At 43.8% G+C, this 57,671-nt stretch carries 51 protein-coding genes, 2 tRNA genes and 2 pseudogenes (1 of these 55 running past the window's edge); 31 read left to right on the top strand and 24 right to left on the bottom strand.

Annotated elements, in window-relative coordinates; genetic code table 11:
* Positions 1 to 50, bottom strand: partial view of a hypothetical protein gene (locus tag RT084_RS09545; RefSeq protein ID WP_312385905.1) — the 5' end (the start) only. 160 nt of this gene lie to the left of the window's left edge; the window shows 50 of its 210 coding nt (coding positions 1-50); the start codon lies at positions 48 to 50; the stop codon falls past the left edge of the window.
* Between the two features lie 105 nt (positions 51 to 155).
* Here RT084_RS09545 and RT084_RS09540 point away from each other — a divergent pair, with 105 nt between their 5' ends.
* Together RT084_RS09540 and RT084_RS09535 are read left to right on the top strand one after the other, a co-directional pair.
* Positions 156 to 716 (top strand): NUDIX hydrolase, encoded by a 561-nt coding sequence (locus RT084_RS09540; protein ID WP_312385907.1) that lies wholly within the window; start codon positions 156 to 158, stop codon positions 714 to 716.
* Between the two features lie 397 nt (positions 717 to 1,113).
* Positions 1,114 to 2,505 carry a patatin-like phospholipase family protein gene (locus tag RT084_RS09535; protein WP_312385908.1) on the top strand — a complete coding sequence of 464 codons (1,392 nt, stop codon included), beginning with the start codon at positions 1,114 to 1,116 and terminating at the stop codon, positions 2,503 to 2,505.
* Between the two features lie 91 nt (positions 2,506 to 2,596).
* Here RT084_RS09535 and dapC read toward each other — a convergent pair whose 3' ends face one another.
* From dapC to parC, 9 genes are all read right to left on the bottom strand, one after another.
* Positions 2,597 to 3,805 carry a succinyldiaminopimelate transaminase gene (gene dapC / locus RT084_RS09530; protein WP_312385909.1) on the bottom strand — a complete coding sequence of 403 codons (1,209 nt, stop codon included), beginning with the start codon at positions 3,803 to 3,805 and terminating at the stop codon, positions 2,597 to 2,599.
* 178 nt (positions 3,806 to 3,983) lie between these two features.
* A complete protein-coding gene (locus RT084_RS09525; RefSeq protein WP_312385911.1) occupies positions 3,984 to 4,349 on the bottom strand; it encodes a hypothetical protein in 366 nt (121 codons plus the stop codon).
* 140 nt (positions 4,350 to 4,489) lie between these two features.
* A complete protein-coding gene (locus tag RT084_RS09520) occupies positions 4,490 to 5,878 on the bottom strand; it encodes a phospholipase D-like domain-containing protein (RefSeq protein WP_312385913.1) in 1,389 nt (462 codons plus the stop codon).
* Between the two features lie 9 nt (positions 5,879 to 5,887).
* Positions 5,888 to 6,532, bottom strand: coding sequence for a Shedu anti-phage system protein SduA domain-containing protein (locus RT084_RS09515; RefSeq protein ID WP_312385915.1), 645 nt, complete (start codon positions 6,530 to 6,532; stop codon positions 5,888 to 5,890).
* A 10-nt stretch (positions 6,533 to 6,542) separates the two neighbouring features.
* A complete protein-coding gene (locus tag RT084_RS09510) occupies positions 6,543 to 7,676 on the bottom strand; it encodes a leucine-rich repeat domain-containing protein (protein WP_312385917.1) in 1,134 nt (377 codons plus the stop codon).
* Positions 7,677 to 7,693: 17 nt separating this feature from the next.
* Positions 7,694 to 7,942, bottom strand: coding sequence for a hypothetical protein (locus RT084_RS09505; protein WP_312385918.1), 249 nt, complete (start codon positions 7,940 to 7,942; stop codon positions 7,694 to 7,696).
* A gap of 223 nt (positions 7,943 to 8,165) precedes the next feature.
* Complete coding sequence (locus RT084_RS09500) at positions 8,166 to 8,435, bottom strand: hypothetical protein (RefSeq protein WP_312385919.1); 270 nt, start codon at positions 8,433 to 8,435, stop codon at positions 8,166 to 8,168.
* Positions 8,422 to 8,736: a BrnT family toxin gene (locus tag RT084_RS09495; RefSeq protein ID WP_312385921.1), complete on the bottom strand. Its 315-nt coding sequence runs from the start codon at positions 8,734 to 8,736 to the stop codon at positions 8,422 to 8,424. The genes RT084_RS09500 and RT084_RS09495 overlap by 14 nt, the downstream gene beginning before the upstream one ends.
* Entirely contained in the window at positions 8,736 to 10,985 is a 2,250-nt protein-coding gene (parC, locus tag RT084_RS09490; protein ID WP_312385923.1) for a DNA topoisomerase IV subunit A, read from the bottom strand. Before parC ends, RT084_RS09495 begins: the two co-directional genes overlap by 1 nt.
* Before the next feature lie 454 nt (positions 10,986 to 11,439).
* Between parC and RT084_RS09485 the strand changes: the two genes are divergently transcribed.
* From RT084_RS09485 to RT084_RS09465, 5 genes are all read left to right on the top strand, one after another.
* Positions 11,440 to 13,254, top strand: a complete 1,815-nt coding sequence (locus tag RT084_RS09485; RefSeq protein WP_312385925.1) for an AMP-binding protein — start codon at positions 11,440 to 11,442, stop codon at positions 13,252 to 13,254.
* 125 nt (positions 13,255 to 13,379) lie between these two features.
* Complete coding sequence (locus tag RT084_RS09480) at positions 13,380 to 15,116, top strand: AMP-binding protein (protein ID WP_312385926.1); 1,737 nt, start codon at positions 13,380 to 13,382, stop codon at positions 15,114 to 15,116.
* Between the two features lie 132 nt (positions 15,117 to 15,248).
* Entirely contained in the window at positions 15,249 to 15,965 is a 717-nt protein-coding gene (rph, locus tag RT084_RS09475) for a ribonuclease PH (RefSeq protein WP_312385927.1), read from the top strand.
* Positions 15,966 to 16,038: 73 nt separating this feature from the next.
* Positions 16,039 to 16,521, top strand: coding sequence for a hypothetical protein (locus tag RT084_RS09470; protein ID WP_312385928.1), 483 nt, complete (start codon positions 16,039 to 16,041; stop codon positions 16,519 to 16,521).
* Between the two features lie 178 nt (positions 16,522 to 16,699).
* Entirely contained in the window at positions 16,700 to 17,263 is a 564-nt protein-coding gene (locus RT084_RS09465) for a c-type cytochrome (protein ID WP_312385929.1), read from the top strand.
* 57 nt (positions 17,264 to 17,320) lie between these two features.
* On the opposite strand, the gene RT084_RS09460 is transcribed toward RT084_RS09465, so the two are convergent.
* A complete protein-coding gene (locus RT084_RS09460) occupies positions 17,321 to 18,055 on the bottom strand; it encodes an elongation factor P hydroxylase (RefSeq protein ID WP_312385930.1) in 735 nt (244 codons plus the stop codon).
* 210 nt (positions 18,056 to 18,265) lie between these two features.
* Between RT084_RS09460 and RT084_RS09455 the strand changes: the two genes are divergently transcribed.
* From RT084_RS09455 to acpP, 5 genes are all read left to right on the top strand, one after another.
* Complete coding sequence (locus RT084_RS09455; RefSeq protein WP_312385931.1) at positions 18,266 to 18,898, top strand: YceD family protein; 633 nt, start codon at positions 18,266 to 18,268, stop codon at positions 18,896 to 18,898.
* Positions 18,899 to 19,144: 246 nt separating this feature from the next.
* Positions 19,145 to 19,330, top strand: coding sequence for a 50S ribosomal protein L32 (gene rpmF / locus RT084_RS09450; protein WP_007115626.1), 186 nt, complete (start codon positions 19,145 to 19,147; stop codon positions 19,328 to 19,330).
* 496 nt (positions 19,331 to 19,826) lie between these two features.
* Positions 19,827 to 20,774, top strand: a complete 948-nt coding sequence (fabD, locus tag RT084_RS09445; RefSeq protein ID WP_312385374.1) for an ACP S-malonyltransferase — start codon at positions 19,827 to 19,829, stop codon at positions 20,772 to 20,774.
* A gap of 17 nt (positions 20,775 to 20,791) precedes the next feature.
* On the top strand, positions 20,792 to 21,520 hold the full coding sequence (fabG, locus tag RT084_RS09440; protein ID WP_312385367.1) for a 3-oxoacyl-ACP reductase FabG: 729 nt from the start codon (positions 20,792 to 20,794) through the stop codon (positions 21,518 to 21,520).
* A 183-nt stretch (positions 21,521 to 21,703) separates the two neighbouring features.
* Complete coding sequence (acpP, locus tag RT084_RS09435) at positions 21,704 to 21,946, top strand: acyl carrier protein (protein ID WP_007115622.1); 243 nt, start codon at positions 21,704 to 21,706, stop codon at positions 21,944 to 21,946.
* 83 nt (positions 21,947 to 22,029) lie between these two features.
* Here the strand turns inward: acpP and RT084_RS09430 are convergent, their stop codons facing one another.
* A complete protein-coding gene (locus RT084_RS09430) occupies positions 22,030 to 22,827 on the bottom strand; it encodes a cytochrome C assembly family protein (protein WP_172460484.1) in 798 nt (265 codons plus the stop codon).
* A 165-nt stretch (positions 22,828 to 22,992) separates the two neighbouring features.
* Here RT084_RS09430 and ffh point away from each other — a divergent pair, with 165 nt between their 5' ends.
* Positions 22,993 to 24,459, top strand: coding sequence for a signal recognition particle protein (gene ffh, locus RT084_RS09425; RefSeq protein ID WP_219332179.1), 1,467 nt, complete (start codon positions 22,993 to 22,995; stop codon positions 24,457 to 24,459).
* Positions 24,460 to 24,639: 180 nt separating this feature from the next.
* Positions 24,640 to 25,728, top strand: coding sequence for a sulfate ABC transporter substrate-binding protein (locus RT084_RS09420; RefSeq protein WP_312385364.1), 1,089 nt, complete (start codon positions 24,640 to 24,642; stop codon positions 25,726 to 25,728).
* A gap of 8 nt (positions 25,729 to 25,736) precedes the next feature.
* Here the strand turns inward: RT084_RS09420 and RT084_RS09415 are convergent, their stop codons facing one another.
* The 4 genes and pseudogenes from RT084_RS09415 to RT084_RS09400 all read right to left on the bottom strand — a co-directional run bounded on the left by RT084_RS09415 (position 25,737) and on the right by RT084_RS09400 (position 30,628).
* Positions 25,737 to 26,369: a regulatory protein RecX gene (locus tag RT084_RS09415; RefSeq protein WP_312385363.1), complete on the bottom strand. Its 633-nt coding sequence runs from the start codon at positions 26,367 to 26,369 to the stop codon at positions 25,737 to 25,739.
* A 105-nt stretch (positions 26,370 to 26,474) separates the two neighbouring features.
* Entirely contained in the window at positions 26,475 to 27,530 is a 1,056-nt protein-coding gene (recA, locus tag RT084_RS09410) for a recombinase RecA (protein ID WP_313099526.1), read from the bottom strand.
* Between the two features lie 475 nt (positions 27,531 to 28,005).
* Positions 28,006 to 29,637: pseudogene (locus RT084_RS09405) on the bottom strand (acyl-CoA synthetase); the annotation flags it as partial.
* 154 nt (positions 29,638 to 29,791) lie between these two features.
* The gene (locus RT084_RS09400) at positions 29,792 to 30,628 is read right to left on the bottom strand and encodes a DegV family protein (RefSeq protein WP_050324569.1); all 837 of its coding nucleotides are present in this window, start codon (positions 30,626 to 30,628) and stop codon (positions 29,792 to 29,794) included.
* 305 nt (positions 30,629 to 30,933) lie between these two features.
* Between RT084_RS09400 and RT084_RS09395 the strand changes: the two genes are divergently transcribed.
* Positions 30,934 to 33,039, top strand: a complete 2,106-nt coding sequence (locus RT084_RS09395) for a 2,4-dienoyl-CoA reductase FMN-binding domain-containing protein (RefSeq protein ID WP_219332184.1) — start codon at positions 30,934 to 30,936, stop codon at positions 33,037 to 33,039.
* A 67-nt stretch (positions 33,040 to 33,106) separates the two neighbouring features.
* Here RT084_RS09395 and RT084_RS09390 read toward each other — a convergent pair whose 3' ends face one another.
* Complete coding sequence (locus RT084_RS09390; protein WP_219332185.1) at positions 33,107 to 33,889, bottom strand: YbjN domain-containing protein; 783 nt, start codon at positions 33,887 to 33,889, stop codon at positions 33,107 to 33,109.
* A gap of 285 nt (positions 33,890 to 34,174) precedes the next feature.
* Between RT084_RS09390 and ccmA the strand changes: the two genes are divergently transcribed.
* From ccmA to ccmE, 5 genes are all read left to right on the top strand, one after another.
* Entirely contained in the window at positions 34,175 to 34,837 is a 663-nt protein-coding gene (ccmA, locus tag RT084_RS09385; protein ID WP_312385362.1) for a heme ABC exporter ATP-binding protein CcmA, read from the top strand.
* 11 nt (positions 34,838 to 34,848) lie between these two features.
* The gene (locus RT084_RS09380) at positions 34,849 to 35,517 is read left to right on the top strand and encodes a heme exporter protein CcmB (RefSeq protein ID WP_007117161.1); all 669 of its coding nucleotides are present in this window, start codon (positions 34,849 to 34,851) and stop codon (positions 35,515 to 35,517) included.
* Positions 35,518 to 35,622: 105 nt separating this feature from the next.
* Positions 35,623 to 36,414: a heme ABC transporter permease gene (locus tag RT084_RS09375; RefSeq protein ID WP_312385360.1), complete on the top strand. Its 792-nt coding sequence runs from the start codon at positions 35,623 to 35,625 to the stop codon at positions 36,412 to 36,414.
* Between the two features lie 116 nt (positions 36,415 to 36,530).
* Complete coding sequence (gene ccmD / locus RT084_RS09370) at positions 36,531 to 36,740, top strand: heme exporter protein CcmD (protein ID WP_062332181.1); 210 nt, start codon at positions 36,531 to 36,533, stop codon at positions 36,738 to 36,740.
* Between the two features lie 84 nt (positions 36,741 to 36,824).
* Positions 36,825 to 37,310, top strand: coding sequence for a cytochrome c maturation protein CcmE (ccmE, locus tag RT084_RS09365; protein WP_040404183.1), 486 nt, complete (start codon positions 36,825 to 36,827; stop codon positions 37,308 to 37,310).
* A gap of 220 nt (positions 37,311 to 37,530) precedes the next feature.
* Here the strand turns inward: ccmE and RT084_RS09360 are convergent, their stop codons facing one another.
* The gene (locus RT084_RS09360; protein ID WP_312385355.1) at positions 37,531 to 37,836 is read right to left on the bottom strand and encodes a hypothetical protein; all 306 of its coding nucleotides are present in this window, start codon (positions 37,834 to 37,836) and stop codon (positions 37,531 to 37,533) included.
* A gap of 582 nt (positions 37,837 to 38,418) precedes the next feature.
* Between RT084_RS09360 and ypfJ the strand changes: the two genes are divergently transcribed.
* Positions 38,419 to 39,303 carry a KPN_02809 family neutral zinc metallopeptidase gene (ypfJ, locus tag RT084_RS09355; RefSeq protein ID WP_313099513.1) on the top strand — a complete coding sequence of 295 codons (885 nt, stop codon included), beginning with the start codon at positions 38,419 to 38,421 and terminating at the stop codon, positions 39,301 to 39,303.
* Between the two features lie 123 nt (positions 39,304 to 39,426).
* On the opposite strand, the gene rho is transcribed toward ypfJ, so the two are convergent.
* A complete protein-coding gene (gene rho, locus RT084_RS09350; protein ID WP_060994528.1) occupies positions 39,427 to 40,695 on the bottom strand; it encodes a transcription termination factor Rho in 1,269 nt (422 codons plus the stop codon).
* 414 nt (positions 40,696 to 41,109) lie between these two features.
* Complete coding sequence (gene trxA, locus RT084_RS09345) at positions 41,110 to 41,433, bottom strand: thioredoxin (RefSeq protein WP_036589854.1); 324 nt, start codon at positions 41,431 to 41,433, stop codon at positions 41,110 to 41,112.
* A 494-nt stretch (positions 41,434 to 41,927) separates the two neighbouring features.
* Between trxA and RT084_RS09340 the strand changes: the two genes are divergently transcribed.
* The 5 genes from RT084_RS09340 (at position 41,928) to RT084_RS09320 (ending at position 47,799) form a co-directional block, all read left to right on the top strand.
* Positions 41,928 to 43,451: a Ppx/GppA phosphatase family protein gene (locus tag RT084_RS09340; protein ID WP_313099509.1), complete on the top strand. Its 1,524-nt coding sequence runs from the start codon at positions 41,928 to 41,930 to the stop codon at positions 43,449 to 43,451.
* A gap of 125 nt (positions 43,452 to 43,576) precedes the next feature.
* Complete coding sequence (locus RT084_RS09335; RefSeq protein WP_313099506.1) at positions 43,577 to 44,386, top strand: acetyl-CoA carboxylase carboxyltransferase subunit alpha; 810 nt, start codon at positions 43,577 to 43,579, stop codon at positions 44,384 to 44,386.
* A 114-nt stretch (positions 44,387 to 44,500) separates the two neighbouring features.
* Complete coding sequence (gene tilS, locus RT084_RS09330; RefSeq protein WP_313099503.1) at positions 44,501 to 45,985, top strand: tRNA lysidine(34) synthetase TilS; 1,485 nt, start codon at positions 44,501 to 44,503, stop codon at positions 45,983 to 45,985.
* 236 nt (positions 45,986 to 46,221) lie between these two features.
* The gene (gene proC, locus RT084_RS09325) at positions 46,222 to 47,061 is read left to right on the top strand and encodes a pyrroline-5-carboxylate reductase (RefSeq protein WP_313099499.1); all 840 of its coding nucleotides are present in this window, start codon (positions 46,222 to 46,224) and stop codon (positions 47,059 to 47,061) included.
* A gap of 105 nt (positions 47,062 to 47,166) precedes the next feature.
* Complete coding sequence (locus RT084_RS09320) at positions 47,167 to 47,799, top strand: YggT family protein (RefSeq protein ID WP_313099495.1); 633 nt, start codon at positions 47,167 to 47,169, stop codon at positions 47,797 to 47,799.
* Positions 47,800 to 47,848: 49 nt separating this feature from the next.
* On the opposite strand, the gene RT084_RS09315 is transcribed toward RT084_RS09320, so the two are convergent.
* Together RT084_RS09315 and RT084_RS09310 are read right to left on the bottom strand one after the other, a co-directional pair.
* Positions 47,849 to 49,486: a phospholipase D-like domain-containing protein gene (locus RT084_RS09315; RefSeq protein WP_313099492.1), complete on the bottom strand. Its 1,638-nt coding sequence runs from the start codon at positions 49,484 to 49,486 to the stop codon at positions 47,849 to 47,851.
* A gap of 10 nt (positions 49,487 to 49,496) precedes the next feature.
* Entirely contained in the window at positions 49,497 to 50,306 is an 810-nt protein-coding gene (locus RT084_RS09310; RefSeq protein WP_312385372.1) for a hydroxymethylpyrimidine/phosphomethylpyrimidine kinase, read from the bottom strand.
* Between the two features lie 335 nt (positions 50,307 to 50,641).
* Here RT084_RS09310 and RT084_RS09305 point away from each other — a divergent pair.
* From RT084_RS09305 to RT084_RS09295, 3 genes are all read left to right on the top strand, one after another.
* Positions 50,642 to 50,731: transfer RNA gene (locus RT084_RS09305), tRNA-Ser, on the top strand.
* Positions 50,732 to 50,834: 103 nt separating this feature from the next.
* A tRNA-Arg gene (locus tag RT084_RS09300) sits at positions 50,835 to 50,911 on the top strand.
* Positions 50,912 to 51,204: 293 nt separating this feature from the next.
* Complete coding sequence (locus RT084_RS09295; protein ID WP_227715564.1) at positions 51,205 to 51,831, top strand: RDD family protein; 627 nt, start codon at positions 51,205 to 51,207, stop codon at positions 51,829 to 51,831.
* Here the strand turns inward: RT084_RS09295 and RT084_RS09290 are convergent, their stop codons facing one another.
* Both RT084_RS09290 and RT084_RS09285 read right to left on the bottom strand, forming a co-directional pair.
* Complete coding sequence (locus tag RT084_RS09290; protein ID WP_313099487.1) at positions 51,832 to 52,737, bottom strand: polyprenyl synthetase family protein; 906 nt, start codon at positions 52,735 to 52,737, stop codon at positions 51,832 to 51,834.
* Between the two features lie 101 nt (positions 52,738 to 52,838).
* The gene (locus RT084_RS09285; protein ID WP_313099483.1) at positions 52,839 to 54,659 is read right to left on the bottom strand and encodes an acyl-CoA dehydrogenase C-terminal domain-containing protein; all 1,821 of its coding nucleotides are present in this window, start codon (positions 54,657 to 54,659) and stop codon (positions 52,839 to 52,841) included.
* Between the two features lie 462 nt (positions 54,660 to 55,121).
* Between RT084_RS09285 and RT084_RS09280 the strand changes: the two are divergent.
* A pseudogene (locus tag RT084_RS09280) lies at positions 55,122 to 56,843 on the top strand (ABC transporter ATP-binding protein).
* Between the two features lie 132 nt (positions 56,844 to 56,975).
* On the top strand, positions 56,976 to 57,614 hold the full coding sequence (locus tag RT084_RS09275) for a MarC family protein (RefSeq protein WP_007117140.1): 639 nt from the start codon (positions 56,976 to 56,978) through the stop codon (positions 57,612 to 57,614).
* The last annotated feature ends 57 nt before the right edge of the window (positions 57,615 to 57,671 follow it).

The following is a 57,671-nucleotide window of genomic DNA, read 5'->3' as shown; positions in this document are numbered from 1 at the left end:
AATAATCCCAAACTTAATACCCAGCTAAATACTAAGCTAAACTTTCTCATAATCGGCTGCTCAAATCATTTTTATCATGTAAAAACCTGCAATCAATGCTACCATACTTAAAACGACTTTCACCTCACAAAACATAAAAATAATAGGAAAATGCCATGCCTTACTGCCTGCAATGCGGTCATCTAGCCGAAACCAAAATCCCGCCGATGGACAGTCTGCCGCGCATTGTGTGTCCGTCTTGTGGCTACATCCATTACGAAAATCCCAAAGTCATCAATGGCTGTTTACTCATCCATGAAGATAAAGTTTTGCTCTGTCGCCGCGCGATTGAACCGCGGCATGGTTATTGGACGTTGCCTGCAGGCTTTATGGAGCTTGGCGAGACGATGAAAGATGGCGGCAATCGTGAGTGCTTTGAAGAAGCCGAAGCCATCGGCAGTGCATTAGAGTTATATTGTCTATACGACATACCCGATATCGGACAGATTCATATGATATTTATCGGCTCGCTCAAAGATGGCAAATTTGGGGTGGGCATCGAGAGTCTAGAATGTGCGCTGTTTGCCGAAGAAGACATTCCTTGGGAAGACTTGGCGTTCCAAAATGTCATTGAAACACTGCAACATTATTTTGCTGACCGCAAAGCAGGGGCGACGCTCGGTAATTTTCCCATCCATCAGCAAGTGATTGTCAAAGACGTGCATTTGGGCGATTAACTGTCCATTTAAACGGCAAATTGTTAGCTAAAAAGATACGGGCGTAGCGCATAGGCTCTAAATATCTAGGCTCCAGATATTTAGGCTCCAGATATTTAGGCTCCAGATATTTAGGCTTCAAATATCTCCGCTCTAAATACCTACGTTCTAAATACAACAATGATTGCGCCGCTTTTTTTACTAGAAGTCAGCTTTTTAAAATTGCACGTATTCACCTTGATACAACATAGATATTTAAGCAACAATGTAGATATTTAATCAAAGGCTCATGAATGACAAAATCCTAAAAAAATTCACACATACATCATTTTGTCACTATAAAATCTTGCTACAATACTTGAGTGATATATCTTCTATACGATAAAAAAACAATATATTTATGGATGATGAGATTACTATGTCAACTAGAAAAACTATTTCCACACCTGTGCAACCACCCCAGCCGGTAACTGATACTTCATCACCAATCATGGCGATAGAACCGCCAAACCCAAACCCCAATCAGCCCACACCACAAGGCACGCCACCGCTCAAAGAATTGGTCAAACAATACGATAGCGTGTCGTTGCTGCTGCAAGGTGGCGGTGCGCTTGGTGCCTACCAAGCAGGGATTTATGAAGGGCTGCATAAACAAGGCATCAAAATCGACCGTATCTCAGGTATTTCAATTGGGGCGCTCAATACCGCCATCATCGCAGGTAACCGTCCGGAGAACCGCTTGGCAGCGCTGCAAGGGTTTTGGAACACCATCACCCATCGTAACTACACCCCTGCAGGGATGAACATCTACCGTCAAACGGCCAATGAGTTAGATAAACTCAGCAAGATTGACATGGTAAGCCATTTTATGCCGTGGATATTTGAAAATGGCTTTTTAAAGCAGCAGCTGCGGGTGATGGAATCTACCGCTGAGGCTTGGCAAACCATGATTGAAGGACAGCGTGGCTTTTTTAAACCGCGTTATTTTGTGCCGTATGACACCACCCCCAATCACTTAAGCTATTACACCACCGACAAGCTGCGCGAAACCCTGGAGCGTTATTGTGATTTAAAACTGGTCAATGACGTCAATCGGATGAAAGTATCGGTGTCTGCGGTCAATGTGCGTAACGGTAACTTTGCTATTTTTAGCAATGAAAATGAAGAACTGCACTACGATCACTTTATTGCATCGGGTGCACTACCGCCAGGTTTTCCAGCGGTTGAGATTGATGGGGAGTATTATTGGGATGGCGGATTGGTGTCCAACACGCCGCTCAATGAAATCTTAAGCCATGAAGAGCACCTCAAGCAATTGATTTTCCAAGTGGATTTGTGGAATGCCAAGGGCACGGTGCCAGAGAATATGATGGAGATTGACGAGCGCATCAAAGACATCCAATATTCCAGCAAAACCCGCATGGTTACTGACTTTATGGCGCAAAAGCTGCGTTATACGCGCCTTATCAAAGAGTTACTCAAAATCATCGATGACGATGCTAAAGTTGATAAAGTTGAAGAACTGTGCGTCAACAAAGCCCGCGAAATGACAGAAGTCGGTGTCAAAAACGTGATTCATCTGATTTATCACAAAAAGACTTATGAGCGCGGCTATAAAGACTATGAGTTTAGCGGCTCAACCATGCAAGAACACTGGGAAAGTGGCTTACAAGATATTGAGAACACGTTTCGCCACCCAGATTGGTTTATGTTACCTGAAACCGATGACATCTTTGTCAGCCATGACATCCACCAAAAACGCAAACGACTGGCACAGGTCAGTACCCTGCTAAAAAATCTTGAAGACTAGCAGTCGTTGTACGTTGAATCTTTACAAGCTGAATGCTTATAAAAAGTCAAAAAAAGTGATGGTAGCTAGCCATCACTTTTTTTATGAAAAATCACACCAAATTTGATAAGTCTAAGCTCAGCAATCGGTCAATCGCCTCGCTGCTTTGTGCGATATCTGCAACCAATGCCATCCGCACATGGTTTTTACCAGCGTTACCGCTGTTCTTTTGGTATGAGGGCGTATCGCGAGATAGGTAACGCCCTGCAAGCGCATGGATATTTAGCTGTTCATAAATCACTTTGACAAACTGCTCATCATCTTGTACCGGTAACCAAAAATAAAAACCGGCATCAGGACGGCGTAGGGGTAATTTGTCTGACAGCTTGTCCATCCATAAATCAAACTTTTGGCGATATAGTTTGCGGTTTTCTTCCACATGGGCTTCATCTTGCCACGCGGTAATCGAAGCCATCTGATGATGAATCGGCATCGCACAGCCTTGATAAGTGCGGTACTGGGCATACGGCGCTAGTAGCTTGGCATCACCTGCCACAAATCCTGAGCGCATGCCTGGTAGATTGGAGCGCTTTGACAGCGAATGAAACACCACGCAATTGGCAAAATCATCGCGTCCGAGTTTGGCGCAGACTTCAAGTAGTCCAATTGGCGGCGTATCAAAGTACAGCTCACTGTAGCACTCGTCACTGGCTAGGATAAAGCCGTATTTATCCGATAGCTCAACCAGACGTTGCCACTGCGCCATATCCATCACCGAGCCAGTTGGGTTGTTTGGACTACACACAAAGACCAGTTGGGTTTTTTCCCAAACCTCGCTTGGCACGCTGTCATAGTCACCGACAAAGTTATTGTCGGCAGTACAATTGACAAAATACGGCTGTCCACCAGCGAGCAGCGTCGCCCCTTCATAAATCTGATAAAACGGATTGGGCATCACCACGTAAGGTCGTTTGCTATCCTCACGGTTAAACGCCGCTTGCACAAAACTAAATAGCGCCTCACGTGTACCCATCACCGGTAACACTTGGGTGTCGGCATTTAATTGTTTGACCTGAAAACGGCGCTGTACCCAATCGGCAATCGCTTGGCGCAGCTCGGGCAAACCGTTGGTGGTGGGGTAATTTTGGATTTTAGCCAAATTGTCTTTGATGACGTCTAACACAAACTGTGGCGGTGTGTGCTGCGGCTCACCGATACCCAGTTTAATCGGGGCATAGTCTGGGTTTGGGGTGATGCCTTGTAGCAAGGTTGCCATCTTGGCAAATGGATAAGGATGCAAAAGTTGTAATTGCGGATTCATAAGGGGTTGGCTGTCCATATATGCGAGAGAGCTAATTTTAAAATACTGTGATTTTAAAAGTACCGGGATTTTAAAAATACTGGGGTGTTAAAAATACTGTGAAAAATGAGGTTACTTTACCCCGAATCGCTGAGTTTGCCAAGATTGAACCAAAAGTTTGCTAAAAGTTGATAGCCAATTAACGTTTTGAACCATGAGCTTGGGCACTATTTCGCTCAAAGTTTCGCTCAAAAAAATGGGTAAAGGTGAGTATCAAGGTAAAAAGGGTCGGGAAAAAGCAGGTGTTTACTATATCATGCACACTGCCTTGCCAGTACCAGTGCTTGTCAATTATAAGTTGGTCATGTCTGTCTAGCACTTCACCCATGCTGGCAGCAGCAATCACCGTGAATAAGGCAATAAACCAACGGTAGCGGTGATTTTTAAAAAGTAGGCTTATTATAAGAAATACCGCAATACCAACATAAATATGCAGGGCATCTCGCTCTAAGCCTGTGAAGCTAACGATATGGGTTTTGATGTCTTGGAATACGGAGTCGTACATAGGAAGATTAATTTTGATGAGAGGGTTGGCAGAGCATAGCGATTTTCTGCCAACGGTTAAATACGGTTTTTGTGTTGAATTATTACGGGCTTCTTAGAAGTGCGGCAATGCGTTCAGTTAATTTATATAGTTTCTATAACTTAACTTTTAAAAAAGCCAAAAAATGGTTTTGCTTCCTTCAATTTTTGCTCTAACCTGACGATTTCATCAATTAGCTGTTCTTTGGTTTGGTTAAAATACTCATCCCAATCATCAATTTCGCTAATCGTTTGGTAAGTTTTATCGTCTTTTAACTCAAAAATCTCAGTTTCAATTTGGCTAATTTTAAATTTTAGCTGAGTGATAATGGCTTGTAGTTGTGATTTTTCGCTGACTGTTTCGGAGCGTGGGGCGAAAATGCCTTGTTCGAGTTCTGCCAAGATTTTATTGACTGTCGCAATATCATTTTGTTCATAGGCTTGGTTGAGCTGAATAAAAAGCTGTTCGGCAACGTCTTTCATGTCTTCGCTCACTCGGTCTGGATGGCAAATTTGACTGGCTTTGCGATAGGCTTTTTTTAGGTCTTTGCGTTGTTGTGCGTCTAGTTCAAAAATGGTTTTGGCATTTTCAATTTCAATTTGTTCGTGATATTCAGCTTCGTCTTGGACAGCTTCAGCATAAGCTTCTGGGTCATTTTCGCACGACAATTTGCGTAAATGTAAGAGTCTACTAATATAGGAGCCTAATTCTTTAGTATGTCTATAATTAAATTCACTTAGTAATTTTTCGAGCTCAATTTTCTCATTATCGTAAGCGTTTAACTGATGCTCAAGTTGTCGAATCTCAAGTTTTAGAGCCACTAAGTCAATATCATTGTAAATAACAATGGCTTGGTGATTTTTGATAAAATCATTTATTAACCCAATAGCGGTGCTAAATTGGTGCAATTGTAAGGCATGAGTTATTTGGTTGATGTCCTGTTGAAAGCTAAAGACTTGAAGTTTGGCGGTTTCTCGGGTGATGTCGTCTAGGTCTTCTAAGATGACGTAGTTTTTGAGTATTTCTAGGCGTTTGATGATTTTGTCGAGTGGTAAGTCGGGGATATGGTCTTGGTGGTCGAAGTAGCTATTACGGATTTTTTTGAATTGTTTGATAAATGATTGGGCAAGGACGCTATCACCTGTGGTGATGATGATGTTTTCGTGGTTGCGTTCGGCTTTTTTACTCCAGTTGTAAGAGCCGTTGATGACAGTATATTCGTCGATGATACAAAATTTGTTGTGCATTAAATCGTCTTTGCCATCACCGATAAGATAAGTGACTGAGTTGCCGATGTTAAGTTGGTTGTAGTCGATGGGGCTTTGTTGGTTGATGGGGTCGTTGCTGATGAGTAGTTGGACAGTGATGCCTTGTTTGGCTTTGTCTAAAAGGGCGTTAAATAGGCGTGAGTTGGTGAACCATGCGACTGCAATGTAGATGGATTGTTCAGCTTGGGTGAGTTCTTGCTCAATGCGGTCGGCGATGTTTTCAAATAGGGCTTCGGTTTGCATTTTTATGCTCTAGTTTAGTCTTTGTTTCCAAAAATTTAAATAATCGTCATTCAGGCAATAAGTTTGTAAATCTTTTGCTGGCAAGGAAACTGGATTTACTTCAAAACTCCAAAAATGGTCTGTAATTTTCTCATATTTGTTTAAAGCCTTATAAAAAATATCTGAACTTCTAACTTCAATATTCGTGGTGCGATTATTATGTTCTCTCCAGTTAAGTGCTTCATGCTCTAACCAATCATTTCTATCACCTGCCACTAATATCCAGCGAAAGCGAGAAACAGCCCCAAAAATTCTTGATTTTTCATGTGGAAATCTATCAAAGTATCTTTGCCAAGATTTTATCTGTTCTATGGCATGGTTCAGGTCGCTTGTAGGCTCGCCTTGTTTAGTAAATAATTTCATTTTGGGTTTTTCAATCTCCACAATTACCCATTCTGCACCATCTGAATTGTCATTCAACCAACAAAAATCGCAACGATATTTATCACCAAAACTAACTTCATTAAAATTTGGTCTAATTCCGTAATGTCTATCGTATAATTCGCTTAACAAAAATGAGTTGCTTTTAATCAAGTTTAACAATCTTAGTTCTGAATTTTGTATGAAAGCTAAATCTAATTCTTTTCTTACAAATTCTGTATCAAAAAAAGGCATTCAATACTTCCTAAAAAATTATTTCGCAATTAGGTAAATTTTGGCGTAGCCAATCAATCTGATATAAAAGAATGGGATTGTTCTGTAAATTCAGCCATTCCAATTTTTTTAAATTGGCTAGTGCAGATATATTGTTAATCTGGTTTTGTCTTAAATCTAATCTAACCAAATTTTTCAGATTAGATAATATGTCGATATTTGTAATATAATTATCCCATAAAAATAATTCTTTTAAATTGATACATTTTATTAAGGGGGTTATATTATTTATTCGATTATTTCTTAGCCCTAAAGTTTCCAGTTTTGTCAAATTCGACAAAGGTGCTATATCAGTTATATTATTATCAGTCAATTCAAGCTCAATTATATTGGCTAAATTACTTAACGATGATATGTCGTATATTTGATTACCCCATAAATTTAATTTTTCTAAATTTAATATATTGCTCAAAGATTCAATTCTTTCTATGTTATTAAAACTCAATTCTAATCGCTTTATATTTATTAACTTGTCTAAAGCAGAAACACTCTGAATTTGATTTCGATACAATATTAAGCTATTTAGATTAGTTAGTTTAGCCAAAGGAAAAATGTCAGTGATTTGATTAAAACCTAGGTCTAAGTCAGTTAGGCTGTATAAATTACTCAACGCTGTAATATCTGTGATATTATTACTATTAAGATTGAGAGTGCATAATCGTTTAAGGTTAGATATATCCGAAATATCATTAATTGCATTTTCCCATAACTCTAAAGTGGTAATATCCTTTAAATAACCTAAACAACAGATATCTTCGATGCCTTCTCTAGGTAGATATAGCTCATTTAAAAAAAATATTTTTTTTAAATGAGCTATTATTTGGGTTTTGTTAAACCAATCTATATCCAACTTAGTGAGTACAAAATTGTACTTTTCTAAATTCTCTACCCATACCCACTCATACTCTACAATATCCAAATCTAAAACATTTTTTAAAAACAATGCTCTATAATAATCCTCAAGCGACAACCACCATTCCCAATGTTTATCAAAATCATCAACTTCTGCCAATAACTTATTGGTGATTTTTAAACTCTTACTCGCATTTCTTAACGCTACGCCATTTCCTGTTGTAGTGGTAAGTTGGTTTTTATTTTGATTCATTTTTAATTATTCGCTTGTTAATTCTTATTTTTTGGCATTACAAGCCACCATAAAAAACTGCTAATTAGAATTGTTGGTACGCCAATATAAATGACCCAAACACCAACATAAGACAGAAAGACCATGCAGCCTATAACTATGAGAGAAGAAATCAATGCTATCCAGCCAAAAATAGCTGACAATTTACCTCTAATTCCTTGGTGATCAAATAATTCAATCAACCCACCAATTAAAATAAAAATAATAATCCCAATAATCCATTCCATATGATAGAACTGACCTTATTTCAAAAAATTTATGTGAAAAATGTTTATTAATCATCATATCTTACCGATTATTGGTATGATGGGCTAAATTATTTATCCAGTGAAATCAAAATTTCTCTACACCATCCACCTTTTAACACCCTTTTGGTAAGAGTGCTCCGCGTCTATCGCGCACGCCCATAAAGTTGGCAATGTCCAAAGCCTTTAATGCAACTGTTATACGCTAAACAGTGTTAAATTGTTTAACATAAGACTGCATCAACTGATTAATCACCTCATTCATACTCAAGCGTTGGCTTTCGCAGACTTTAGCAAAGTCTTCAACCAAATGCTTATCTGACTCAATGGTTAAGGCTTCCAAATCGCCCCAATCATCACTGGTATCAATCTCACTATCGGGCATTGCTTTCAACCGAGTAAGCATCGCTTTTTGCTCAGCAGTTAAGGCAGGTGGTCGTTCCCCTTTTTTAAATGTCATACTAACGGTAGCCATAGTATTCTCTCTCTTCTTGTTTGGTTGCTTTGCGGGCAGTAATTATCCTTACAACCTCAGTATTTTTATCATCATAATGGGTCAAATGCCCCACAAAAACAACCACACAACCATCAATCATACCCAAAGTACGCCAACGCTGTTCACCATCGACAATTTGATGTCTTTCACTAAAACCCTGTTCGTCAAAGAACGCATAAATCGCTAATTCAAAGGATAATCCATGTTTGGTTTGATTACTAGTATTTTTACTAATGTCCCATTCAAAGCGAATATAGTCAAAATCTAATTGTTTATCCATTAGATTTTTTGAACCCCACTCACCTTTTGAAACCCTTTTGGCAAGAGTGCGCCGCGTCGACCGCGTGTACCCATAAAATTGGCAATATCCATCGGTTTGAGCGTCAAGGTGCGTTTACCACTGTCCAATGACAAACTATCCCCTTCGCTAAAGGTGGTGATGGCGACCACACTGTCACCGTCTTTTAAATCAATCAGCTTATTGCCTTTGCCTTTTTTCATCATCGGTAACTCAGTCAATGGATATACCAGCAAATGCCCTGCCGAGCTGACCACGCCAACTAGCGTATCTTGCTCACCAATTTGGTGGGTTATTAAACTATAGGCGTCATCAAAATTAATCACGTTTTTGCCCGCTTTTTGGTTGGTATCAAGATCAGCAAAAGTGTTGATAAAGCCATAGCCTTGTGAGCTTGCCATGATGAGCTTACTGTCATCTTGTCCCATCAGCACATTGACAAAACTTGCTCCGCCCGTAGGTTTTAGCAGGCTGGTAAGCGGCTCGCCTTGCCCCCGCGCGGAGGGTAAGGTATGGGCATCGAGGCGATAGCTGCGACCGGTGTTATCCATGAGATAGACTTTTTCATTGGATTTGCCTTGCGCATGGGCAAGATAGGCATCGCCCGAACGGTAATTCATATTGGCGGCATCGACATCGTGACCTTTGGCGGAGCGAATCCAGCCTGATTTTGACACGATGACTGTCACAGGCTCGCTGGGGGCTAGGTCAGTTTCTTTAAGCGCGGTGGCTTCCGTGCGTTCTACAATCGGTGATTGGCGTTTGTCGCCATGCTCTTTCATATCGGCAGTGAGCTCTTCAATCATTAAGCCAGTCAATTTATCTGGGTTGTTCAAGTATGCTTCGATTTGGGCTTTTTCTGCTTCTAGGTCACTTTGTTCACGTTTGAGCTCAATTTCTTCAAGGCGCGCCAGTTGACGCAGACGAATGTCCAAAATTGCGTTGGCTTGGATTTCGGTCAAATCATAGCGGGTCATCAATTCTGCTTTTGGGTCGTCTTCCTCACGGATGATACGGATCACTTCATCAATATGCAGATAGGCAATCAGCAAACCTGCCAAGATATGCAGGCGCTGCTCGATTTTATCCAAGCGGTATTGTAGACGGCGCGTGACGGTATCTCGGCGCACAGAGAGCCATTCGGTAAGAATGTTCAGCAGTGATTTGACTTGGGGTTTGCCATTGGTGCCAATCATGTTGAGATTAACTCGGTAATTACTCTCAAGGTCGGTACTGGCAAACAAATGGCTCATCATCGGCTCGATATCAACACGGTTAGAGCGCAGCTCAAGCACGATACGGCAAGCGTTTTGGTGGTCGGATTCGTCATGGATGTCAGTTACCCAAGGCAGTTTTTTGGCATTAATTAAATTGGCAATTTGCTCAATGATTTTATTGCCGGATATTTGATAGGGTAGCGCATCGATGATGACTAAGTTTTTTTCTTTGTCATCGACATGATAAGTAGCGCGCATTTTGTAGCTACCACGACCCGTTGTATATAGCTGTAGCAAATCCTCAGGCGAGGTGATGATTTCTGCTTTGGTCGGCAAATCGGGTGCAGGGATGTACTTTGCCAGCTCTTTTTCCGTCATCGTGGGTTTTTTAAGCAGCGCAATGCAGCCTTTGACCACTTCAGACAAGTTATGTGGCGGTATATCGGTTGCCATACCGACCGCAATGCCCGTTGTGCCGTTGAGCAAGATGTTCGGTAGACGGGCAGGCAAGGTGACGGGTTCTTGCAAGGTGCCGTCAAAATTGTCTTGCCAATCGACCGTGCCTTGACCAAGCTCGTTTAGCAAAGTATTGGCATAAGCCGATAGCTTGGCTTCGGTATAGCGCATCGCAGCGAAGGATTTTGGGTCATCGGGCGAGCCGAAGTTGCCTTGACCGCTAATGAGTGGATAACGGTAGCTAAACGGCTGACTCATCAATACCATGGCTTCATAACAGGCGGAGTCGCCATGCGGATGGTATTTACCAATGACGTCACCGATAGTGCGCGCTGATTTTTTGGGTTTGGCAGTATTTTTGAGCCCAAGCTCGCTCATCGCATACACGATACGGCGCTGCACAGGCTTGAGTCCATCCGCAATGTGTGGCAATGCCCGATCCATGATGACGTACATCGCATAGTTCAAATACGCGTTTTCGGTAAATTCAGCGACTGAGCGAGTGGGGTTGTTCAAATCTTTTGGTTTGGTAGTTTTTGCTACAAGGGTATCAGACATAATGGTTACTTAATCAATGACAAAAAATAAAAGAAAGTGCAAAAGAAAGAAAGTTCAAAAGGGAGATAAGAAGTATGAGGAAATATCATAAAGCTTGAGAGTAGAAAAACAAGTGTTAATCCATGACATGGCAAATTTGCCCAGTTTTACACGTCAAACTGTGTCGCAAAAACGCCTTTTAAAGATAACTGGACACTGTAACCGCTTTAACGGTCAAATAAAGGATAACTATTTCGACGCGAAATCATTTTTATCATCCCATAAGTACAGAGAATAGGCTTGAGAATTAAGTAAATATTTAGTATGTTAATAGTACATTTGGCCGCGATTTTTAATATAATTTTTAGCAGTGGGATTGACCTTTTTATAAAAATTCTTTTAATTATCAATATGCTATTCGCTGATAGACCGCATACTTACTGATAGACGGTATACCTTAAGGAAATAACTTCTCATGAATGAATCAACCACCTCAGCTCAAACCCCTGACAACAATGCCCAAGACACTGCGCCTATCGATACTCCCATCGATACTCCCGTCGATAATAGGGAAGCGCAGCCCCATGCGCCAAAGCTTACCGATCATCATGAGAAACCTTGGTTAAAGACTTACCAGCATTACGGCATGAACTATAACATGCAAATGCCCGGTGACGAAGTCAGCCTAATAAATGTTTTTGAAAAGAATTTCGAACAATTCAATGATAGTGATGCATTTGTGTGCATGGGTAGTAGCTTGACCTATCGTCAGCTAGACACTTATAGCCGCCAAATCGCGGCGTATTTGCAGGGATTGGGTCTAAAAAAAGGCGATACCGTTGCGGTGATGATGCCAAATATCTTGCAATACCCAGTGTGTATGATTGGTATCATCCGCGCAGGTTTTATCTTGGTCAATGTCAATCCACTATACACCGCTCATGAATTAGCGCATCAGTTAGAAGACTCGCAAGCCAAAGCGTTATTTATCGTTGAAAACTTTGCCAAAACCTATCAAGATATCGGCAAAAAAATGGTTGATCACGTTATCGTCTGTTCAATCGGTGATTTGATGGGTACGTTCAAAGGTATGCTAGTCAATACCGTGGTCAAGTATGTCAAAAAAGCCATTCCAGCTTGGCAAATTGACGGGCATGTGACATTTAAGAGTGTAATCAAGCAAGCGTCTGCCAGTCGCTATCAGCGCCCAGAGGGTATCAAAGGCAGTGATGTTGCGGTACTACAGTACACGGGCGGCACCACAGGGGTTGCCAAAGGTGCGATGCTTACCCACAGCAACTTGGTATCCAATATGCTACAGTGCCAAGAGTTCGCCAGACAAGTATTCCCCAATCAAATGGTAGGTGAGTACGCCGTCATTGCCTTACCGCTTTACCATATTTTCTCATTTACCGCCTGTGCGTTACTAGGTATGAACATGGGCTTTACCGGTGTATTGATTCCAAACCCCCGCGACTTGGACAGTTTTGTCAAAGAACTAGCAAAATATAAGCCAGTATTTTTCCCAGCGGTGAACACATTATTTAATGGTTTGGCGCACCATACTGGTTTTCGGGCATTAGACCATAGCAAATTGCGTTTGTCGCTTGGCGGTGGTATGTCGGTATTGCCTTCAACCGCCGAAGAGTGGAAACGTATTACAGGTACCAATATTTTAGAAGGCTACGGCTTGTCCGAAACTTCACCCGTTGTCACCCTAAACCCCTTGACGCAAGAGAAATTTAGCGCCAAAATCGGTATCCCGCTGCCCAACACCGACATCAAGCTGCTCGATGACAACGGCAATGAAGTCGCAGCAGGTGAGCGTGGTGAGATTGCAGTTAAAGGTCCACAAGTGATGAAAGGCTATTGGCAGCGTCCTGAAGCCACTGCCGAAGTAATGACAGCAGATGGTTATTTCAAAACCGGTGACATCGCTGTCGTTGATGAGCAAGGCTATTTCAAAATCGTTGACCGTAAAAAAGACATGATTTTGGTATCAGGATTTAATGTCTATCCAAGCGAAGTTGAAGAAGTGCTAGCGGCACATCCTAAAGTGTTGGAAGTTGGGGTGATTGGGGTATCGAGCGAAAAAAGCGGTGAAGTGCCAAAAGCGTTTGTGGTACGTAAAGACCCAAGCCTCACCGAGCAAGAGTTGCTGCAATACGCGCGAAGCGAGTTGACGGGTTATAAACGTCCGCGTAAAGTTGAATTTGTGGATGAATTGCCAAAATCAAATGTTGGCAAAATCCTGCGCAAAGAACTGCGTAAACTTGAAGAAAAAAAGTAAGCTAATGCTTGTTGCCAAAACCCAGCTTTTCTATATCAGATTAGTTGGGTTTTTTATTGCAGCGCACCCGCCTAACCTTATAAAATTGGGAATACCAATCGGCTGTTACGGGTAATACTGAGTTTATGGATGACGCTATTTCACCAATCAATGAGCGCCCGATGCATGAGATGTATGAATGGGAAAAAAATCAGCAACCGTGGCTGATTAGCTACGAGCGCTATAACATTTGTAGTACCATCGATATGCCAGATGAACAAACGTCGCTGATTGACATCTTAGAAGCGGGGTTTGCCAAACATGCGCGGCAAGTGGCGTATTATTGCGATGATCAAGAGATTAGTTACGAGCAGCTAGATAAACTGAGTCTAAAAGTTGCCATTTATTTACAGCAGTTAGGGCTCAAGGTCGGTGACGCGGTTGGCGTGATGTTGCCCAATATTTTGCAATATCCTGTGATTACCCTTGGCGTCATCCGTGCTGGCATGGTACTGGTGAGTATGAATCCTTCCTACACCAGTCGCGAGCTTGAGCACCAAATGGATGATGCCGATATCAAGGCGTTGTTTATATTAGATAAATTTATTTATACCTATAAAGACATTGCCGATAACCTTAACCGCGATTTACATCATTTAATCATCTGTCGTTTGGGCGATTTAAAAAGTAAGCTCAAAGGCGCGTTAATCAATATGGTCTCAGCGACCACCGATTTGCCGCCCAAAGGTAATTGGATTTATTTTAGTCAGTTATTAGCGGGCGCTAGCAAGGCTTATGAGCGCCCAAATCTCACGTTATCGAATATCGTATTAATTCAATATACCGGTGGTACCACAGGGACGGCAAAAGGCGCGATGCTCAGTCATGGTAATGTGATTGCCAATTTGCTGCAAATCGATGCGTTGATTCGCAGCGCGTATGATGAAGAAGGGCAGGAAGATATTATTTTGGCATCGTTGCCGCTGTATCATGTATTTTCATTCACCATTTGCTGTGTTTTTATTTTATATCGTGGTTTTGCCTCAAGGCTCGTGCCCAATCCACGTGATATCAATGAACTGGTCAATACGCTAAGGCGTACACCGCCGCATTTTATTTTGGGGGTCAATACGCTATTTAGCGCCTTGATACAGCATCCTGAATTTCGAAGGCTCGATTTTTCCCAACTCAAAGCCACCATTGGCGGCGGCATGGCAATCCTACCCAGCGTTGCTAAAAAATGGCACACCATCACAGGGTTGCCGATTATCGAAGGGTATGGGCTCTCAGAAACCGCGCCTGTGATTACCTTTAATCCATTAACTATCGCAGAATTTACCAACAAAGTCGGGCTACCAACCCCTGCCACAGACATCATCTTATTGGATAACAATGACCAACCTGTGCGCATTGGTGAACGCGGCGAAATCGCCGTCAAAGGCCCGCAAGTGATGGTGGGGTATCGCAATATACCGGTTGAGACTGCTAATGCGTTTACCGCAACAGGCTATTTGCGCACAGGCGATATTGGCATCATTGATGAGCGCGGTTTTATCAAAATCGTTGACCGTAAAAAAGACATGATTGTGGTGTCAGGGTTTAATGTCTACCCAAATGAGATTGAGTCAGTGATGCTAGAGCATGCCGATGTACTCGAGTGTGTGGCGATTGGGGTACCAAGCGCGACGCGCGGCGAAGAGCCCAAAATATTCGTGGTCAGAAAACATAACCGTGTCACCGCTGAGCAACTACTGGCGTTTGGTAAACAGCACTTAAGTGGCTATAAACGCCCACGCTATGTCGAGTTTGTCGATAGTCTGCCCAAGTCCAATGTTGGTAAAATTTTACGTAAAGAGCTACGTAAGCGCGAAGGACTTGAATAGCAACCTGCTATGTTGCCGACGGAATTGTCTTGCTAAAACTGGGTTGGCAAGGTAGCATAAAACCACTGTAATTTTTGCCCATTGCTTAAAAACTATCTACCAAACCGTCAAGGCGGTCTTTTAGGGAATCTTATGCGTATCGATAATCGTGAAAACAACCAACTTCGCCCAATGAGTTTTGTGCGTAACTTTACCAAACATGCTGAAGGTGCCGTGTTGGTCAGCTATGGTGATACCAAAGTGCTATGTACCGCCAGTATCGAAACCCAAGTACCGCGCTGGCTCAAAGGCACAGGTAAAGGCTGGATTACCGCTGAATACGGTATGTTGCCACGCGCGACCCACGAGCGTACCCAACGCGAAGCCGCCAAAGGTAAACAATCAGGTCGTACCCAAGAGATTCAGCGGTTGATTGGTCGTAGCTTACGGGCGATGCTAGATCTTGAAAAGCTTGGGGAAAATACCATCCATATCGACTGTGACGTGCTGCAAGCCGATGGCGGTACCCGTACTGCCAGTATCACCGGTGCGGCTGTGGCATTGGTCGATGCGTTAGAAAAACTGCAAGCCGCCAAAAAACTCAAAGCCGATCCTTTGGTTGGCTTGGTAGCAGCGGTCTCTGTGGGCATCAAAAATGGTGAAGTACTCTTGGATTTGAACTATAGCGAAGACTCAAGCTGTGACACAGATCTTAACGTCGTGATGACGCAAAAAGGCGAGTTTATCGAGATCCAAGGCACGGCCGAAGAAAAACCTTTTACCCGTGCGCAAGTGGATGAGATGCTAGCGATTGCCGAAGAAGGCATCAAACAGCTGATTGCTGAACAACAAGCGGTGCTAGGTTGGTAAAACAGCCTAACAAAAAAGGCTAGGCTAGTAAGGGCGTAGGCGCTACGCCCTTTTAATTGTCATAGAGATTAGTATGTTAAAAGTCACCGAGACAGGCGTTACCATTGGTCTGCAAAGTCAAGCGGCGACACGCACCATGTTGACCCAAATACTTTGGGTGGGTATCGCAATTGCCGGGGTAGGGCTATTGATGGCATTTAAAATGCTCTCAGTTGCCAGCGGCTCGCTGATGATTTTACTAACCATTATTGCAAGTGTTGCGTGGCAATCATTCAACCGAAAAAAAGAGGTGGCGACTTTAGCAGGGGGTGAGCTGCGACTGACCCAACAGGGTTTTAGCCATCACCAAGGTGCTAAAGTCACAAGTTATCAATTATTGCCTAGCGATAGCATTGAGCCCACTACCGATGGGATGACCATCTACAATGCCGAAGGTCTAACCTTGTATCACATCACAGGTTTTCATGACCCTAAACATATCAAAATCGCCCAAGCCGTCCTACAAGGTAAGCCCATCAAAGCCCAAGGCAAAGCAATCAAACTACAAAGCACTTAATCAAAAAACCACACCCTATCTCACATAGTGGGTAGGCACAGTGGTTAGGCTTAGTTACCAAATCATAATAATTTTTTTGCCAATACTTGTTAAAATCCTTAGAGATGATTAATCCACACTCTGATAATAACATTCATTATTTAATTCATATAAACCAAAAACACGGAAGGAAGGGACGATGTCGACTGCATTAAAATTTGCCACCCCATTAATCGTTGCCATGGCGTTGGTAGGCTGTAATAAAAAAACAGAAACCACAACCACAACTACTGCTTCAGCGCCTGCTACCACAGTTACCGCTAGCGCCAATGGTGCAACGGCAACCGCTACGGTAAGTACCACAACGACGTCGACCACGGCAGTTGACCCTAACATGACGCCAGAAGACCACAAAAAAGCGCGTGAAAGAATCATGAAAGATTGGAAAAAAACCAATCAAACCATTGGTGCGATGGTCAAAGATCCAAGCAAATTTGATGCCGCGCAAGTCAAAGCCGCCGCCGACAAACTTAACCAAAATCCTTGGGTGCATTATCCAGAGACAGCCAAAGGCGGTGAAGCAAAAGATGAAATTTGGAGCGATGCTGCAGGGTTCCAACAGCACATTGATAAATTTAAAACCGCTGCCAGTGCCCTCAATGCCGCCGCTGCGACTGCAACCAGTGTTGATGGCATCAAAACCCAATTTGGCGATTTGGGCGCTAGCTGTAAATCCTGTCATGACAAATATAAAGAAGATTAAGTTTTTATCCCGCATAAAAAAGGCAGTCATTGAACACTGCCTTTTTTATTGGCTTAATTAACTTTGATAAAAACTAACTTTGATAAAATTATGATAGATATCAAACGAGGTCAATGGTAGCGGGCGCAGTTTGGTTAACTGGCTTAGCAAGAATTTGGCATCGGTTGACAGTTTTTGCCCCGTTTGCCAAAACTTCACCGCTTGGGCTTGGACATCGGCTTCAAAAGTGCTCTGACTGGTATCAAAATCGGCAAACAAATTATCTTTAGACACGCTAAAGGGTTTGTTGCAAGCCAGCGTCAATAAACATTCAATCGCCTGCGGCAGGATTTCTACTTGTTCGAACTGTTGCTGCTGCTGCTGATTACGTCCATCGGGCGCATACCAGTAGCCAAAATCATTGAGCAATCGGCGTTTTTGACCTGCCATACACCAATGGCTGATTTCATGCAAGGCACTGGCAAAAAATCCATGGGCGAACACAATTTTGGCAGGATCGGTATCGGTCGCGGCAAAATATTCAGGCTCATGCTCGCCTTTGACCAAAATCGTATCACGATAGCAAAACCACAGTTTGAACCAACCTATCAGCCATTGCACTTGTAATGCTTCCACCGATACCCATTGATAGTCAGTCAAAGGGCGATTTTTTGTCTTTGATATACTGGCGAGTACGGGCACAAAATTAACCTTTAATGCTAACTGCGCCCTTTGTTGGTCAATCACAGTGGTGTCCATATCATTGGCTAACACAGGCGCCACCGCGAATTGACTGACAAAAGGCAGCGTCATAAAGGGAAAAATAGCAAGGGTTTGTGGTGATATTTGTGCGGATATTGGCGATAGGTGTGTGAACATAGCAAAAGTAGGATTGATAAAAATGGCTATTATACAATTTAACAGCCCGCATCGACTAGGAAATCACGCCAACAACATGCTACCATGCAATGAACGTCAGTATGCTTTATACTACAACGCAACATAACTAACAGGAGCGGTGAAATGACGCTACATTCTTTATCAAACGTGCCATCACAATCATCGCAAGATGTACCAACAACTGCCCCATCCAAAACCGCCAATAATACCACCAGTGAGATTGGCGCCAGTGCCAGCTTGGTTAAGTTTATTGACTTGGCACGTTGGGAGTATAACAACGATAACCATTATCACTGGGAAGGCAAGGTGAGTCTCAAGGATTTACCACGTATCTATGCCTTGGGTGATGAACATCATGACAACGATCAGCCACTGGATGTGATACTAGATATTCAGAAAAAAGGGGACGTGGTATTTTGGCAACTACACACCACGGGCGTGCTTTGGCAAACCTGCCAGCGCTGCCTAGACCCCGTCGCAGTGAGTCTAGATGTCGATAGTGAGCTTGCGCTACTTGAAGATGAAAATCACGTCGCATTGCTTGATGAAGGCACAGAAATCATCCTGATTGATGAGCTAACGGATGACAATAAACTGTGGCTATTACCGATGATTGAAGATGAACTATTGGTGGATTTGCCATTAGCGCCCAAGCATGATGACTGCGAAATGGCAGTCACTGAGGTCGGCGAGTTGCCAGAGGCAGTGGCGGAAAAAGAAAATCCGTTTGCGGTACTGGCAAGCCTAAAAAGTTAATAACAACCACGTCATTAGATATGCCGTCCTACACGTAGTAACAAAAACTTGCCACTAAATGTCGGTTAAGGCTTTGCTAAATGGGTTTTTTTACGTATAATATGGCGTTTATAAATTTATCTGATTGTCTGTTCCAATAGTTTGCCTTATATCCATGCCAAATATCGATATCAAGTTGTTTGCATGATGATGTAATGAGGTTAAGGGAACGATGTTTTAATAGCGAGAAGCACAGGAGCTAACCTCATGGCTGTTCAACAAAACCGTAAAAGCCGTTCACGCCGTGATATGCGTCGTTCACACGACCGCATCACAATCAATGCTGTTGCTGTAGATGCAACAACTGGTGAAAAACACATCCGTCACCATGCGACCAAAGACGGTTTTTACCGTGGTCGTCAATTATTCAAAGTAGCAGCCGTTGCTGAATAATTAACGCAAAATGCAGGGCTTTGACGTAGCTTAGTATGCATTGGCTAAGCACCAAAAAGGCTGATGATAATTCATCAGCCTTTTTTTATTTGTTTTTGATGTAAAAATACCCGAAAGAAAAAACTAGAATTTTTTTTTCAATATGCCATAATAATCAGAGTACAATTGTACACATAAATTTACTGGCTTACTTTTACCTGCTGGCTCGATAGTAAGTTATATTATTGCCAGTTAAGTTTGATAAGCTTATAACGTCAATCCAAGCTGATGACCCATTTTGATTTTGCTGATAACTTTTGGTAAAGTAATCGACCAAAAAATCGCCTAAGCAAATTTTTTTGACCATGTTTTTTAGCGGTCTAGTAGACGCAATACAACATAAGCGGTACAACATAAGCAGTACAAGATAATAAGTTAGGACATTATGGATAACCCAATGCAAAGCCAAGCCAGCGCAAATCAACCAGCCACTTCATCCCAACACAATGCTGCATCTATGAAATATGCTGTGATTTTTCCAGGACAAGGCTCGCAGAGTGTGGGCATGCTACAAGATTGGGCAGCCCAGTATCCTACTGTCAAAGCAACGTTTGATGAAGCCTCAAAGGCGCTTGGGTTTGACTTGTGGGCGATATGCCAAGGGGCGTCAGGTGCCGCGTCTTTGGATGATACCGCGTATACCCAACCTGCACTATTGACCGCTAGTATGGCGATTTGGCGAGTGCTGCGTGATGAGCTTGATTTACAGCCGGCATATGTTGCAGGGCATTCACTGGGCGAATACAGTGCGCTGTGTGCCGCTGGGGTATTGAGTTTGGCAGATGCTGTAAAGCTGGTGCATCAACGCGGTCAGTATATGAGCGCCGCCATGCAATCACAAACAGGTAAAATGGCAGCGATTTTAGGTCTGCCCGATGAAGATGTACAACAAATATGTGAGGCTGTGGTAGCGGCGCATACGCAGGCAGTGGTCAGCCCAGCCAATTTTAATGCGCCAGGGCAAGTGGTGATTGCAGGTAATGTGGCAGGCGTGGATTTAGCGTCAGAGAAAATCGCTTCACTCGGTAAAAAAAGCATGCCGCTTAAAGTCAGTGTACCGTCACATTGCCAACTGATGACACCTGCCACCGATAAGCTTGCCGCAGAATTAGAAAACGTGACATTTAACCCACCCAGTATTCCGGTGATACAAAATCGCCATGCACGGGTAGAAACCGATGTCACTGCAATCAAACACGCCTTGATTGAGCAGCTCAATATGCCCGTGCTATGGTCGACTATTGAGAATAATTTAGCAGACGCACAAGTCACCTTACAAATCGAATGTGGAAGCGGTAGTGTGCTGACAGGACTAGCCAAACGCCAAGCGCAGAAAATTACCACACTAGCGACCGATACAGTGGCTAAACTAGACAATATAAAACAACAATTATCAGCCCAATAAAAAAACCAAGGAAGTATATGACTCAACGTATTGCATTAGTGACAGGCGCTAGCCGTGGGATTGGTCAAGCAATCGCCAAACGTCTGGCAAATGAAGGCTATCTTGTCATCGGCACTGCTACCAGTGAAGAAGGCGCAGCGGCAGTCAATGATTACCTACAGGAATTGGGTGGTGCAGGTCGCGTGCTCAATGTGCAAGATACCGAGCAAATCAACCAGTTATTTGATAGCATTGAAAAAGAATTTGGCAATGTGCAGGTGCTAGTCAACAATGCCGGCATTACCCAAGATGGTCTGCTCATGCGGATGGATGACAATGCCTGGGAGCGCGTGCTCGACGTGAATTTGACCTCGGTATTTCGTACCAGTAAACGCGCCATGAAAGGCATGATGAAAGCGCGGCAAGGTCGTATCATTAATATCACTTCCGTAGTCGCTGCGATGGGCAATGCCGGACAAACCAACTATACGGCAAGCAAAGCAGGCATTGAAGGGTTTACCCGCTCACTGGCTCGGGAGATTGCGTCACGCCAAATCACCGTCAACTGCGTGGCACCGGGCTTTATCGACACTGACATGACCAGCGAGCTTGATGAAGCATTGATTCAATCCATGCTTAATACCGTTCCGCTAGCCAGATTGGGCAAACCTGAAGACATCGCCGCTGCGGTAAATTTCTTGGCAAGTGAAGAAGCAGGTTATATTACCGGTACCGTGCTTGACGTCAATGGCGGCATGTACATGTAAATGGTTTAGCCTGCCAAACACCAACCTAACGAGCGTTAAAATGCAGTTTTTGAACTTAAAATACAGTTTTTGAAATAGTAACAGGTTGCATTATTTTATTTTGAAATAGGCAATGAGCATGATAATATGCTCTAATATGTAGTTTACTCGATATATCATATACCCCAATGCAAGGAGAGAAGCATGAGTAACGAAATCGAACAAAAAGTAAAAGCCGCAGTAGCTGAGCAATTAGGCGTGAATGCAGAAGACATCAAAAATGAATCTTCATTTATGGATGACCTCGGTGCAGATTCACTTGACCTTGTTGAATTGGTGATGTCTTTTGAAAACGAATTTGGTATTACCATTCCTGACGAAGACAGCGCACAATTGACCACGGTGCAAAGTGCTATCAGCTACGTACAATCAAAATTGGCTAACTAATTGCTAGTTATTTAATTTAGCCGCTTACTTATCACTTAGTTAAGCGGCATTTTACCCCAGTTTTAGCGATAAAATTGGGGTTTTTATTTGTTTAAAATCAGCTCCAACACAAACTTCGTCCCGATAAACGCCAAGCCAAGCAAAATCACACCATATAGCGTCATATTAGCCGCGCGTTGACCTCGCCAGCCAAAGCGCCAATGTCCAACCAATAACGCCCCAAATACCAGCCAAGACAACAGACTAAACACAGTCTTGTGTACCAAATGCTGCGCCAGTAAATTGGTAGTATCGATAAAGCCCAACAACAGCGAAATCGACAATAGGCCAAAACCGACAGTAATCATATCAAACAGCAAGGCTTCCATGCTTTGGAGTGAAGGGAGTTTATCGACCCAGACACGGTGAAAGGTTTGACGTTTGAGTTCGCTGATTTGTAGCCGTAGCATAATCGCGGCAATCGCTGCCATAAATAGTACCGAATAGGCAGCCAAAGACATGATGATATGGGCTTGTAAGATAGGACTGATGGTTGATAGCGGGTGATAGGGTGCATCGCCAAAAAAACCAATCATCATGCCCAAAAATGCCAACGGCGTTGCCAAAATCCCAAGCGGCAAAATTTGGCGATAAAGACAAAACCCCCAATAAAATAACAGCATAAACAATGTCGTCAACGACACGACATTAAAAATATTAAAGTTTAGCCCGCCTTGGGTAATGATATCAGGATATAACACCACCGCATGACCCAATAACCCAATCAGCAATTGCCCAAGCACCATGCTTTTACGGATGGGCTTTTGTTGCGTAACTGCCCACATCAAATAGACGGTAGTTAAGCCATAACAGACTAACGCAAGTACAAAGATTACAAACACCCTAGCCTCATCAAAAATCATCAAATACGTGCAAAATGCGATGGTTATACTAGCATGACCCATGCAACAAATCGCGATTTTATCGGTATTATATTAGCAGTTTTAGCTAATTTAGCATAAAATAGTAAGATTATAAAATTGATAGCAATAGATTAGAGAAATTATATGTTTGAAACCTTAACCGAACGCCTGTCGACGAGTTTACGTAGTATCTCTGGTACAGGGCAGCTAACTGAAGACAACATCAAAGACACCTTGCGTGAAGTGCGTATGGCACTACTAGAAGCTGATGTCGCCTTGCCAGTGACGCGCGATTTTGTGTCACGGGTAAAAGACAAAGCCCTAGGTCAAGAAGTCCTTAAAGAACTCGCCCCAGGTCAAGCCTTTGTTAAAATCGTCTATGATGAACTGACCGAGATGATGGGCAGTGCTAACCAATCACTTGAAATGACAGGCAAACCACCTGTAGTCTATCTACTAGCGGGTTTGCAAGGGGCGGGCAAAACCACCACAGCCGGTAAACTTGCCAAATATCTGCAAGAGCGCCATAAGAAAAAAGTCATGCTAGTCTCTGCCGACGTCTATCGCCCCGCAGCAATCAAGCAGCTTGAGCAAGTCGCTGAGCAAGTCAAAGCCAATTTTGTGCCATCAAGTGCTGACCAAAACCCGATTGATATCGCCAAACGCGCCATCGAACAAGCCAAAGTACAGTTTCAAGATATTTTGATTATCGATACCGCAGGTCGTCTGCACATCGACGAAGCCATGATGGACGAGATCAAAGCCTTAACCGCAGCCGTCACCCCGTCAGAAACCTTGTTTGTCGTTGACTCAATGACCGGTCAAGATGCGGCAAATACGGCAAAAGCCTTTAATGATGCGCTACCTTTGACCGGCATGATTTTGACCAAGACTGATGGCGATGCGCGCGGTGGTGCGGCGTTGTCGGTACGTGCCATCACCGGTAAACCGATCAAATTTTTGGGTCGTGGTGAAAAACTTGATGCGCTTGAGCCCTTCCACCCTGAGCGTGTGGCACAGCGTATCTTGGGCATGGGTGACGTGTTGTCACTGGTCGAAGAAGTCGAGCAAAAAATTGACCGCGAAAAAGCCGAAAAAATGGCGAAAAAAATCCAAAAAGGCGGCGAGTTTGACCTTGAGGATTTGCTAACCCAATTCCAACAAATGAAGAATTTGGGCGGCATGGCGGGCTTCTTGGATAAGATGCCAGGCATGAGCGGTGCGGATGTTCAAAAAGCGGTATCAGATGCCAAACCAGAAGAAAAGGTCAAAGAAATGGAAGCACTCATTCATTCCATGACCCCATTTGAACGTAAAAACCCCGATAAAATCAACCCAAGCCGTAAACGCCGTATCGCGGCAGGCGCGGGTAAAGACGTACAGCACGTCAATCAGCTGTTAAAGCAGCACAAGCAAATGGCAAAAATGATGAAGATGCTATCTGACCCATCGGGCATCAGCAAAATGATGAAAGCAGTGCAAGGGTTGACCAAAGGCATGGGCGGTGGCGGTGGTCCATTATTTGGACAAAACAACCAAGCAGGCGCAAATACCACGACAGTTAATGGTCAAGCCAATCCAGTTGCGCCAAAATTCAAAACCCGTTTTTAAAATTTTAATCGCAGGATTGTACTTTCAAAGCCCGTATGCATTACGGGCTTTTTTATTCAACTAAGGAATAATGAAAGTATTAAATATTCCAAGACAGTATAATTAAAAATCCTTACTATATTTTCAATCATTAAGCCATTGGATGTTTAGCTTGGCACTTTGAAAACTTATGAGGAAAACATGACAAACGCGACCCAAAATCACCCATTAATTACCCGTACGCAATCTAAAGGTAAAATCTTTGCATTAGCCGGCATCTCAGTGATGGCAGTGGCAAGCTTAACTGCCTGCCAAAAAGCCCCGCCCAAAAACGATAGCACGGCCAGCGCTTCAGCCGCTAACGGCAATGGTGTATCTTTGCTAAACGTATCTTACGATGTGTCCCGCGAGTTGTATAAAGAATACAACCCGATTTTTACGGGGCAGCAAAAACAGACCGTCACTATCCAGCAGTCGCATGGCGGCTCAAGTAAACAAGCCTTGAGCGTGGCCAATGGACTTAAAGCGGATGTGGTGACCATGAACCAAACCTCAGATATAGAACTGCTGGTGAAAAAAGGCTTGGTGGATAAAAACTGGCAACAAGCGTTTCCCAATAACGCGGTACCTTATACCAGCACCATGGTACTATTAGTTCGCAACAACAACCCCAAGCAAATCAAAGACTGGGATGACTTGGCAAAACCCGGTGTCAGTATCGTGATTGCCAATCCAAAAACCAGTGGTACAGCGCGATATGGTTTCTTGGGTGCGTATGGATATGGCTTGCACCACTTCAATAATGACGAAGCCAAAACCAAAGCGCTGGTGAAGCAAATTTTGAGCAATGTGGCAGTGTATGACAGTGGTGCAAGGGCAGCGACAACAAGCTTTTTACAACGAGAAATCGGCGATGTGCTGATTACCACAGAGAATGAAGCACAAATCACCAAAAAAGAATTTGCTGATAAAAACTTACAGATTGTTTATCCCAGTTATTCGGTCAAGATTAATAACCCTGTTGCTGTGGTGAATGCCGTTACCGAGCAAAAAGGTACCACTGAATTGGCCAAAGCCTATTTAAAAGGTTTGTGGGATACACCTGCCCAAGAGATTATGGCCAAGAATTATTTGCGTCCTGTGGATGCGGCGACTTTGGCAAAATACCAAAGCCAATTTCCTGCAATTGCCACGTTTGAGCCAAATCAAGTTTTTGGTAGCTGGGATGAGATTATGAGCAAGTTTTTTAAAGATGGCGCAATTTTTGACCAATTGGCGGTAAAAAAATAGCCGTTGCCCTAGCGATTGGCTAGGGTGGTTAAGTCATACTTTAAGGCATCAAAACACACATCGGCAGCAAAGCCCCGATATTGCAGAAATCGCAGTTGACGGGCTTTTTCTTTAGGCTCTGTCGGGATGGCATCACCGTATTTTCGTACCCGTGCTGCCACCGCTTGGGCAAGCCAATCCACTTCATAGGCATCATCTAGCTGCTCATTTGGCTTGTCTGATTCGATATCATTGAGTGATAGATCCTCAAAAAAATCATTGTGCGTCTCAATCCATGCATTAATCGCACTGACCGAACGGACGGTGGTTAATCCATGTTTTTTTAACGTTTGAAAAATCCGCTGGGTACCATGCTGCTTGCCGATACCTTCTTTGATCAATGCAGACGTCATACGCTCATCGCTTTGATAGCCTTCTGCTTCAAATTCGCTCAAAAGCGCTTCGATAGCCGCCGCATCACATCCTTTTGCCAGTAGTTTATCCCGCAGCTCTTTTTTAGACTGCTCACGCCGCCCAAGATAATAAAACGCGAGCCAACGCATGTAGCTCTCGGCTTTAAGCTTGTCATGGTAAGCTTGGCGTTGTTCATCAGTCATTAACTGATTTTCGATAGTTTCTAACAAGGATTTAGGATTTGGCATAGCGGTTTTAACCGTGACTAAAAAAAGCTAACAGGCTGGGGAACAAGTTGGACGGTTTAAAAACAAAAACCCCAGTAAAAACTAGGGTTTTGGTTAGCTAAGTAGTTATTGCATACCTTCGACAAACTCAGGGGGTTCAACGTCAAGGGCTTCTTCTGGTACAGGTTCGACATTACCAAGCTTAGCAGCACGCACTTTGGCTTCAATCTCTTGGGCGATTTGGGGATTTTCTTCCAAAAATCTAATGGCGTTGGCTTTACCTTGACCAATTTTACTGTCATTGTAGCTGTACCAAGCGCCCGATTTTTTGACCGCATCAATATCGACACCCAAGTCAACCACTTCACCTAGATGATTGGTACCTGTCCCATACATGATGTCAAATTCTGCTTGGCGAAACGGTGGCGCCAGTTTATTTTTGATTACCTTAACGCGGGTCTCAGAACCGACGATGTTTTCACCCTCTTTAACCGCACCAATACGACGAATATCCAAACGCACTGACGCATAGAATTTAAGGGCGTTACCACCCGTTGTGGTTTCTGGCGAGCCAAACATGACACCGATCTTCATACGAATTTGGTTAATGAATATCACCATACAATTAGAGCGTTTGGCGTTACCGGTGATTTTACGTAGCGCTTGGCTCATCAAGCGCGCTTGCAGACCCATGTGGCTATCGCCCATCTCGCCTTCAATCTCTGCACGTGGGGTAAGGGCGGCGACCGAGTCAACAACAATCATATCCACCGCACCTGAGCGCACTAGCATATCGGTGATTTCAAGCGCTTGTTCACCGTTGTCAGGCTGCGTGACAAGTAAAGCGTCGACATCAACGCCCAATTTTTTGGCATAAATAGGGTCTAGCGCATGCTCAGCATCGATAAAAGCACAAGTCCCGCCTTGTTTTTGACATTGGGCGATTGCTTGCAAGGTTAAAGTGGTTTTACCCGAACTTTCAGGACCATAAATTTCGACGATACGACCCTTTGGCAAACCGCCAATACCCAGTGCAATATCCAAACCCAATGAGCCTGTAGATACTACATCCACATTGATTTTTGCTGACTCATCACCTAGGCGCATGATGGTATTTTTACCAAATTGTTTTTCAATTTGTGATAAAGCGGCAGTTAAAGCTTTGGCTTTATTGTCGTCCATAAGGACTCCTTATTATAAAAAAGGTTGATAAAAAAAGTTAATAAAAAAGGGAAAAATATAAAAGTAGGGATAAGTTAAAAAAGAAGTGAATTGATAAGGCTATAATAACAAAATATACGAAAAATTATAGGATTAAATCACTGATATACGACATATATTGTCGCTTATGATTGTTAATAATTAATTAAAAATAACATGAGAAAATCTCTAAATAAATGGGTATTTTTTGGGTGTTTTCAAGGCATATTTTGCAAAAAAAATCCCCACTATAAAAGTGAGGATATGCAATACGAGTCGCCAATATTGAGGCTTAGTACGCCGCATCTTCTGATGAATCATTGGGTAGGGGTTGCGTGTTGCTAGGTATGACAGAGCTAGGTATGGCGGAGCTAGGCATGGCAGTGCTCGGATTGGAGTCGGCTGTCGCTGCCAAATAGCTTTGCGGATGATGGTGAGTGATTTTTGCTTCTTCATGTGCCAGTGAGCGCGCCGCTTGACGTAGCTCAAATTTTTGCACTTTACCCGTCGAGGTTTTTGGAATTTGCGCAAAAATAATATGTTTAGGCACTTGGAAGCCTGCCAAATATTTACGGCAATGGGCAATGATATCTTCCCGATCTAGCGTCGAGCCTTCGCGGATTTCGATAAAGGCTACCGGTACTTCACCCCATTTGTCATGGGGAGCAGCAACCACCCCACAGCTTTCTACTTCTGGCATACGATACAGTACGTTTTCTACTTCAATACTTGAGATATTCTCACCGCCCGAGATGATGATGTCTTTGAGCCGATCCATAATTTTGATATAACCATCCGAGTATTTGACGCCCAAGTCACCGGTCTTAAACCAGCCACCGTTAAAGGCTTCTGCGGTGGCCTTACGGTTTTTTAGATAGCCTTTCATCACCATATTGCCGCGGATAGCAAGCTCACCAATTTCGCTACCATCAGCTGCAACTGGGTTGGTGGTGCCTTGTTTGAATACATCAAACCCCGCTAGCAGATGTGAGTTCATGCCTTGGCGGGATTTTTTTTGCGCGCGTTCACTGACAGTCAAATCATCCCATTCTGGGCGCTCAACACACAAGGTGACGGGGCCATATACTTCTGTCAAACCGTAGACATGCGTGATTTTAAAGCCCATTTCTTCCATTTTGGCAAGCAAAGATTCAGGGGGTGGCGCGCCTGCAACATTACAACGTACTTCATGTTTGATGGCTTTTTTCAGCGCTTCATTACCATTGGCAATCATGTTGTGCACGATAGGTGCGGCGCTATAATGGGTGACTTTTTCATCGGCAATCAACCGTAAAATCAAATCAGCATCAATTTTGCGCAAGCACACATTGGTACCCGCGCGCTCGCCAATGCTCCAAGGAAAGCTCCAGCCGTTACAGTGAAACAAGGGTAGCGTCCATAAATACACAGGGTGCTTTGGCATATCCCAATCTAAAATATTAGAGACAGCATTTAAGGTCGCACCACGATGGTGATACACCACGCCTTTTGGGATGCCTGTGGTACCTGATGTGTAGTTGAGCGCGATGGCATCCCATTCATCAGTTGGTTTTTCCCAGTTGTCTAAGTCGGTTCCTGAGGCGATGAATTCTTCATACGTCATGTTGCCAAACTGTTCAGTGGGCGTGACAGCAGGGTCGGTGGCATGAATGATAATTAAGTTGGGAAATGACTCTTGAACCAGCGCAATATGCTGTTCAAACTCAGTATCGACAATCAATACTTTCGCTTCACTGTGCTGTAGGCAAAAGACCAAAGCATTGATGTCCAAACGGGTATTTAAGGTACATAGCACACCACCAGACATCGGTACGCCAAACGCGACTTCAACCATGGCTGGGGTATTGGGCAGTAGCACTGCAACAGTATCGTCTTTATCGATGCCCAGTTTTTTTAGGGCATCCGACATTTTGCGGCAGCGATTATAGGTTTCGCCCCAACTTTGACGTAGGTCATTGTGCTCATAATCTTTATACACTATCGCCGTTTGATCGGGATAGATGCTAGCAGTACGCTCAATAAAATCAATGGGAGTAAGCGGGGTATAGTTGGCAGGATTTTTTTCCAGCCCTGTATGGAAGTTTGGCATAACGACATCCCTGTAGTTAATAAATAAACGCCTTTATCATAACAAGGATTTTGACCAAATCCTATATATCAATCTGCTTTTTCACAAATATAAAAAAATGACAAAAACAGACAGCCCGCCTGTTATTTTATAAGCTAGCAAACCCAGTCAGGGTTTAGTCTTCGACAAATACGCAGCCAAGGGTGAACACACCGATATTTGCTATAGAGACACTGGCGGCAGGAAGAACTTCGGTGTTAACGTAACCGCGTGACGATAAATAGTTAAGTAGTGATTTAGTATGAGGGTTTAAATTACCGCTAAGCACATACATTGTACCTTTTTTACCATTGGCGGCGGTGATGGCAGCATCCGCGAGTCGCTCAATACATTTTTCAAAACTGCGCACCTTTTCAAAGGCGACCATTTGACCTGAGTCTTCCATTTTTACAATCGGTTTAATACCGAATAAATTGGCGAAAAAGCCGACTGGCGCTGAAATACGCTTGGTACGAATCATACCTTTAAGGTTATCAACTGCCAAATAGATATGGATTTTATCGCGCAGGCGGTTGATTTCGGTGATGATTTGTGGGACTTCCATGCCTTGTTTGAGTAAGCGTGAGGCTTCTTGTACAAGAACCGCTTCGCCATGTGAAATCGTGCGTGAATCATAGAGATAAATTTTCATGCGATGACTAAACATCGAGCTAATATTGAGCAAGTTATTGTAGGTTTGGCTTAAAGAAGAGGATAAACAGATGATTAAAACTTCTTGCACATCTTCTTTGATGAGTTGATAAAAGAATTCAATGAGCTGATTTTCAGTGGGCGCTGAGGTACTGATTTCGATATTGGGGTTATCGAGTAGAACACGCGACAGCCTATCTAGGCTTAGGTCTTGTCCATCTAGATAATTGGCACCGCCCATATGGATATTCATCGGCAACATTTTGACATTGTCTGGAATGCCAAGGTCGTCTAGACATGACGTGGACGTGCTAACAATCATTTTCTTCACAGTAATTTCCCTCCTGTTGTACTTTTATCCTAGCGTGATATTAACATTGTCGCAAAAATAAGCATGATTTTTTTGTAGACTCATCGGGACAAAATTTGCCTTATGCTTTCAAAGATGACTATTTATAATAGGTTGACCTAATTTTGGTTTGATGTATGCTTAAGGTATGTTGATATAGCTACATTGCGTGACCACATTGACGAATTGATTATGATAACGAACTCATTTACAAAATGACAAGATTAGTTGCTTAATGTGACCAAATAGTGAAAGGAAATTACTGCCAAGGATTATTTATGTCAAATAACAGCCAGATATCTACTCATAACACCCATTATCCGCATATTTTTGAACCCCTGGATTTAGGATTTACCACGTTAAAAAATCGTATTGTGATGGGCTCGATGCATACAGGGCTTGAAGATCGGTTCTTTAACTATCCAAAGCTAGCCGCTTATTTTGCCGAGCGCGCCAAAGGGGGAGTTGCCATGATGATCACGGGCGGTATCTCGCCCAATCATGAAGGTTGGTTAGTGCCGGCAGGCGGAACGCTCAATCACAAAGGCGATGTAGTCAATCATCGTAAAGTCACCAAAGCTGTGCACCAATATGACTGCAAAATCATCTTGCAAATTCTTCACAGCGGTCGCTATGGTTATCATCCATTGGCGGTATCAGCCAGTGCCATCAAATCGCCTATTTCACCCTTCAAACCTCGTCAAATGAGTGAAAAAAATATTTTGGCGACTATCAAAGACTATGCCAAAACTGCCAAACTTGCACAAATGGCGGGCTATGATGGCGTCGAAATCATGGGTTCAGAAGGCTATTTACTCAATCAGTTTTTAAGCAATCACGTCAATCAGCGCACTGACCAATGGGGCGGTAGTCTAGAAAACCGTATGCGTTTTGCTCTTGAAGTTATTAAAGCGGTACGCGAGGCGGTGGGAGAAGCGTTTATTATCACCTTCCGTTTATCGATGATTGACTTGGTGCCCGATGGCAACACCATGGATGAAGTCATTACTATCGCCAAAGCCATCGAAAAAGCTGGCGTGACCATAATAAATACGGGGATTGGCTGGCATGAAGCACGTATCCCGACCATCGTCACGTCAGTGCCACGCGCAGCGTTTGCCGATGTGATTGCTGAAGTCAAACGCCACGTGACTATTCCTGTGATTGCTGCCAACCGTGTCAATATGCCAGAGACTGCCGAGCAGCTGCTAGCAGAGAACCAAGCTGACTTGGTACAAATGGCGCGTCCGTTCTTGGCAGACCCAGACTGGGTGGCAAAAGCCAGTTTAGGACAAACTGACTTAATTAATACCTGTATTGGCTGTAACCAAGCGTGTCTAGATCATACATTTGACAATAAACGCTCAACTTGTCTGGTCAACCCCCAAGCCTGTTATGAAACCGAACTGGTCTATAAACCTGCCAAAAAAGCCAAAAAAATTGCCGTAGTGGGCGCAGGCATGGCAGGGCTATCAGCGGCGACGGTCGCCGCCAAACGCGGTCATCAGGTCACTTTGTTTGAAGCACAGGATAAAATCGGCGGACAGTTTAACTATGCCAAAGTGATTCCAGGTAAAGAAGAGTTCTTTGAAACCATCCGCTATTTTACCAATTTGGTGGACAGTTTAGACATTGAGCTCAAACTCAATCATAAAGTAAGCAAAGAGGAACTAGAGTCAGGTCAGTTTGATGATGTGATTATTGCGACAGGCGTTGTTCCACGGGCGCTTGACTTTGAAGGGGTGGAGTTACCGCAAGTAATGAGCTATGCCGAATTGCTATCGGGTCAAAAAGTCGCAGGTAAGCGAGTCGCGGTAATCGGTGCAGGCGGAATTGGTTTCGATGTTAGCGAATATTTGACCTCCACCCATGTGAAACCGTTTGAAAAAGATGCGCAAGGCAAGGTGATTTATCAACCCCATCCGCAAAGCGTAGCCTCATGGAAACGTGAGTGGGGTGTGGACACCAACCCACACTATGACAGCGAAGGTGGACTGGTAAAACCAGAGCCCATTACCCCGACCCGTGAAGTGTATTTGATGCAGCGTAAAAAAGGTCGCTTGGGGGCAGGTCTCAATAAAACCTCAGGCTGGGTGCACCGTGCTCATATCAATAAGCATGGCGTCAAACAGGTGAGCGGCATTGGCTATGAGAAAATTACCAATGAAGGCATTTGGATTACTAACCCAGACGGTCATAGCCAATTATTGCGCGTTGATAGTATCGTTATCTGCGCGGGGCAAGAATCGGTCAATGACTTGATGCCTGCGGTGGGTGATGACTTGACAGCCCAATATCACTTGATTGGTGGGGCAAAATTGGCAGGCGAATTGGACGCTAAACGTGCCATTCGCGAAGGCGCGGAAGTCGCTGCCATGTTGTAGCAGCTTTTACTATCTCATAAAAAAGGCGATGAATGAATGTCATCGCCTTTTTTATGTTGGCCGCTTATTATTGAATGGCATCAGACGCCAAGAAAAAATTGCGGGCTTGCTGAGAGTCAATCAGCTTGTCTACCGCACCTTGCAAATCATGCGTAGTATGGGGCTGCTCAATCATCTCGCGAATGGTGTCATACAGCCGTGAAAACAACGAGAAATTACTCTGTATCAAATAACTCATAATTAACTCGCTCACCCCCGTCACCTCCAAATCAAGCGACGTCTTAAAGCGCAGCTCGCCGTCCATCACATCCATTTCCAAATTACCAATCATCAAATCATAATTTAGATAAGCCAGCATGGCGAGCATCTCAGGACGATTGGCTTCAGCAATCGCCGTAGGATAAATACTGTACACCGCAATCAATTGCTGCTCACTAAAAAAACGAATCATACAACCCCAATGCCGCTCTTTATCTGACACTTGCATCGTATAATGATGAATGCTTTGCTCATCTTGTTCGCTGGCAGGGTGATACATAAATTGATAACCCATACTGGCTAAGATATGCTCTATGTCATCGGGGGTAATCGGTTGTAGCTCGAATTCGTCATCTGCATTTAGCGCGTCACTGGCTAAAATCGGTTCATCTTGTGAATGGCTATCCTCATCAAACGCTGGATTGATTCGATTTTTAGTAAAAGGCTGATAGCCAGTAGCTTCGGTATGCTCGCCTGACTCAGCACAATGACTAGGGTCAGTTGTTTTATCGGCTACAGGGAGCGGCGCTGATTTTTCAGCAGTAAAGAACAGTTTTAGGCGTTGCCATAAACGCTTCGGATTTTTGGACATTGATTTCACTTACCCAACAAAAAATAGCTAAAAATAGAAAGAAAAACGAAAAGCAGAACAGTTAAAAAATAAAAAAAGTTAACAAACAGGTTGGTAAAACTTTGACGCTATCACCAAGCTTTATATGGATACTTTATATTGATAATAGCAAAGACCTGTCGCAAGTTAGTATATAATAAGCGTTCTACACAACTTTAGCCAATTATCTATACAATGGGTATAGGGCTGTGATTTATCAATTTAATCTGTTATCTATTTAATGACTTGCAAATTTTAACCAATGCTATGCCAAATCCAACACCCACTGCTATACCTACCTTAACGACCAGTTCGCTGCTAAACTGTCACAATGTCACTATACAACGTGGCGAATTTCCGCTGTGTGAAGCGGTGAATTTGGTGCTAAACCGTGGCGATATTTGTCATTTGGTGGGTGAAAATGGCACTGGCAAAACTACATTTTTGATGCAGCTTGCAGGGTTGATTCCTGTTTTAACCGGTGATATTAGCTGGCAGGGCAAGGCAGGGCTACCTGTGCAGCCATTTTATGTGGCGCACCAATTGGGTATTCATTTGCAACTCACCGTTGAGCAAAATTTGCGATTTTTGTTAGCCTTGTATGGTATCAAACCAAGCGCAGATGCTCTTGAGCAAGCACTCGATTGGGTTGGGTTAGCAGGTTATGAGAAAATCAACTGCTATCAACTCTCGGCAGGGCAGACGCGCCGCGTGGGTTTGGCACGCTTGCTGTTTGCGCTGGAGTATGTAGCGCAATTTCCTTGCTGGCTACTTGATGAGCCGCTGACCGCGCTTGATGTCAATATGATTGCCAAAATTGAACACTTGATGCAGACATTCGTTCAGCGCGGCGGGGCAGTGCTCATGACCAGCCACCAAACTGTCGCCGTCGCCAACAAGCAATTAGATTTAACTTTGTATATGGTTTAGGGGCAACTGCAATGATTGATTTTTCTGCCCTGTGGCAACGCGAATGGCAAATCAAACAGCAAAACAAAGTGCAGTGGTTATATCCACTGGTGTTGTTTTTAATTATCATCACCTTATTTCCACTGGCGATGGGCACCGAGCCAAAATTACTGCAGCAACTGGGCGTGCCTGCGGTATGGATTGCAGCGTTATTGTCGCTGATTATGGGTATGGAAAACTTATTTCGCCCAGCCCTCGATAACGGTACACTGGCGCAATTGGTTGTCGCTCGTGCCTCGATTCCCACTTGGGTACTAGTACGGCTCATCGTGCATTGGCTAACCAGTGCGGGTATGGTGTGTCTGCTCGCATTTTTGGCGATGCCGCTTTTTGGTTTGACGAGCCAAGCAGCCATTGCCCTGAGTGCTTCTATTTTGGTGGGCAGTCCGATTTTGTTGTGCTTATCAGCGATTGCCAGTAGCTTGACATTATCGCTAAAAAACGGCGCGGTGTTGGTGCCATTGATTTCGTTACCGATGCAGCTCCCTGTGCTGATTTTTGCTACGGGGGCAGTGGGGCAATTTGCCATGGGGCTGAACGGTTATCCGATTTTAGCACTATTACTGGCGGGCAGTATTTTGGCAGTCATCGTCACGCCTTTTGTGATTGCATTTTCATTAAAACTGGCTTGGTTAAGCTGATGATTTTTAGATGAAAAAATCCCCAAATACCAGTAAAATAAGCGAACAAATATCTTATTGTTGATGGCTTACATTCATTTTAGAAAAAAAAGCAAGGCGCATTCCATGGCAGAAATTACCCCAAACGTTGGCAAAAATGGCTTTTTTTCTCGCCTTTGGCAAGGATTTCTTAAAACTGTTGGCACCAAAGAGTTTTATCGTATTTTTGCCCCTTGGGTGAGATATTTAGCTGTCATTGCTGCGCTGCTATTAGCGGTGGGTGCCGTTTGGGGATTAGCGTTTGCGCCTCCTGACTATTTGCAAGGCAATAGCTATCGCATTATCTTTATCCATGTCCCCACTGCCAGTCTAGCCATGTCAATTTATTTGGGCATGGCAATTTTAGGGGTGATTTTTTTGGTCTGGAAAATTAAAACCGCCAATTTGGTTGCCCAAGCGATTGCGCCGATTGGCTTCATGCTTTGTGTGTTAAGTTTACTTACAGGCTCTATTTGGGCAAAGCCTACTTGGGGCACATACTGGGTATGGGATGCGCGTCTCACTTCTATGCTGATTTTGGCGTTTTTATACGCAGGCGTGATGGCGCTATTTGCTGCATTTGAATATACCGCTAGTCGTGGTAAAGCGGCGGCGATTTTATCGATTGTAGGTGCGGTTAATTTGCCGATTATCAAATATTCTGTCAATTGGTGGAACACCCTACACCAAGGCTCGACATTTACCGTAACTGAGCGTCCAAAAATGCCGCCTGATATGTATATTCCGCTGTTGCTGATGATGTTAGGCAGTTATTTTTTGGTGGCTGCGCTTACCATCTATCGTACCAACACCTTGATTTTGCAACGCGAAAGTAGCAAACAGTGGGTGATTGATGAGTGCAAACGACTATATCGTTAAAGTGTTATCGTTAGAGCCTGCTTATTGACATAAAGTATCGCCATTTAACTAGCGATAGCTTTAATCCTATGCCATCAATCTATTCTCTAAACCTACATTCAAACCTGAGGTGACCAATGAGCCCGTATTTTCGTAATTTTGCCGAGTTTATCGCCATGGGTGGGCATGGTAGTTATGTGTGGTCAACTTGGCTACTGACTTTACTAGGCATTATCGCGCTCGTCTTTTTTAGTCGTAGTCAGCGTAAAGCGACCTACCGAGATATCACTACCCAGCAGGCGCGCCAACAACAGCGTCATCAACGTACGGCTAAGGGCAGCGGATAATAGTATTTATCGCCCTAATCAGTGTTATAATAGACAAGTAGCCCCATAGGGTGTGGTTCATCAAAAGTGAGATGAAAAAAAGCGATGAATAAAGTACGACAAAAAAAATTAATGTGGGTAATGGCAACCTTATTTGGCGCAATCATTGCCGTCGTCCTTGTAATTTATGCGGTAGGACAACAAACCGACTATTATTTTGACCCCACAGCCATTAGTCAAGGCAAAGCACCTGAAGATACCCGTATCCGAGCAGGGGGCATGGTCGTGCGTGGTAGTGTCGAGCGAGATAGCACAGACCCACTCAATGTCAAATTTAAAATCACCGATTTTAAATCCACCGTACCGGTATCTTATAAAGGCATCTTACCAGATTTATTTGCCGAAGGTTCGGGCGTGGTAGCTACGGGTTCGCTTGAAGGCAATACTTTTGTAGCAAGCGAAGTATTAGCAAAGCATGATGAGAATTATATGCCGCCTGAAGTGGCAAAATCACTAAAAACGCAGCATCAAGCCAATGGCACTGATGTCAACCAAGCGCAGTTTATGCCAGCTACCCCTGTTAAACAATAAATTCACTTAGCTAAAAAGCCACTTAGGTAAAAAATTAATTAGCTAAAAAATCAGCGGGCTAAGAAAGCCATGTAGCTAAAAAAGTGGGCATTGACCCACTTTTTTAATATCTAAATAATGTTAAAAATTTTATGCCATACAAAATCTTTAACCATAAAATTTTTAAGCATAAAAAAAGGAAACCGCTCGGGTTTCCTTTTTGTTCAGTTTAAAAAACTGATTATTTTGCAGCAGATGCAGAAGCGTCAGCAACGGTTGCAGCAGCAGAAGCGGCAGCGTCAGCAACAGCAGAAGCTGGTGCGGCAGCAGATGCAGTGTCTACAACAACAGTAGAAGCGTTAACAGTTGCAGCAGATGCAGTTACTGCTGGTGCAGAAGCTTCAACAGTGGTAGTAGTTGATGAAGCAACTGTAGTTGAAGCAGTGGTAGAGGCAGCAGCTGGTGCAGCTTCTTCTTTTTTGCTACATGCAGTCATAGCTAAAGATGCAGCAACTAGACTTGATACAGCGATTAATTTAACGTTCATTACGTGTTCTCCTAAAGAAAATAACCCCGTATTCACTCGACGATACTCTAAATAAAGAGTTTATTTAGAATTAAAGACACACGGGACATGAAACTGGCAATATTGTAGCGGAAACTTAGTCAAGATAGAATAACTTTCGCATAAAAAAATATAATAAATCTGATAAAAGGTTGTAACAAAATAACACCGCAATCACAAATACAACTTTTTAGACTCATTAATATCGTACGAAAAAGATATCTTTTTTAGCTTTTCGCGGAAAATGACGTATTATACGCATAAAAATATGGCAAAGATATCTTTATTTTTGTAAATTTACAAAATTTTTTTGTTTTAGCGGTCTATTGGATATAATTAAAAAATAATTTTTTATGGTGATAATTGCTTAATCTTAATAAGATTTCTAAGGCTTTGATGGGTAGATAAGTTACATTAGTTGCATATTATTAGGGTTTATTTTCAAAAATCTGTATAAAACTACGATTTCACACAGTAATTTTTAGGCAAAATGCTACAATGCCAAAATAAGCATATTATATGAGCATATTATAAAAGCAAGACAGTATTTAAGGAGGTAGTGGTATGAAGTGGGAAGATCGTGGCGGTAGTTCGAATGTATTGGTCAGCGGCGGTAAAGCCGTGGGTGGCGGTATTGGTACTATTATCATTGGTTTGATTTTATGGCTGGTGTTTGGTATGAATCCTATGACTGCGATGCAAACAGGTTCTGCAATCACAGGTGGCAATAGTAGCGGTCAACAAACCCTTGACCAGCAAACGGCTGACCGCGACCAAAAATTTGTCTCAGTGGTGTTAAAAGACACGGAAGAAGTGTGGGGTCAGATTTTTAGTGAAAACAATATGCAATACCAACAGCCTAAATTAGTGTTATTTAATGGTATGGTACGTTCGGGTTGTGGTAATGCGTCTTCAGCGACAGGGCCTTTTTACTGTCCTGCTGACCAACGCATCTATCTTGATACCAGTTTTTTCCAAGAAATGCGCCAAAAACTGGGTATCACAGGTGACCAAAATGGTTCAGGTGATGCACAAAACCAAGGTAAAGCAGGTGACTTTGCACAGGCTTATGTCATTGCTCACGAGGTGGGTCACCATGTACAAAATCAGTTAGGTATTAGCCAAAAAGTAGATGAAGCCAGTCGCCGTGCCACGCAAGCGCAAGCCAACAATTTATCAGTGCGTCAAGAACTACAAGCGGACTGTTTTGCGGGTGTTTGGGCAAACCGTAACCAACAACGTGTTCAATTCTTAGAGCAAGGCGATATTGAAGAAGCGATTAATGCGGCGGAGCAAATCGGTGATGACCGTTTGGCCCAAGCCAGTGGTCGTGCCGCTGTCCCTGATAGCTTTACCCATGGTACCAGTCAACAACGTATGACGTGGTTTTCACGCGGTTTAAAATCGGGTGATATCAACCAATGCGATACTTTTAGTGGTGCAATTTAAGTAGCGTTGCGATTTAAGCCCAAAGGACGCCAATAAAAAAGACACCAACAAAAAGCTCAACACCAGGTTGAGCTTTTTCATTTCTATGAGTCAGCTAATTAACAGGATTAAGCGGTAACATGATTAAGATTTATCTTTACGCGTCATTTGCTCAAAGAATTCATCATTGGTTTTTGAGTCTTTAAGTTTTTCTAGCAAAAATTCGGTAGCTTGTAGTTCATCCATGGGGTGTAGCAGTTTGCGCAGAATCCATACTTTGCGTAGCATCGCTTCATCCATCAAACGCTCTTCACGGCGAGTGCCCGATTTTTTGATATTGATGGCAGGGAATACCCGTTTTTCGGCAATGTCTCGCTCAAGGGTAATTTCTTGGTTACCTGTCCCCTTAAACTCTTCATAAATCACCTTATCCATGGTACTGCCTGTGTCAATCAAAGCGGTTGAAATAATGGTCAAGCTACCGCCTTCTTCGACATTACGTGCGGCACCAAAAAAGCGTTTTGGGCGTTCTAGTGCATTGGCATCCACCCCACCAGTCAATACCTTACCCGATGAAGGCAATACCGTATTATAGGCGCGGGCTAAACGCGTAATGGAATCGAGTAAAATCACCACGTCTTGTTTGTGCTCAACCAAGCGTTTGGCCTTTTCAATCACCATTTCGGCGACTTGTACGTGACGGGTTGGCGGCTCATCAAAGGTCGATGCGACCACTTCACCACGCACCGTACGCTGCATTTCGGTCACTTCTTCAGGACGCTCGTCAATGAGCAGCACGATGAGATAACATTCTGGGTTGTTTTTGGTGATGGATTGCGCGATAGATTGTAGCAGTACAGTTTTACCCGCTTTTGGTGGGGCGACAATAATCGAGCGTTGTCCTTTACCAATCGGGGCAATCAAGTCAATGATACGGCCGGTTAAGTCTTCTGTGGTACCGTTACCCAGTTCTAGGCGAAGCTGCTGGGTGGGGAAAAGTGGGGTTAAATTTTCAAAAATCAGTTTGTGGCGAGAGCGGTCTGGGGTATCGAAGTTGATTTCGTTAACTTTTAATAGGGCAAAATAACGCTCAGAATCCTTGGGTGGGCGAATCGTCCCTGCGATTGAGTCACCCGTCTTGAGATTGAAACGGCGAATTTGGCTCGGACTCACATAGATATCATCGGGACCCGCTAGGTAAGAGCCTTCCGACGATCGTAAAAAACCAAAGCCATCGGGCAAAATCTCAAGCACGCCATCCCCATAGATAGCTTCACCGTTTCGGGCGTGGGTTTTTAAAATGGCAAAAATGATATCTTGTTTGCGACTACGGGCCATGTTTTCTAGACCCATTTGCTCGCTAATCAACAACAATTCAGCAATCGATTTTTTCTTGAGTTCAGTCAAATTCATAGGTAAATCATCAATAACTAATTTTGAACCACCTCAAAACGTGAGTCGAGCAAAGGCGCTGCATCGTTTTAAGACAGTAGGGTGTGAAGAGAATATAAAGAGAAAAAAATAGAAACGTTTGAAATGATTAACTGAGCGTTGCAAACAGACAATACCAAGTACTAAACCAAATAATAGTAAATGCCTGCTAACGTAACGTTAAGCATATCGATAAGATAGTTATTTTGTGAGACACACTATACGACTTGACATATTCATTTGTCAATGTATGGGCATAAAAAACCGCGATTTTTTTACTCACAAGTATCAAAATCGCGGCGAATCTCACTGGTAATTATCAAAAAAATATACCGTTACCAATATAAAAATTCAATTTAACCTATTAACCTACGCTAATGATTCTTACCCTAGCGATTATAAGTGTTTGTTGATAAGAGCAGTCAATTGGGCTTTTGGTTGCATACCCATAGTAGCATCCACTTTTTCACCGTTTTTGAACATAAATAAGGTAGGGATACTACGGATACCATATTGTGCAGCTAGGTTTGGATTTTGGTCAACGTCGATTTTAACAATTCGCGCTTTACCCTCATATTCTGAAGAAAGCTCGTCTAATACAGGGGCAATGGCTTTACATGGACCACACCAAGTTGCCCAAAAATCAACCAATACTGGGGTATCTGATTGTAATACTGCTTTTTCAAAAGTACCTTCATCGGCATGAATAACTGAAGACATAGTAACTCCTACGTGTTGATGTTGTTAACTGTTAGGTTTTGGATTACGGTTAAGTAATGACCCAAACGCTTGTTTTTGCCCAGTGCTTGTTTTTGCCTAATAAAAAAATCTTAATATTGGATACAATCAAACAGTGATAGAAACAATGATAGGATAATGAAATCTATTAAACAGACACCCAACGGCAAATTAATTTATAGTGATTATTATGATAGGGTCATCTTAGCATAACACAACCCCAAAACAGGGTATGGCTATGGTTAATTGTTTTGATAGTTATGATAAGAAACATTAATGGTATCTAACTAATCGTATCTAAATGATTGTAACGATAGAATTTTTTAGAAAATATTAAAGTCAATTTTTTTCATCAATGGACAGGTATCGCGGGAGGCAAAAGTTGCAGTTGCAATAAAATGGCTTTTACTCAGGGGTGAAAATGCGTAAAATGGTGTCTAATCGAATTATTGACTTTAACCGACACTAAGTGACATATGCCTGACTTACTTGCTAACAACGAACTTATGGCCGCCATTGATATTGGCTCAAATAGCTTTCATCTTGCCATCGCGCGGTTAGACCATGGGGAAGTACGCAAATTAGCATCAATGTCAGAAAAAGTGCAGCTTGCCGCTGGACTTGATGAAAACAACTATTTGTCGCTTGAGGCACAAAAACGCGGGCTGGATTGTTTGACCCGTTTTGTTGGACGACTAGACGCTGTTTCCCCACAGCGGTTACGGATTGTGGCTACCAATGCCCTGCGCCAAGCCAAGAATGCGGATGAATTTATTCGACAAGCCAATTTAATTTTACCCAAACCCTTAGAAGTCATTGCTGGGCGAGAAGAAGCGCGTCTAATTTATTTGGGAGTTTCTCATACCAATGCCAGTACCGACAAACGCTTGGTGATTGATATTGGGGGTGGTTCGACGGAGTTTATTATTGGTAAAGGCTTCGACCCAATTTTGACCGAAAGCCTACAGATGGGCTGTGTTGCCTTTACCAAATCCTATTTTACTGACGGCGCTATCACCGAAAAAGCGTTTGAAAAAGCGATTGCTGCGGCGAGAAAAGAAGTGCTTGGCATTAGCCGTTTGTACCAAAAAACGGGTTGGGACAGTGTCACGGGCTCAAGCGGCACGATTAAAGCGGTCAATCAAATTTTGCTGCAACTTGGGCTTGCCGATGAAAATGCTCGGGTAACCTACAGCGGTGTCAAAGAAATTCAAAAATTACTGATTAAAGCAAAACATATCGACAATATTGATTTTGCCGATATTAAAGACACTCGTAAAGCAGTGCTGCCGGCTGGTGTCGCGGTGCTGTTGGCAGCGATGAATGTTTTGGGCATTGATACCATCTCTTATTCAGATGGTGCGCTGCGCGAAGGCGTCATGTACGATATGCTCGGGCGTTTTGCCAGTGAAGATGTGCGCGATCGCAGTGTACAAGCCTTGATGACGCGTTATTCGGTGGATAGAAAACAAGCAAAACGTGTGGTAGGTACCGCGCAGCAGCTGTTTGACCAAGTGAAAAACCGCTTGGGGCTTGATGAAGAAGACGCGGATTTACTTCGCCGTGGTGCCTATTTATATGAAATTGGTCTTGCCATCAGCCATAGTAGCTATCACAGGCACAGTGCCTATTTGCTGGAAAATTCGGATATTGATGGGTTCTCACAAGTCGATAAAACACGCTTGTCGCAGCTCGTCATGCACCATCGCCGTAAATTAAAACCTGATAGTTTTGATGAAGTCAAAATGGTGGGCGGTGACAATCTGGTGTATTTAACCCTGATTTTACGCCTAGCGGTACTGGTGCATCACAGCCGTAGCAAACATGATACGCTACCGATTCAGCTAGCGGCTAAAGATAACCATACTTGGGAAGTTTCGGTAAATTTAGCCGATGATAACGCAAGTCTTGTGCTATCAGATTTGCAAGATGAAATTGATATTTGGCAAAAGTGGGGCATGAGCTTATCCGTTGCCACTTATGAGCCAGCTATTGGGTAAGTAAATAGTTAGATAAACAGCTAAGTAAATAGCTAAGCAAATTTTTAAATTTTAAATTAAGAGCTTAGGTCTGTCATACGATATTAAGATGACAACAGTCGCAATAAAACAAGGGAATAACGACAATGAGTGTCTGGGAAAAAGTACAGCTTGCACGTCATGCAAAACGACCATTATTTTTGGATTATGCCAACCAGCTGTTCACGGAATTTGATGTGCTGCAAGGGGATCGCGCGTATGCCGATGACAAAGCGATTTTGGGGGGCATGGCGATGTTTAACGACCAGCCTGTCATGCTGATTGGTCAACATCGCGGTCGCAGCACCCGTGAGCGTATTGAGTACAATTTTGGTATGGCAAACCCAGAAGGCTACCGCAAAGTAGTTAGACTGGTGCAAATGGCAGAACGGTTTAAATTGCCGGTGTTGACCTTTATTGATACCCAAGGCGCATATCCTGGCGTAGGTGCAGAAGAGCGTGGTCAAGCGCAAGCGATTGCCCAAAGTATTGCGGTATTTTCATCCTTGAATGTGCCTGTGATTGCCACGGTAATCGGTGAAGGGGGTTCAGGCGGTGCATTGGCGATCGGCGTCGCTGATCGTATCAATATGCTAGAAAACAGCATTTATTCTGTGATTTCGCCTGAAGGTTGTGCATCGATTCTATGGAAAACGGCTGAAAAAGCGCCCCAAGCCAGTGAGGCGTTGAAACTCAGTGCGACAAATTTAAAATCTCTTGGCTTAATTGATGAAGTGATTGGGGAAGGCGAGGGCGCGCATATTAACAGCGATGTGGCTATGACCAACCTTAAAGCCACGCTCGAGCAACAGCTAGCACAGCTTGAAAAGCTTGATGAGCAAACGCGTCTGCAACAACGCTATGAAAAATTGATGAGCTTTAATTCTACGGTGTCATTACCAAAAGCCTCTGCTTAATTATCAGTGATTTAACCTATTTTAATGACTCATGGGCGTTTATTGAGGCGCCCATTATTTTATCGCATTTGTTTTATCTCACTGTTTTTCTCTTGCCGCATGAGCTTGAGCACTATGTCGTCTATCCCTATGTCATCTGTCATTGAAGCGATTAAGCAAAGTTATCAAACCCATATCAACCCGCACCCCAAGGCTGCCACTAAAATTTATATTGCGTGCAGTGGCGGGCGAGACTCGATGGCATTACTGTTCGCCTGTCAGCAGCTACAACTACCGATTCATGTGATTCATATCAACCATAAATTGCAAAAAGTCAGTGATGACTGGCAACAACTGGTAGAAGCTTATTGCCACAAGCACCACATCGACTATGACAGCGTTTGTATCGATTGGCAATCGCAGCAAATTTATGCCGCCGATAGTACAATCAGCCAAGAACAACAAGCCAACGAACAACAAATCGGCACACAACAAGCAAATGAACAACAAGCCAGAACCGCTCGCTATCGTGCCATCATACAGATTGCAGGCGAAAACGCTATTGTTGCCTTGGCCCATCACGCCAACGATCAGGTCGAAACCTTGTTGATGAACCTATGCCAAGGAACAGGGTTGGCAGGGCTGACGGGTATGACGGCATTTGCGGTGCAACACGAATTTGGCAAACCCATTTGGTTATGGCGTCCGTTGCTTGGAGTAACGCGTGATGAGATTAGCGACTTTGTAGTGGCGCAACATATCCCTCATGTCGATGATCCTACCAATTTTGGCGTAGCTAATCAGCGCGCTTTTTTACGTAATCAGATTTTGCCACTCCTTGATGAGCGCTTTCATAAAGTAGTGCAAAATATCACCCGCACCCAGCAAAACCTAACCGAAGCGCATCACATAGTCGATGACCAATATCAACAAGATTTGGCGCTATGTCAGCGCTCAAATGGCTGGACAAGTCATCAGCAATGTTTGCATATCCCCAATCTAAAATCATTGAGCCAAGCAAGACGCTTTAATCTATTGCATCATTGGGTCAAAGGCTCACAAAAATTTGCCCCCACTCGGCGATTGATTGTACAAATTGAGCAGTTACTACAATCAGCGCAAACAGACCAGCAAGCGATTTTGCAGTGGCAGGGGATTGAGATTAGAAAATACCGCGATACGTTATACCGTCTTGATGCCGATTATGTGAAGGCGATTCATGGCAAGTCAGATAACAAGGTATTAGCCAATTTGACTGCTGATGTGGGGCTATCTGAGGAATTATCTGTGGGGCTATCTCTAGAATTGGCGCTTGCTATCAGAGCCGTGTTGCCCAATGAGTCTTTTCAATTATTGTCACAATCTTTTCACCAATCGTTTAAAAAACTGTGCCAACGATTTGATATTCCTAGCTGGGAGCGACAATTTGCCAAAGTGGTCATTATGGATGACAACAATGAAAAGGCACCCATTGCATCTCAAACACCAAAACGGTTTGCTTTATTATTGCCGAATATCAGTGTTTGGCTGGCAGATGCCGGTGAGCTGAATTTGGCTACCCAAGCAGCTTGTCCGTGGCACTTGGTTTGGACAGACAGTCTTGATAGTGAATCTCATTGATTTAAGCCTGTCATGGGCTAAGACTGTCATGGACTTAGACTATCAAACGGGCATGAATCGCTTGAATTTGCGCCATGTACACCAATTTACGCTGTAAATTTGTCATCAAAATTTGTCATCAAAATTTGCAGTAGGTATGGTAGACTTATTTGCGAATAATAGCGAGGGCGAACCCTTTAACTACTTTCGTCTAACTGCTTTCGTCACCCCACAAAAAATGATTACAAAGGACATCTATGGCAACCACAACTTCTCTTAATATCGCCTTTATTGGTGGCGGTAATATGGCATCGGCACTCATTGCAGGGCTATTAGCAAAGGGTCAACCAACTAGCCTACTGCATGTGGTAGAAACCGATGCCGAGAAGTTAGCGGATTTTCAAGCCCAAGGGTTAAATACTTACAATGCGAGCAATATCGACGATACCAAACGCGCCATCGAAAAAGCCGATGTGGTCGTGCTCGCCGTCAAACCGCAGGTCATTAAAGATGTGTTACTGCCAGTCAAAGATAGCTGGGGCGAGCAAGTGGTTATTTCAATTGCCGCAGGGATTGGTACCGAGAGTTTAGCCGAGTGGTTGGGGCCGCAAGTCAAGCTAGTGCGGGCGATGCCAAATACCCCTGCGATGATTCAAATGGGTGCCACAGGCTTGTACGCGACAGCAGCGGTCAGCGAGGCGCAGCAGCAACTTGCGCAGCAAGTGATGTCCGCGACAGGACTGGTGTTATGGGTAGATGACGAAGACCTACTGCACGCCGTGACCGCTATCTCAGGGTCAGCGCCTGCGTATTTCTTTTATATGTTAGAGAACATGATTGCCACGGGTGAAAAATTGGGGCTGACCCAAACCCAAGCAACGGCTTTGGCAATGCAAACGGCATTGGGCTCAGCGCAAATGGCATTGACCAGTGATGATACGCCAGCTGAGCTGCGTCGTAAAGTGACCTCGCCCAATGGGACTACCCAAGCGGCAATTGAAGTGATGGATGCCAAACAAATGCATCAAATTATTGCCGATGCCATGCTAGCGTGTGAGCAGCGCTCGCGTGAGATCAGCCAAGCGTTTGGCAAATAACTCGATTTGGCTACAACATTGGCTACAACAGCAAATTTTAATTGACTATGTTAACGGCTTATCGTTAACAAGTGTGTAAGCAGCAAATAAGGATAAAAACAGGGCATGACTAATCTTTTGGCAGGGTTGTTTGATATCGTCGTTGCGGCGGCGATGATACTGGTTTTCTTTCGATTTATGATTCAGTTTGCTGGCATTACGGCAAAAGATGCGTTTGCCAAACCCATTTATCGTATGACACGCATTGTCGATGTGTTTGGACGTATTTTCCCAACCCTAGGCGATGGCAGAATTAATACCGCAAGTTTGGTGTTGCTATTTTTGCTGCGGATGATTTTTATTTGGGGCGTGCTTGGCATGATGCGCATTGATAGTCAAAATATTGGGCTGTTTTATATGCCAGAGGTGAACTTAGCCATGGTTGATTATCTATCGCGGCATTTTTCACCTGTCATGATGTTTTTTGTGGCGGCGGTGACCTTGCTGATTGATTTTTTAAGAATGTGCCAGTACATCATCATTGGCTCGTTTATCGGGGGCTGGGTGATGCTTTTTACCCAAAAAATGCCAGCGATTTTTGGCCTGCTCACCCTGCTTAGTGAGCCAATTATTCAGCCATTTCGCAAAGTATTACCTGCCACAGGCATGCTTGATTTGGCACCTATGCTGGGTTTTTTCTTGATTATTTTGCTAGAAACCTTGGTGCAAACCGTAGGTGTTTATCTATTAACCCTCTAGTCTTTGTAACCCTATAGTCTTTGGCAAACGACGATTAAATGAGTAAGCTTTAAAGCAGTGGGCTAAACAGGCGAATAGCGTTGTCCAAGAATTTTGCCCCAAAGCTACGCTGCTGCCATCCATCGCGCTGTAATAGCTCACTTTGTCGCAGATATTCATGCTGGCAAGTGAGTATTTGCTGGGTCATGGTACGATTATAAATCGCCATACTTACCTCCATATTCAGATAAAAACTGCGCATATCCATATTCACGGTACCAAACAAGCAATAATCGTCATCCACGCACAAAATCTTGGCATGTAGCAAGCCGGCATTGAACAAATAAATCTGCACCCCTGCTGACAACAGCGGCTCAAAATAAGCCTGTGAAGCAAACTGCACCAACAGCGAATCTACTTTTTTGGGTACATTTAAAATAACCTTGACCCCACGCTTGGCAGCGGTAGTCATGGCAAGCAGCAGCGCATCATCTGGCACAAAATAAGGCGTGGTAATAACCACTTGTTTTTTGGCAGCAAAAATTGCACACACCAAGGTTTCGTAGATGACATGCCCGGTTAATTCTGGCGCCGATGGAATCAGCTGCAAGCTGACTTGACTCACCGATGGGTAAGCTTGTAGGCTGCTTTGCAGCGGCAAAATTTTAAGCAGGGGCGGCTGAGCGACACGCGTGTTAGCGTTTTGACCTGCCCCGCGAGCGTTAGCCTCGTGTTGTAATTTGCGATGATGCAGCTTTGAGGTGTCAATATACAGCGACTTGGTAAAGCGATTAACGATTTTTTCAAGGTTTGAAAAATTGGCGTTGGTTTCTGCGCTGATATCCGTGGTCGTGACAAGTGACATGGCTTTCACCGAATTGACGGTATCATGGCTCTCCACCCGTATCATGACATCAATCCATTTACCCACATGCTCGTTTTGTTTGAAAAAATCGGGGTCGATTAGATTAAAACTTCCCGTATAGCCATAGCAACTGTCAAAAATAGCCAGCTTACGATGATTGCGGATATCAATGCGTTTGACAATAGTTTTGAACAAACCCACGGGCAGCGACTCATGCACAAAAACATCAGCGTCTCTCAATTTTTGCACCCACGAACTGCGAAAAAACGCATGACTGCCAACGCTATCAGCGAGCAAATGCACGGATACGCCGCGCTGGGTAGCCGCCATCAAAGCTTCTAATAACTCAATCACCCGGCCTTGTGGCGAAACAATATAAAACTCTAGCAAAATCATCGTGTTTGCCGCACGGATATCGGCCAATAAACTGGCAAAAATATGGTCAGCGTCTGTTATCAGCGTCAGCGTATGATTGTCGTACACGCCAAGCCCAGTTTTTAATAGGGCGATATTGCTCAGTTGCCGTGCTTCGGTGTCTAAGTTTTCGGAAATTTTATTAAAATCAATCTGATGAGCATTGGCAAAGTCACGCAGTAATTTTTGCACCATCAAACTACGCTTACGGTACTGGTGCCCAATATTAGTTTCACCAAATAACATATAACCGATGATGCCAACAACAGGTAGGGCAAATAATACCGCAATCCAAGCAATTGCTACGCTTTGGCGGCGCTGCTGTTGAATAACCCGCACAACTAGCCAAAGCGTGATGAGAAAATGGGCGATCACACCTAGCTGCAATAGCAACGTCTTGACAATCGACCACTCCAATAATAACCCCATAGTAGCTTGCCTAACCTAGCATTGAGGTGTAATGAAAGCGTTTGGGAATTCTTTGACCATGAGGGTGGACAATATCAGCGACTTTGAGCACGTGTTGCGTCCAAATATCTGCGCATTGTACCGCTGTCACAAGCTCATCACCCAGTGCCAAGCGACCTGCGATATAACTTGCCAGACTACAGCCTGAGCCATGATATTCACCCGCCAGTCTTGGCAAAATCGCTTGGTATGCCAGTCGGCAGGTTTGGTTGTCATTAACGTATAAATACTGCTCGATACCAGAGGCTTGGTTATCGTGAGACGTCTTGACTAGCACTGCTTTGGCACCTTGTTGACACAAATCTTTGGCGGCGGCGTGGAGATTGTCGATGCCTGTCAAATCACGCAGTTCAATGCTGTTAGGGGTCATTAGGGTCGCAAAAGGGGTTAGCTGGGCAAAGGCAGTCACCAAGGTGTCTTTGTCGCCTAACGCACCGCCACTGTTGGCCACCAGTACCGGGTCAAGCACATACGGCGTACCTGTTGCAATACTGCCATCGGTAAAAAGCTGCGCGAGCATCGCAATATTGTCAGTGGTGCCAAGCATCCCTGACTTGATGGCTTTGACAGGCAAATCATTGAGCACCGCCAGTGCTTGCGCCCTTAACAGCTCACTTGCGCATGCCTCAAACCCAAAAACTTGCTGTGAACTTTGAACGGTCACTGCGGTACAGGCAATCGCTGCATGACTCCCTGCTTGCCCAATCGACTCAATATCCGCTTGCAAGCCTGCGCCGCCTGAGGGATCTAACCCCGAAAAACACAATACAGTGGGGCGCAGTGTCATGCTGGGTACTAGAATAGGGGCAAGAGTAGCAGGGGTTGACATAAGATTCTCACAGGCTGGTTATCAATCCTTATAAGGATTAGTTAAATGGTTTTTTTAATCATTAATTTCAAACAGATTATCACATAACGACTGAGCCATAAACAGCCACTAGGTCATAGGCAGGCAGGGTGCCACTGCCAAGGTGCTGCAATTATTCTCACATAATTTTTTTAAAAAGTCTTGCAAATTTGGATTGGTTTGTTATAATGCCCACCCACAATACTTGAGGTTAATGGCGACATTGACTAAAACTATTGTACGGTGTTATAGATAAGTAAGACCAATTCGGTGACGTGGGTGAGTGGCTGAAACCACAGCCCTGCTAAGGCTGCATACGGGAAACTGTATCGAGGGTTCGAATCCCTCCGTCACCGCCATTTATTGAAGCAAAATTAGTTTTAAAATTATTTAAAATAAAGTTTGACAAAATAAATATTCTAACTTATAATAGCGCCCACTTCAAACGAAGACATTAGTTAAGCGCTTGTAGCTCAGTTGGATAGAGCATCAGGCTACGAACTTGAGGGTCGGGGGTTCGACTCCCTCCAAGCGCACCACTAATTACTTTGTTAAAATTAATCGCCACTCTTTGAGTTCAGGCGATTTTTTTTATGTCTTATTTTTTTGCCCCGAATTACTCAGCAGGCTATTTTGCCGTTCTGTTGTTTCACCACTGCCTCACTATTGCCTAAAGCATTTTCATTCCAGTTATGTTTATATGAGCCATGCGCTGATGGGTCTGTAGTTGGTGTTTGAGTCATAGCGTTTTGGTTGTATTTAGGCTACAATTTCGCTTATTAATTGCTACCATCATTCGCCCGCCATACCTATGCCTAAGACCGAAACCCTAATGTTAAAAACAGCTAAAACCAACAGCCAGCCGCAATCTCTGCCATCAGCGCCATTGCCAGAACAACAACCGGTGATGGCAAAAGCGGCTACTCGGCTGATTGCTATGCTGTATGATGGTATGTTGATTTTGGCGATGCTATTTTTTGTGCAGATGTTGCTGATTGTATTGGGGACTAAACTGCTAGGTTTGGCAGGGACGGATATGAAGCAAGCGGCGACATTACCGCTATGGTATCGTAATATTGTGCAAATCCCCGCCTTCGTGATTATCTTGGTTGGGTTTTATGGGGTATTTTGGCGTAAGGCAGGGCAGACGCTTGGCATGCAGACTTGGCGGCTCAAAACCATGAACCGTGATGGCTCATTGCTGAGTTGGCGGCAATCGATGATGCGGATATTAGCCGCGTGTTTATTACCCGTGGTCTGCGGGATGATAGGCTATCTTATTCATCAGTCGGTGGGTGCGCTGTATTTTAGTATGTTTATCGGGCTATTGTTTAATTATTGGTTTGCATGGGTCAATAAGCAAGGCTTGGCGCTGCATGATTTGCTATCAAACACCGTGACCATGAAAATGCCAAAAATTAACCACGAAGGCTTGTTTGCTGGGTTTAGAAAGAAATAATTACTTGTCTCTCGCCCACAACCAGTCCGCTAAATCGAGCAAATAGTTATCATCGCCAAATTCAGCAATCACCGCATTTTTAGCGGCATCAAATAAGCTTTGCGCGTAGGTTTTGGCAGCTTCCACGCCCAGTAGTTTGACATAAGTGGATTTATCCAATTTCTCATCACTACCCGCGGGTTTGCCAAGCTGCTCGGTATCGGCAGTCACATCCAAAATATCATCTTGTACTTGGAAAGCCAAACCAATCTGCTCGGCAAAGCTATTGAGGGCTTGCCGCTCGCTGTCAGTCGCGTTGGCACAGATGGCACCCATCAATACTGCAGCTTCAATGAGCGCGCCTGTTTTGTCACGGTGGATGGCTTCAAGCGCAGTTTGGCTAAGCTGTTGGTGCTCGCCATTTAAATCCAGCATTTGCCCCATGACCATCCGCCGTGCCCGTGGCGCAAACGTAGCAGAAAGCGGAGTGGCAAACTCGCTGTTTTCACCAAAATACGCATGGGTCAAGGCTTCAAATGCCAAGGTCTGTAGCACGTCACCGGCAAGCATGGCAGCGGCTTCACCATAGGCGATATGGGTAGTAGGACGACCTCGGCGCAGCGCATCATCATCCATACAAGGCAAGTCATCATGCACTAGCGAATAGCCGTGTAGACACTCCACCGCCATCATGGCACGGCGCACGTCATTAGATAATTGATGGGATGGGTTGGCAAGACTGTTGTCGGTTTTTACCGTGGCAAAAGTTGCGGCAATCAGCAAAGGACGTACCCGTTTGCCGCCATTGGTCATCGCGTATAGGCTTGCTTCATGCAGCGGCGAGGGTAACTTGCAGGCTTGGAGGTAGGCGGGGATATCAGATTCTAGTTGGTCAATGACTTGGCGCGAAAAAGCAGTAAATTCCATAATCAATTCTTTCGTATGTGTTAAAATTTTGAGCAATAAAAAAGCTGCCCCCATTAAGGTTGAGCAGCCTTTTTGCAAAATGGCGCAACAAGTTTAACCCATTAGTCTAGGAAATTAAAGCTATCTAAATCCATCGCCATTAAATCGCTTGGTGCCAACATGCTCTCTGAGTGACCTGAGGCGCGTGGCAATAGTTTTTCAAAATAAAACTCAGCGGTTTTGATTTTGGCTTCATAAAATTCTTTGGTTTCGCTGCCGCCATTTTTGAGTTTATCATACGCTACCGCTGCCATACGTGCCCAGTGATAGCCCATGATGACGTAGCCTGAGTACATTAAGTAATCATCGGATGCCGCTGAGACGATTTCACGGTCTTTACGCGCCGTCAACATGATACGTGTGGTAAGGGTATTCCACTCTGCACAGTATTTGGTCAATTCCCAAACGAATTTACGCATGCCTTTGTCTAGTGCATATTCACTACACCATTTCATGATATTGGCGGTGTAATCAAGCAGCACTTTGCCTTTTGATTGGATTAACACTTTACGACCTAGGAGGTCAAGCGCTTGTACGCCTGTGGTACCTTCATACAAGGTTGAGATGCGCGCATCACGGGCGATTTGTTCCATGCCCCATTCTTTGATGTAGCCATGACCGCCGTAGATTTGCATACCATGTTTGGCACATTCAATGCTTAGTTCAGTTAAGAAGCCTTTAAGTATTGGGGTATAAAAGCCCAATTTATCATCCCATTTGTGGAATTCAGCATCGTCACCGAGCATCGCTCCTTCAAACATTTTATCAGCATAGCGTGATGCGTGATAAATCATTGAGCGAGCCCCTTCTGAGAAGGCTTTTTGGGTGAGCAGCATGCGCGCAACATCGGCATGATGGATAATCGCATCAGCCACTTGATTTGGCTCTTTGGTACCTGATAGGGTACGCATTGAGCGGCGTTCTTTGGCGTAGGGCAATGAGTTTTGGAAAGCCAATTCCATATGCGCTAAGCCTTCCATACCTGTACCTAAGCGAGCAGTATTCATAAAGGTAAACATGGCTTTTAAGCCTTTATTCGGCTCACCGATTAGATAGCCTGTGGCATTATCAAAGTTGAGTACTGCAGTTGCTGAAGCTTTGATACCCATTTTGTGCTCAATTGAGCCACAGTTAACGGGATTGCGCTCACCAATCTCACCGTTTTCTGTGACCAAGAATTTTGGCACGATAAATAACGAAATACCCTTGGTACCTTCAGGCGCATCGGGTAGGCGTGCTAAAACGATATGCACGATATTTTCCGTTAAGTCATGTTCACCGGATGAAATAAAGATTTTGGTACCACTAATCTTATAAGTACCATCGTCTTGTGGGATGGCTTTGGTTTTAACTTGACCCAAGTCGGTACCACATTGTGGCTCAGTCAAACACATGGTGCCCGACCAACGACCTTCTACCAAGGCTGGCATATAAGTGGCTTTTTGCTCAGGGGTGCCGTATTGCATGATGGTATTCATACAGCCTACCGACAGTCCTGGATACATGGAAAATGCCCAGTTTGCTGTGCCCATCATTTCACTTTTGATGAGGTTGACAGACATTGGCATATTCAAGCCACCAAATTCTTCAGGAAACGGTATGGCTTGGTACCCAGCTTCAACGAACATATCATAAGCTTCTTTAAAGCCTTTTGGCGTGGTGACAACACCCTTGTCAAAATGGCAGCCTTCAGCATCGCCTGATTGGTATAGTGGCATCAACACATTGCTACAATAATCCGCAAAACTCTCAAGCATCATATCCACGGTTTCCGGATCGGCATTTTCACCAGATTTTAAGGTTTTGTAGTGTTCGGGGTAATTAAATACTTCATTGGTTAAAAAGCGAATATCACGTAGGGGAGCTTTATATGATAATGGCATACGCTGAAATCCTTTTAATAGGCTATTAACTAAGATAGAAAATGAAAGGTAAAAATAAGTCCGCCCAGTATAAAGGTATTTGCCGCTAAAAGCTTCAAATCATAATAAATATTCATAAATAATACCAATTATCATAAAATTATTTTATGATTTTGTAGTGCAAAGCTTCGCATGGACAAGAATGCAACAATTACCAACTACCTTAAACTTACTCGTTTTATTTAAACTTTACCAAAGATATTAAACCACCAAACGTATTGAAAAATCATTTGTGAGCCACTCTTGCCAAATATTCCCAACCCATCTCCCAACCAATCTCCTAGTCCATCGCTAGCTGATACGTCGACACTGCCAGCCAATCAACCTGCACCGACATCACTCAACAAACGCGAGCGCGGTGCCGTGCTGTGGTCAATTATCAAAAAATTATCCGTTTTTGCAAAATCTTATCACTCATTAATCATGGCGACGCTGCTACTTACGGTGGTTGGTTCATTTGCCGCGCAGGTCAATGCTTTTGTACTGCGTTACACGGTCGATCATTTGACCGAGATTCTCAAACTCAGCGAGCCGTGGCAGGAAGGTGCAAAACTGCTCACGACTATCAGCATCGTGCTACTGCTCAAAGAACTGTTATACGCGGCAATTAGCTTTGGACAGCGCTATTTTGGTGAAAAAATCCGCATTAATTTATCCCGGGATTTATCGCAAAAAGTCGTGACGCGTATTTTAAGTTACCGCATGGGGTTTTATACTCATCCTGATAACGACAGTGGTAAGCTGCAGACGCGCATTGATTTGGGTGTCAGTAGTCTCACGCGTTTGGTGCAAAACTTTTTTATTGATATGTTGCCCTTATTTGCCAATGCGATGGTAGCGCTGGTAGTGATGTTTAGCGCCAATGTGTGGGTGGGGATGGTAGGGCTGGTGATTGTGCCGATTTATTTTTATATCAGTCAAAAGCAAGCAACGCGTTTGCGAGGCTTTCGTCGGCAGATGCGCCACTATCGGGAGAGCAAAAGCGAGCAAATCATTTCGCTCATTAACGCTATCACCGTGATCAAATCCTTTGTCCGCGAGCCGATTGAAGCGCAAAAACATTTTGCCATTCAAAAAGAGATGACCGATAACCAACTTAAAACGCGCGGTATTGGCTTTGGCTATGATGCACTCAAAAGCTTTATCGAGCAGATTGGTGTCGTGGCGATTATTATTTTAACCGCGTATTTTGTGCTTGATGGGCAGATGACCATTGGCATGATTATGTTTTATGTGTTGTTATTTCAAAACGTCGCATCGCCGATTCGCCAGTTGCATCGTATCTATGATGAGGTCAATGATGCGCTGACTTATGCTGAAGGGTTTTTTGATATCTTAGAGGATGATAGCCAAATCGAAGTGGTAGGCGGTGTCAATCCTGCGGCGGTGCAGGGCGATATCGAACTTCAACACGTGGATTTTGTTTATCCCAACGGCAATCAAGCCTTGCAAGATGTCAGCTTTCGCATTCGGCGCAACCGAATTACCGCGTTGGTCGGGCTGAGTGGCGCAGGTAAAAGCACCATTATCAATCTGTTGGTAAAATTTTATCAGCCCACGCACGGGCAAATTTTGCTCGATGGCAAGGATTTGCAAGATTATGATACCCATGAGCTACGCCAACAAATCGGTTTGGTGTTGCAAAAAAACCATATTTTTGGCGGGACTATTGAAGAAAATATTCGTTATGGCGATTTAACGGCCAGTCAAGCCCAGATTGAGCAGGCAGCAATACAAGCCTCCATTCATGAACAAATCACCCAGCTGCCCAAAGGCTACCAAAGCGAAGCCAAATCCTTGTGAGGTGGACAGCAGCAGCGTATTGCACTGGCCCGTATGTTTCTCAAAAATCCGCCAATTGTCTTTTTGGACGAGCCGACCGCAAGTCTAGATGCCATTGCCAGCCAGCAAATCAAGCGCAGTTTGGATTTAATCAAACAAAATCGCACGGTGATTATCGTGTCGCACAATATCGCGCAGATTATTGACGCTGATGATTTGGTGGTCATCGAGCAAGGGCGCGTGGTGGAGACAGGCACGCATGATGAACTATACCGCAAGCAAGGCAAATACTATGAGATTTTTAATGCCATGTCCGATAGTTTAAATCTTGATAAAATCACCCAAACGTTAGAGAGTCATTAATTTCGGGTTCATGATGTAGGCTTGGTATGCGTACTGGTAGCGCTAAGCGGATTAACGCCGTAACCTGGCTTACTTAAATTTATGCTACCATAACTGTTTTGTCATATTCACCCAACAAGTTAGTCAATACTCATGGAATCTCAAGTCTTAAAAATATTTTTGGCACTGGTGGTACTGGTCAATCCATTTGCCGCGTTATCGTTATTTATTGATATCACCAAAGACGCCAATCGACAACAAACTCGCAAAGTTGCACTGATTTCAGCCATTACCGTGTTTGTGACCATCGCGATATTTTCGTTGGCAGGCGAGCCTATCTTAAAGGTGCTGGGGATTTCGCTTGGGTCATTTCGTATCGCAGGCGGTATCTTGGTATTGATTATTGCTATTGGCATGATGAATGGCGCTGGCAATGTTGCCAAACCGCATGTCGGTAAATCCGGGGATTTAAATGGCGTGGCGTTTCAAGGGGCGGCATCTGCCGTGGTGCCATTGACGATTCCGATGGTGATTGGTCCTGGTGGGATTTCTACCGTGATTATTTATGCCGCGAGCGGGCATAGTTATTTTAATATGCTAGCGATTATCACCGCAGGTTTGATTATCAGTATTATTACTTATCTAAGCTTTATGGCAGCGGGGCAGGTGAGTCGTTTCTTAGGTGATACCGGGCTTAATGTGCTCAATCGTATCATGGGGATGCTACTTGCGGCCGTTGCGGTAGAGATTTTTGTTGGCGGCTTAAAAAGTGTATTTCCGCAGTTGTTGTAAGTTTATAATACTCCCAGAAAACTAGACCAAAAAATCGTAGCAAATAAGATAGAATAG

The organism is Moraxella sp. CTOTU48717 (assembly GCF_032057165.1).
GTDB classification, from domain to species: domain Bacteria; phylum Pseudomonadota; class Gammaproteobacteria; order Pseudomonadales; family Moraxellaceae; genus Faucicola; species Faucicola tetraodonis.
The sequence above is the reverse complement of the archived record's forward strand: the minus strand, read 5'-3'. Positions and strand labels throughout refer to the sequence as shown.

What these genes read in the sequence shown, in the direction of transcription:
- RT084_RS09465 (WP_312385929.1), top strand. Translation starts at nt 16,700, where the DNA reads ATGTCGACTGCATTAAAATTTGCCACCCCATTAATCGTTGCCATGGCG.
- RT084_RS09455 (WP_312385931.1), top strand. Translation starts at nt 18,266, where the DNA reads ATGACGCTACATTCTTTATCAAACGTGCCATCACAATCATCGCAAGAT.
- RT084_RS09495 (WP_312385921.1), bottom strand. Translation starts at nt 8,736, where the DNA reads ATGGATAAACAATTAGATTTTGACTATATTCGCTTTGAATGGGACATT.
- RT084_RS09515 (WP_312385915.1), bottom strand. Translation starts at nt 6,532, where the DNA reads ATGCCTTTTTTTGATACAGAATTTGTAAGAAAAGAATTAGATTTAGCT.
- RT084_RS09420 (WP_312385364.1), top strand. Translation starts at nt 24,640, where the DNA reads ATGACAAACGCGACCCAAAATCACCCATTAATTACCCGTACGCAATCT.
- RT084_RS09390 (WP_219332185.1), bottom strand. Translation starts at nt 33,889, where the DNA reads ATGTCCAAAAATCCGAAGCGTTTATGGCAACGCCTAAAACTGTTCTTT.
- ccmD (WP_062332181.1), top strand. Translation starts at nt 36,531, where the DNA reads ATGAGCCCGTATTTTCGTAATTTTGCCGAGTTTATCGCCATGGGTGGG.
- parC (WP_312385923.1), bottom strand. Translation starts at nt 10,985, where the DNA reads ATGTCTGATACCCTTGTAGCAAAAACTACCAAACCAAAAGATTTGAAC.
- RT084_RS09275 (WP_007117140.1), top strand. Translation starts at nt 56,976, where the DNA reads ATGGAATCTCAAGTCTTAAAAATATTTTTGGCACTGGTGGTACTGGTC.
- recA (WP_313099526.1), bottom strand. Translation starts at nt 27,530, where the DNA reads ATGGACGACAATAAAGCCAAAGCTTTAACTGCCGCTTTATCACAAATT.
- RT084_RS09520 (WP_312385913.1), bottom strand. Translation starts at nt 5,878, where the DNA reads ATGCAAACCGAAGCCCTATTTGAAAACATCGCCGACCGCATTGAGCAA.
- RT084_RS09360 (WP_312385355.1), bottom strand. Translation starts at nt 37,836, where the DNA reads ATGAACGTTAAATTAATCGCTGTATCAAGTCTAGTTGCTGCATCTTTA.
- ffh (WP_219332179.1), top strand. Translation starts at nt 22,993, where the DNA reads ATGTTTGAAACCTTAACCGAACGCCTGTCGACGAGTTTACGTAGTATC.
- RT084_RS09485 (WP_312385925.1), top strand. Translation starts at nt 11,440, where the DNA reads ATGAATGAATCAACCACCTCAGCTCAAACCCCTGACAACAATGCCCAA.
- RT084_RS09285 (WP_313099483.1), bottom strand. Translation starts at nt 54,659, where the DNA reads ATGCCATTATCATATAAAGCTCCCCTACGTGATATTCGCTTTTTAACC.
- rho (WP_060994528.1), bottom strand. Translation starts at nt 40,695, where the DNA reads ATGAATTTGACTGAACTCAAGAAAAAATCGATTGCTGAATTGTTGTTG.
- ccmA (WP_312385362.1), top strand. Translation starts at nt 34,175, where the DNA reads ATGCCAAATCCAACACCCACTGCTATACCTACCTTAACGACCAGTTCG.
- RT084_RS09380 (WP_007117161.1), top strand. Translation starts at nt 34,849, where the DNA reads ATGATTGATTTTTCTGCCCTGTGGCAACGCGAATGGCAAATCAAACAG.
- trxA (WP_036589854.1), bottom strand. Translation starts at nt 41,433, where the DNA reads ATGTCTTCAGTTATTCATGCCGATGAAGGTACTTTTGAAAAAGCAGTA.
- RT084_RS09415 (WP_312385363.1), bottom strand. Translation starts at nt 26,369, where the DNA reads ATGCCAAATCCTAAATCCTTGTTAGAAACTATCGAAAATCAGTTAATG.
- RT084_RS09395 (WP_219332184.1), top strand. Translation starts at nt 30,934, where the DNA reads ATGTCAAATAACAGCCAGATATCTACTCATAACACCCATTATCCGCAT.
- RT084_RS09505 (WP_312385918.1), bottom strand. Translation starts at nt 7,942, where the DNA reads ATGGAATGGATTATTGGGATTATTATTTTTATTTTAATTGGTGGGTTG.
- RT084_RS09510 (WP_312385917.1), bottom strand. Translation starts at nt 7,676, where the DNA reads ATGAATCAAAATAAAAACCAACTTACCACTACAACAGGAAATGGCGTA.
- acpP (WP_007115622.1), top strand. Translation starts at nt 21,704, where the DNA reads ATGAGTAACGAAATCGAACAAAAAGTAAAAGCCGCAGTAGCTGAGCAA.
- fabD (WP_312385374.1), top strand. Translation starts at nt 19,827, where the DNA reads ATGAAATATGCTGTGATTTTTCCAGGACAAGGCTCGCAGAGTGTGGGC.
- rph (WP_312385927.1), top strand. Translation starts at nt 15,249, where the DNA reads ATGCGTATCGATAATCGTGAAAACAACCAACTTCGCCCAATGAGTTTT.
- tilS (WP_313099503.1), top strand. Translation starts at nt 44,501, where the DNA reads ATGTCGTCTATCCCTATGTCATCTGTCATTGAAGCGATTAAGCAAAGT.
- dapC (WP_312385909.1), bottom strand. Translation starts at nt 3,805, where the DNA reads ATGAATCCGCAATTACAACTTTTGCATCCTTATCCATTTGCCAAGATG.
- RT084_RS09525 (WP_312385911.1), bottom strand. Translation starts at nt 4,349, where the DNA reads ATGTACGACTCCGTATTCCAAGACATCAAAACCCATATCGTTAGCTTC.
- fabG (WP_312385367.1), top strand. Translation starts at nt 20,792, where the DNA reads ATGACTCAACGTATTGCATTAGTGACAGGCGCTAGCCGTGGGATTGGT.
- RT084_RS09535 (WP_312385908.1), top strand. Translation starts at nt 1,114, where the DNA reads ATGTCAACTAGAAAAACTATTTCCACACCTGTGCAACCACCCCAGCCG.
- RT084_RS09540 (WP_312385907.1), top strand. Translation starts at nt 156, where the DNA reads ATGCCTTACTGCCTGCAATGCGGTCATCTAGCCGAAACCAAAATCCCG.
- RT084_RS09400 (WP_050324569.1), bottom strand. Translation starts at nt 30,628, where the DNA reads ATGATTGTTAGCACGTCCACGTCATGTCTAGACGACCTTGGCATTCCA.
- RT084_RS09460 (WP_312385930.1), bottom strand. Translation starts at nt 18,055, where the DNA reads ATGACGCTGCCTTTTGTCAGTCAATTCGCGGTGGCGCCTGTGTTAGCC.
- ypfJ (WP_313099513.1), top strand. Translation starts at nt 38,419, where the DNA reads ATGAAGTGGGAAGATCGTGGCGGTAGTTCGAATGTATTGGTCAGCGGC.
- RT084_RS09320 (WP_313099495.1), top strand. Translation starts at nt 47,167, where the DNA reads ATGACTAATCTTTTGGCAGGGTTGTTTGATATCGTCGTTGCGGCGGCG.
- RT084_RS09315 (WP_313099492.1), bottom strand. Translation starts at nt 49,486, where the DNA reads ATGGGGTTATTATTGGAGTGGTCGATTGTCAAGACGTTGCTATTGCAG.
- RT084_RS09295 (WP_227715564.1), top strand. Translation starts at nt 51,205, where the DNA reads ATGTTAAAAACAGCTAAAACCAACAGCCAGCCGCAATCTCTGCCATCA.
- RT084_RS09340 (WP_313099509.1), top strand. Translation starts at nt 41,928, where the DNA reads ATGCCTGACTTACTTGCTAACAACGAACTTATGGCCGCCATTGATATT.
- RT084_RS09500 (WP_312385919.1), bottom strand. Translation starts at nt 8,435, where the DNA reads ATGGCTACCGTTAGTATGACATTTAAAAAAGGGGAACGACCACCTGCC.
- RT084_RS09480 (WP_312385926.1), top strand. Translation starts at nt 13,380, where the DNA reads ATGGATGACGCTATTTCACCAATCAATGAGCGCCCGATGCATGAGATG.
- RT084_RS09290 (WP_313099487.1), bottom strand. Translation starts at nt 52,737, where the DNA reads ATGGAATTTACTGCTTTTTCGCGCCAAGTCATTGACCAACTAGAATCT.
- RT084_RS09375 (WP_312385360.1), top strand. Translation starts at nt 35,623, where the DNA reads ATGGCAGAAATTACCCCAAACGTTGGCAAAAATGGCTTTTTTTCTCGC.
- proC (WP_313099499.1), top strand. Translation starts at nt 46,222, where the DNA reads ATGGCAACCACAACTTCTCTTAATATCGCCTTTATTGGTGGCGGTAAT.
- ccmE (WP_040404183.1), top strand. Translation starts at nt 36,825, where the DNA reads ATGAATAAAGTACGACAAAAAAAATTAATGTGGGTAATGGCAACCTTA.
- RT084_RS09470 (WP_312385928.1), top strand. Translation starts at nt 16,039, where the DNA reads ATGTTAAAAGTCACCGAGACAGGCGTTACCATTGGTCTGCAAAGTCAA.
- rpmF (WP_007115626.1), top strand. Translation starts at nt 19,145, where the DNA reads ATGGCTGTTCAACAAAACCGTAAAAGCCGTTCACGCCGTGATATGCGT.
- RT084_RS09335 (WP_313099506.1), top strand. Translation starts at nt 43,577, where the DNA reads ATGAGTGTCTGGGAAAAAGTACAGCTTGCACGTCATGCAAAACGACCA.